This window comes from Dialister invisus DSM 15470 (genome assembly GCF_000160055.1).
Classification (GTDB): Bacteria; Bacillota; Negativicutes; order Veillonellales; family Dialisteraceae; genus Dialister; species Dialister invisus.
In genome coordinates, this window is sequence record NZ_GG698602.1 from 1,649,466 (window position 1) to 1,707,136 (window position 57,671).

27 protein-coding genes, 4 riboswitches and 1 other annotated feature (2 of these 32 cut by a window edge) are annotated in these 57,671 nt (G+C 47.9%); of the genes, 26 read left to right on the forward strand and 1 reads right to left on the reverse strand.

Going from position 1 to position 57,671, the window contains the following annotated elements; genetic code table 11:
- From GCWU000321_RS08085 to GCWU000321_RS08195, 24 genes are all read left to right on the forward strand, one after another.
- On the forward strand, window positions 1-1,352 hold the 3' portion of the coding sequence (locus GCWU000321_RS08085; protein WP_007070726.1) for a TRAP transporter permease. 628 nt of this gene lie to the left of the window's left edge; 1,352 of the gene's 1,980 nt are visible here — the last part of the coding sequence; its start codon lies beyond the left edge, outside the window; its stop codon occupies window positions 1,350-1,352.
- Window positions 1,353-1,418: 66 nt separating this feature from the next.
- A complete protein-coding gene (locus GCWU000321_RS08090; protein WP_007070727.1) occupies window positions 1,419-2,429 on the forward strand; it encodes a TAXI family TRAP transporter solute-binding subunit in 1,011 nt (336 codons plus the stop codon).
- Window positions 2,430-3,084: 655 nt separating this feature from the next.
- On the forward strand, window positions 3,085-3,216 hold the full coding sequence (locus GCWU000321_RS09875; RefSeq protein ID WP_007070728.1) for a hypothetical protein: 132 nt from the start codon (window positions 3,085-3,087) through the stop codon (window positions 3,214-3,216).
- Between the two features lie 82 nt (window positions 3,217-3,298).
- Window positions 3,299-3,504: a binding site (T-box leader), on the forward strand.
- A gap of 125 nt (window positions 3,505-3,629) precedes the next feature.
- Window positions 3,630-4,616 (forward strand): ABC transporter substrate-binding protein, encoded by a 987-nt coding sequence (locus GCWU000321_RS08095; protein WP_007070729.1) that lies wholly within the window; start codon window positions 3,630-3,632, stop codon window positions 4,614-4,616.
- A 461-nt stretch (window positions 4,617-5,077) separates the two neighbouring features.
- A riboswitch (cobalamin riboswitch) is annotated at window positions 5,078-5,229 on the forward strand.
- A gap of 217 nt (window positions 5,230-5,446) precedes the next feature.
- Window positions 5,447-7,378 carry a TonB-dependent receptor plug domain-containing protein gene (locus tag GCWU000321_RS08100; RefSeq protein ID WP_007070732.1) on the forward strand — a complete coding sequence of 644 codons (1,932 nt, stop codon included), beginning with the start codon at window positions 5,447-5,449 and terminating at the stop codon, window positions 7,376-7,378.
- Between the two features lie 35 nt (window positions 7,379-7,413).
- On the forward strand, window positions 7,414-10,092 hold the full coding sequence (locus GCWU000321_RS08105; RefSeq protein WP_007070733.1) for an autotransporter family protein: 2,679 nt from the start codon (window positions 7,414-7,416) through the stop codon (window positions 10,090-10,092).
- A gap of 21 nt (window positions 10,093-10,113) precedes the next feature.
- Window positions 10,114-23,247 (forward strand): autotransporter domain-containing protein, encoded by a 13,134-nt coding sequence (locus tag GCWU000321_RS08110; RefSeq protein ID WP_040381573.1) that lies wholly within the window; start codon window positions 10,114-10,116, stop codon window positions 23,245-23,247.
- A gap of 331 nt (window positions 23,248-23,578) precedes the next feature.
- Window positions 23,579-23,743, forward strand: a riboswitch (cobalamin riboswitch).
- 332 nt (window positions 23,744-24,075) lie between these two features.
- Window positions 24,076-29,529, forward strand: a complete 5,454-nt coding sequence (locus GCWU000321_RS08115; protein ID WP_007070736.1) for an autotransporter outer membrane beta-barrel domain-containing protein — start codon at window positions 24,076-24,078, stop codon at window positions 29,527-29,529.
- A gap of 255 nt (window positions 29,530-29,784) precedes the next feature.
- Entirely contained in the window at window positions 29,785-38,175 is an 8,391-nt protein-coding gene (locus GCWU000321_RS08120) for an autotransporter outer membrane beta-barrel domain-containing protein (protein WP_040381576.1), read from the forward strand.
- Between the two features lie 255 nt (window positions 38,176-38,430).
- Entirely contained in the window at window positions 38,431-38,592 is a 162-nt protein-coding gene (locus GCWU000321_RS09640) for a hypothetical protein (protein WP_007070739.1), read from the forward strand.
- Between the two features lie 581 nt (window positions 38,593-39,173).
- Window positions 39,174-39,893, forward strand: coding sequence for a YbjN domain-containing protein (locus GCWU000321_RS08130; RefSeq protein ID WP_007070742.1), 720 nt, complete (start codon window positions 39,174-39,176; stop codon window positions 39,891-39,893).
- Window positions 39,894-39,938: 45 nt separating this feature from the next.
- Entirely contained in the window at window positions 39,939-40,343 is a 405-nt protein-coding gene (locus GCWU000321_RS09260) for an OmpH/Skp family outer membrane protein (RefSeq protein WP_007070743.1), read from the forward strand.
- 135 nt (window positions 40,344-40,478) lie between these two features.
- A riboswitch (cobalamin riboswitch) is annotated at window positions 40,479-40,667 on the forward strand.
- A 205-nt stretch (window positions 40,668-40,872) separates the two neighbouring features.
- Complete coding sequence (locus tag GCWU000321_RS09670; RefSeq protein ID WP_007070744.1) at window positions 40,873-43,851, forward strand: TonB-dependent receptor plug domain-containing protein; 2,979 nt, start codon at window positions 40,873-40,875, stop codon at window positions 43,849-43,851.
- A gap of 61 nt (window positions 43,852-43,912) precedes the next feature.
- Window positions 43,913-47,749 (forward strand): autotransporter outer membrane beta-barrel domain-containing protein, encoded by a 3,837-nt coding sequence (locus tag GCWU000321_RS08145; protein WP_007070745.1) that lies wholly within the window; start codon window positions 43,913-43,915, stop codon window positions 47,747-47,749.
- 28 nt (window positions 47,750-47,777) lie between these two features.
- The gene (locus GCWU000321_RS08150; RefSeq protein WP_040381578.1) at window positions 47,778-48,290 is read left to right on the forward strand and encodes a hypothetical protein; all 513 of its coding nucleotides are present in this window, start codon (window positions 47,778-47,780) and stop codon (window positions 48,288-48,290) included.
- Between the two features lie 171 nt (window positions 48,291-48,461).
- Window positions 48,462-48,631, forward strand: a riboswitch (cobalamin riboswitch).
- 127 nt (window positions 48,632-48,758) lie between these two features.
- A complete protein-coding gene (locus tag GCWU000321_RS08155) occupies window positions 48,759-49,373 on the forward strand; it encodes a MotA/TolQ/ExbB proton channel family protein (RefSeq protein WP_040382084.1) in 615 nt (204 codons plus the stop codon).
- 9 nt (window positions 49,374-49,382) lie between these two features.
- Entirely contained in the window at window positions 49,383-49,796 is a 414-nt protein-coding gene (locus GCWU000321_RS08160; protein ID WP_007070749.1) for an ExbD/TolR family protein, read from the forward strand.
- Entirely contained in the window at window positions 49,793-50,572 is a 780-nt protein-coding gene (locus tag GCWU000321_RS09265; protein ID WP_007070750.1) for a TonB family protein, read from the forward strand. The genes GCWU000321_RS08160 and GCWU000321_RS09265 overlap by 4 nt, the downstream gene beginning before the upstream one ends.
- 243 nt (window positions 50,573-50,815) lie before the next feature.
- Window positions 50,816-51,526, forward strand: coding sequence for a YggS family pyridoxal phosphate-dependent enzyme (locus GCWU000321_RS08170; RefSeq protein ID WP_007070752.1), 711 nt, complete (start codon window positions 50,816-50,818; stop codon window positions 51,524-51,526).
- Window positions 51,523-51,978 carry a cell division protein SepF gene (locus tag GCWU000321_RS08175; protein ID WP_007070753.1) on the forward strand — a complete coding sequence of 152 codons (456 nt, stop codon included), beginning with the start codon at window positions 51,523-51,525 and terminating at the stop codon, window positions 51,976-51,978. Before GCWU000321_RS08170 ends, GCWU000321_RS08175 begins: the two co-directional genes overlap by 4 nt.
- Window positions 51,978-52,412, forward strand: coding sequence for a cell division protein SepF (locus GCWU000321_RS08180; RefSeq protein WP_007070754.1), 435 nt, complete (start codon window positions 51,978-51,980; stop codon window positions 52,410-52,412). Before GCWU000321_RS08175 ends, GCWU000321_RS08180 begins: the two co-directional genes overlap by 1 nt.
- Window positions 52,409-53,203 (forward strand): pyrroline-5-carboxylate reductase, encoded by a 795-nt coding sequence (gene proC, locus GCWU000321_RS08185; RefSeq protein ID WP_007070755.1) that lies wholly within the window; start codon window positions 52,409-52,411, stop codon window positions 53,201-53,203. Before GCWU000321_RS08180 ends, proC begins: the two co-directional genes overlap by 4 nt.
- The gene (locus GCWU000321_RS08190; RefSeq protein ID WP_007070756.1) at window positions 53,203-53,994 is read left to right on the forward strand and encodes a YlmH family RNA-binding protein; all 792 of its coding nucleotides are present in this window, start codon (window positions 53,203-53,205) and stop codon (window positions 53,992-53,994) included. The genes proC and GCWU000321_RS08190 overlap by 1 nt, the downstream gene beginning before the upstream one ends.
- Before the next feature lie 37 nt (window positions 53,995-54,031).
- Window positions 54,032-54,652: a DivIVA domain-containing protein gene (locus GCWU000321_RS08195; RefSeq protein ID WP_007070757.1), complete on the forward strand. Its 621-nt coding sequence runs from the start codon at window positions 54,032-54,034 to the stop codon at window positions 54,650-54,652.
- 153 nt (window positions 54,653-54,805) lie between these two features.
- On the opposite strand, the gene GCWU000321_RS08200 is transcribed toward GCWU000321_RS08195, so the two are convergent.
- Window positions 54,806-55,561 (reverse strand): class I SAM-dependent methyltransferase, encoded by a 756-nt coding sequence (locus GCWU000321_RS08200; protein ID WP_007070758.1) that lies wholly within the window; start codon window positions 55,559-55,561, stop codon window positions 54,806-54,808.
- Window positions 55,562-55,857: 296 nt separating this feature from the next.
- On the opposite strand from GCWU000321_RS08200, the gene GCWU000321_RS08205 reads away from it, so the two are divergent.
- Together GCWU000321_RS08205 and argH are read left to right on the forward strand one after the other, a co-directional pair.
- A complete protein-coding gene (locus GCWU000321_RS08205) occupies window positions 55,858-57,102 on the forward strand; it encodes an argininosuccinate synthase (protein WP_007070760.1) in 1,245 nt (414 codons plus the stop codon).
- Window positions 57,099-57,671, forward strand: partial view of an argininosuccinate lyase gene (gene argH / locus GCWU000321_RS08210; RefSeq protein WP_007070761.1) — the 5' portion only. Its footprint extends 855 nt past the window's final position; only the first 573 of its 1,428 coding nucleotides appear in the window; its start codon is at window positions 57,099-57,101; the stop codon falls past the right edge of the window. The genes GCWU000321_RS08205 and argH overlap by 4 nt, the downstream gene beginning before the upstream one ends.

Below are 57,671 nucleotides of genomic sequence, written 5' to 3' on the forward strand. Positions count from 1 at the left end.
CGGCGACTTATATATTTCTTTTTGTTGTTTTTGGCGCGTTTCTGAAATATTCGGGCTTTTCCAAATTCATTAATGATTTTTCGCTTACCCTTGTAGGAACGACTTCCGGCGGCCCCGCGAAGGTGGCGGTCATCGCGTCGGGCCTTATGGGGATGATTAACGGTTCCGCCATTGCCAATGTGGCGACGACAGGAACGATTACGATTCCGCTCATGAAACGGACAGGGTATAAAAGCGAATTTGCAGGCGCCGTAGAAGCGGTGGCCTCTACCGGCGGACAGTTTACGCCGCCGATTATGGGGGCGGTCGGTTTTGTCATGGCGGAGTTTTTAAACCTGTCCTATACCTATGTGGCACTGGCAGCTGTCACACCGGCGCTGCTCTACTATATCGGCCTGCTTCTGGCGGTTCATTTTGAAGCGAAGCGGCTCGGGCTTTCGGGGATCGCCAGGGAAAATATTCCCGATGCATTGTCGGTGATAAAAGAACAGGGACATCTTGTCCTTCCCCTGGTGAGCCTTATCGGGCTGATGTTTACAGGATTCACCCCGCTTTATGCGGCGGTTATTTCCATTTTCATCACTGTGGCGGCAAGCTGGCTCCGCAAAGAAACAAGAATGACAGGAGATAAGATTATTGCCGCTGTTATTGAGGGCGCGCGGAGCGCCGTTTCCGTAGGGGTATGCTGCGTCATCATCGGCGTCATTATCGGTACGGTCACACTGACATCCATGGGACTGAACATGGGCTATCTCATTCTGTCTCTTCTGCAGGATAATCATGTGTACCTTGCCGGTTTCCTTGTCATGATCATGTCCGCTATTTTGGGGATGGGCGTTCCCGGCGTCGCGGCGTATGTCATTGTCCAGGCGGTTGCTGTTCCTGTCCTTATCAAGGCGGGGGTGCTGCCTCTTATTGCCCACATGTTCTGCCTGATTTATGCCTGCCTTTCCAATATCACGCCGCCTGTAGCCATGTCAGCCTATGTGGCGTCTGGGATTGCCGGTTCTGATCAGACGAAGACGGGACTTATGGCGGTGCGTCTCGGGCTTATCGGTTTTATTATTCCTTTCTTTTTTCTGGATAATCCCGTTCTTCTCATCGGTGTCGATCCGGCGGCGACCGCCGTGGAAACCCTTTGGGCTGTTTTCAGCGCGGCGGTGGGGACGTTTGCCCTCGTCGGCGCATTGGAAGGCTGGATTCTATGCAAGTGCGGATGGGCGGAACGGATTGTACTTTTCATTGCTTCGCCGCTTCTCCTTTTTCCCGGAACGATGACAGACTTTGTCGGATTTGCAGGGATTGCCGCGGTTATAGGATTCCAGTTCCTGCAGCGGAGAAAAGAAACTTGATTTCCCCTGACACAGGGGTATACTTATGATAATCATTTATTTTCTGCAGCATGGGAGGATGGAAAAATGAACATGAAGCATTTGAAAAAAGCGGCGGCGGTTTCACTGGCGGCTTTAGCCGCAGCAGGGATGATAGCAGGCTGTGGCGGAGAAAAGAAAGCATCGGCGCCGTCATCACAGCCGGCAGCGCAGACGGTGAAAATTAATTTTCCGACGGCTGGCGCGTCAGGCGCCCTGTATGCGGTGGGGGCGGCAATCACCAATATGTGGAACAATAACGTTCCCGGTGTGCAGGCAGCGAGCCAGGCTTCCGCAGGCGGAATTGCCAACCTGAATATGGTTTCCGACGGCGAAGCGCAGGTGTCCATCGCTATTTCCAGCAATGTGTACCAATGTCTCAACGGGACGGACAGTTTCAAAGATCATCCTTATAAAGATTTGAAAGTGATTGCCGGTCTTTACATGAATCCGAACCAGGTGGTGGTCACTGCCAAGTCGGGCATTCAGACTTTGGCTGATGTAAAAGGAAAGCGTTTTGCCGTAGCGTCGGCAGGATCTTCTGTATATAACGAAAGCAATGCCCACTTCACCGCGGCGGGACTGAAATTTCCTGATGACATCCAGGCGGAGTACATTACCTTTACCGATGCTGCCGATATGCTTCAAAACGGCTCTATTGACGGCGCGTGGATCATGAGCGGCGTTCCCGCTTCCGCCGTCACCCAGGCTTTGACCGGCGGCGCACACCTGGTAGATATCGATGATCAGCTCGTGAAAGAACTGAAAGCGAAGTATCCCTGGTATGCAAGTTATACTATCAAGGCGGGGACCTATCCGAACCAGGACAGAGACGTCCATACCACGGCGGTTAAAATGGTTATGTTCACCCGCGGGGATATGCCGGAAGATGTGGTGTATAATCTGACGAAAGCTTTCTGGGAACATATCGACGAACTGGGGCAGGCACAGAAGAACCTGAAAGGCCTCAAGCCGGAAGACGCGGTGAAAGATATCGCAGGTGTGCCGCTCCATCCCGGCGCTGAAAGATACTATAGGGAAATCGGTGTATTGAAATAAGGAATAGAAAGAAAACATCGTCTTTACAGGGGCGGTGTTTTTCTTTTGAAACTGCCCGGTGAGCATGTACCGGCAGCGAACATTCTCATTATGACACTTTCCGTTCCCCATTGTTGGTGACACTCTTTTCTCTAATCGTCATTCTGAACGGAAGTAAGAATTCTTTGTGAGAAAGATGGGGAAATAGAACAGCGACACAGAGTGAAGAATCTATTACCCGGATGGCATCTTCCCGCTTTCCCCACCACGGTAATAGATCCTTCGCTCGTGCTCAGGATGACGATTAGCGTTTCCTGTCATTATGACGCTTAACGTTTTTCATCATAGTGATGCTTAATGTTTACCGTCATTATGACGACTTCCGTATCCCGTCATTCAGAGCGGAGGCAAGAATGCTTTATGGGAATAAGGGAAAAGAGTTATGTGACGAGGAGCGATGAATCTATTACGCTGGTGACATCTTCCCGCTTTCCCCACCACGGTAATAGATCCTTCGCTCGTGCTCAGGATGACGATTAGCGTTTCCTATCATTATGACGCTTAACGTTTTCCATCATAGTGATGCTTAATGTTTACCGCCATTATGACGACTTCCGTACCCCGTCATTCAGAGCTTTGGCAAAAATACCGTATGAGAAAGCAGGGAGGCAGCAATATGACACAAAGCGAAGAATCTGTTACCTTGATGACGTTTTACCGTTTTCCTCACCGCGGCAGCCGATTCTTCGCTAATATGCATAATGACGCCTTCTGTCCCGTCAGTTCTGTGACTGCTGCCCTTTGCTAAAGAAAGAGGGTCGCTCAAATTTAAAATATTTTTTTAAAACTATTGACAAGGAAATCCTCATTCGCTAAAATAATCACAATATTTAAAAGTGCTGACGGAAAAAAGTAAATTTCCTTTCCCGGCGCAGAGAACCGATGGATGGTGAAAATCGGTGCGGGCAGGAAGTCGAAGTTCTTTCCTGAACTGCTTTGCTGAAATAACAGTAGGCATTGCCGGAGTGGCTCACGTTAAGCAGCTGAGAGTTGATCTGATGAAGTAGGGTGGTACCACGGAATATCCGTCCCTTGGGTGCCGCCTTTTTTATTTTTCATCAGATAAACAGGGTGGTACCGCGATGAGTCCCGTCGTCCCTTGCAATTGGCAGGGGACATTTTTTATAGGATAGAAGTGCAGTAGAAAGAGAGGGCTCTCAAATGAAAAAATGGATGAAACTTACGGCAGCGGCAGTGGCGGCAACAGCTTTGATCTATGGATGCGGAGGAAACAGTGGCGGAGAGAAGAAGGCAGATGACGGGGAAAAACAGATTGCTGTGGTGCAGGTGATGCAGCATGGTTCTCTTGATGCGGCCAATCAAGGATTTCTTGACGGCTTGAAAGAAAGGGGCTACGGCGCGGACAAAATTTCAGTAGACCAGCAGAATGCCCAGGGAGACCAGTCAAATTTAAAGACCATTGCGTCCCGTTTCAAGGCCAATCGTCCTGATCTTATCTGCGCGATTTCCACACCTGCCGCACAGGCGGTAGCCAATGAAATTCATGACCTGCCCATTATCGGGTGCGCCATTACTGATTTTGAAACGGCGAAACTGGTAAAATCGAACAGCCGGCCGGAAACGAACGTGACCGGCGTTAATGACCGCGGCCCTGTGGAGAAGCAGGTAGATATGGGACTTAAGTTCCTTCCCGCGGCTAAACGTCTTGGACTGATTTATTCCTCCAGCGAAGTGAACAGCCAGATCCAGGCAGACCAGGCGAAAGCCCATGCGGCGTCCCTCGGCCTTACTGTGGTGGAACGGACCGTTTCCTCCGTCAATGATATCCAGCAGGCAGCGGAATCCATGGTGGGACAGGTAGATTTCATCTATGTTCCCACGGATAACGTGATCGCTTCTTCCATTCCCACTTTGGTCAAGGTGACGGATCCCGCGAAGATTCCTGTATTCGTAGGTGCGGACAGCATGGCGAAAGACGGCGCGCTCGGCTCGCTCTCCGTGGATTTCTACAAGTCCGGTATACAGGCAGGACATATGGCAGCGGATGTGCTTGACGGGAAAATCAAAACACAGGATACCGCCGTAGAGGATCCTGAAGTTCTGGAAGTTATCATTAATAAAAAATCGGTCGAAACTTTGGGGCTTACGATCCCTGACGAATATAAAAACGCGAAAATGGTGGGATAAAGCAGATACGATATGCGGAATGATCAATCCGGCATAAAGCATTTTCTGTCCCGTGTCACAAAGATTTGGTATTTCAAAAAATTTTACAGACCGGTGATTAAAAGAGAGTTGTGAATGATTTCTCATTCCTACAGCTCTTTTTTGATGAATGTATGACAGTGGGAATAAGGAATTGAAACCGAAGAATACAGCTTGGTTTTCAAAATCGGGAATTTTATGTTCTGTTATAAACAGCACATTCAAATACAATGGCGGTGTTGTACAAAACTTGATTTTGATTACAGATCCTTACTATTAAGGAATAAATAAATTATTTATTGTGATCAAGTGATAGATAGAAGTATTAGTCATATATTGTAAAAAATATGGCATAGTGATATCATAAAAGTGGGTATTCTTAAAGCAAATGGGTTTAAGCATTAAGAATTTAACCCTTATATCCTGCATGCAGGAATCACACAAAATTATATAAGGAAAGCAGTCGTGGGGAATCCGGTTAGAATCCGGAACTGTCCCGCAACTGTAGAGGGAGTTTTGCGGCTGCAAGCCTTTCACAGAGGAGCCGCAGGATAAGGAACTGAGTCAGAGTGCCACCTGCTTTCTATGAGATTGGCGTAACTTGCGAGGTATAAGTTAATGCATAGGAAGCTGGTGCTGTATTTTTAATATGGCAGAAGTCTTCTATGTATCTTTCTTATGCCTCGTTTTATAAATTTGTGGTATGAGCGTACCATAAGTTAAAAATTAAAAATAAATTTTTTGTGTGCGGGGAAATGCCGCGGAAGCGGTGCATATCTTTTTTATATTTTTTAGTTATGAGGAGAATCAGGATGAAGAAGACATTGGTAATGGCGGCTGCAGCAGTTTTAACCGGAAGCATGGCATACCCTTCGCTGGCAGAGGAGTATGTTTTTGAGATGGCGCCCGTTGTTGTCACAGCGAATCGCATGAATGAAAATTTGGTGGATGCCAGAGCCGATATCAGTGTAGTTACGAGCCGGCAGATTGAGAAACTCCATCTGAATACCGTGGAAGATGCGCTGCGTACAGTGCCGGGGACACAGTATCTGAATTATGGCGGAAATGGATTGAATGCCAATTTAAGTGGGATCCGGATTAATGGGAGTAAGGATATTATACTGCTTGTGGACGGTGTACGTGTAACAGATTTCAACGGCGCGAATAATTCAGGGTATATGTATTCTTCTCTGCTGAATAATATGGATAATGTCGAACGTATCGAAGTGCTACGCGGCAGTGCCGGCGCGTTGTATGGAAGTGGCGCCAAAGGCGGTGTGATCAATATCATCACCAAGAATCCCGGGGAAAAGAAAACGACCGTGGATATAGCCAGAGGAACCGGCGGACGGGAAATGTATAAGCTGACTACGATGGGAAGAGTAGGGAAGTTTTCCTACATGGCCTATTATGACAAATTGCTGATAGGTGATACCAAATCCGGTGACGGAAGGCTATGGCCCGGGCACACCCATACCTTATCGGACGGAGTGAAATTTGCTTATGATTTTACTGATAAACATTCTCTTTCCTTAAGTTATGACAAAATGAAGTCAAGATATAGAGGATATGATTTTGTGTATTCAAACCGGTATCATGGCGATTATAAGTCCGATATGCTGACTCTGCAGGATAAGATATCCATCGGGAAGCATTGGGATAACCAGTTTACTTACCGCCGGAATAAAGTAAAGACAAATTATTTTCAGGATTATGACATGAATGCGCAGTCCAATTGGGGGATAAGCAGCGACTATACTTATGACATCATCGGCGAGCAGGTGAGCTTCCATGATGAATGGAACCGGCTGACTTTTGGTGTGGATTATTCAAAGGGAAGGGACAATGTTCTTCGGGCGGCAGGATTTGACGTAAATGGGAATCCGGTCAAAACAAACCACTGGTATGAAAATTATTCTTTTTATATACAGGAAGATTGGAATTTCCTGCCACGGTGGTCTCTTTCCGGAGGCCTGCGGCATGACCGCCCTGAGACTGATCAGTATACTGCCGATTTTTCCAGCCATACATCCAAAAGCTACCGCCTGAGCTATGAAGTTACACCGAGGGATACCGTGTATGCGGGACGCAATGATTTCTACATTCTGCCGGGGCTTGATGTTCTTTATATTCCCCAGTATGGAAATGCCAAAGTCAGACCTGCTTACGGGCATACGGATACCGTCGGATACAGCCATGTATTCAGTGATACGACTATGTTTACCTTTAACTGGTTCAGAACAAAAGATGAACAATCTATCGGATATGATACTTCATCAAAAAAATATAAAAACTTTAATCAGGGTGTTTCAAGAGGATGGAACGCCCAGCTGATTTCGCAGATCGGGAGCAAATGGAGCGCCAATGTAGGATGGGCGCATTTGTACTCCAATGTTCCTGGGGATAATTTTTCTCTCGGATATTCGCCGAAAGATAAACTTACTTTTGACATGATCTATCACAATAAGAAGTTCACCGGAGGTCTGGACGGATTCTATTTTATTCGGAGAAAGAACCCGGTAAACGGTGATTTGAAAGGGTGGCCGGACGATAAATACGGAATTTATAACCTGAGTTTCAATTATGAACCGAGAAAAGATTTTAATTTTTATCTGAAAATCAATAATATTTTCGATAAACTTTGGGCGGAGCATACAGATGTCATATGGAGCGACCATACGCCGGGAACATGGTATTCCATGCCGGGGCGTACATGGCTGTTCGGCGTGAAGATGGAAGTGTAAGGCATAGATCGTTGTAGTGGAGAAAAGGCGGGATAATGATGAAATATGTGTATGGCAGAAAAAAGTGGCTGGCAGCCGGTATAGCAGCATTGCTTATCAGCGGCGCCGGAGTGGTTCCGGATGTGCTGGCGGCGCCGGTTTATACTTCCGGTATTACGACCAAGGCAAAAAAAGATAAGGCGACTTTCGGAAGTGCCTATAAAGTGGAAAACGGTGTTAATAAATATAATCTGGAAGACGGATCAAAAATCAGTATCCACGGCACTTATTACGCTGAAGGCATTACGCCGGGGAAAGGAACGACATCCGTTGTCACCGTGGGCGATGGGACAGGAACGCTGTCCATTGATACTTCCAGCAGTGACGCGGGAAATTCGCAGGGGGCGGGGATTCTCGCATCTGACGGGAGCCGGCTGACCATAAACGGGAACCTGCAGATTAAGACTTACGGAGGCAGCTGTTTTGCCGACGGTATTTACATGATGCGCGCCGGCACCGGTACGGGAGCCAAAGCGAACATTACTGTCAACGGCAACGTATATATAGGGGATCCGACGGCTGTTGGAGAACCTCCGGATTCCTCTTCCCGGGACGCGAAATGGGGAGTCAATGCGGCGGAAATGCATGGCGGTTACGGGCCGGACGGCCATGTTCCGGGATGGGCGGATGAATATACCGGCGCCCGCTGGCAGCCTACCGGGGTCGATGTGGATATGTCGGACGGCAGCTCCATTGATCTCAACGGCGATGTGTACCTGGCTGTCCGCGGCTCCGCAATGAAGACGGATCCTTATTACAAGTCTGCCGGCATGGATGACTATGATATCGCTGTTATTAATGCCAATAAAGGGAATGTGACCATAGTGACGCCGACAAGCGATAAAGAGAGTTTTTATGCCCTTGCCAGTTACGGCGGCACTGTCAATGTGAATATGGCAGGAGCGGACGCGGCTTCCCATAAAGTGAATATCAAGGGGAATATCATCGCCATGCGGGATGATAAAAGCCACAACGGACAGCCTTACTTTTTCCAGAACGGCCGCATCAATCTGGCCTTGGCAAACAGTGATTCCCAATGGACCGGTGTGGTGGACAACAGCGGATCTGATCAGGCGGGAGAGGTGAATCTCTGGCTGCAGAACGGTGCCGTATGGAAACACAGCTCTCCATCGCGGACCAATGGGCTTCAGGTAGAAAAAATGCCCCAGCCGAGCGTATTCCACTATGGGAAATATGACGGAGTATCCCATGTGAACCAGTTGGTGGGCGGAAACTCCGCCGACAGGGCAGGCATCATTTATCCCGAGGAAGCATCGAAAATCCATGTGATGAACTATAGCGGACATGTCAAAGTTATTTATACTCACGAGGGAGATGGCAGTACGACCGCATCTTACCGCGGAGGCGATTTCCGGATAAAGAAAGCAGCTGCCGGTTCGGGAATTGTTGTATCCACTAATAACGCAGGTATTGATATGAATAATGATGATGCTGTATGGAAAGCATTGAACGCGGTGGCGGGGAAGATATATTATGAGGGATCCGTGGACGGCGAGAGTAATCTGGCGGGTAAGGCAGAAATCGCGGAAGGGCTGACCGCGTCATCAGCATCTGCCAAATTAGCGGATATGAAGTATAAGAAAGACAACCACGGGCAGGGATATGTAGAAAAAGGATCAGCACCGAACCCGAACCCGAACCCGAATCCGAATCCGAATCCGAACCCGAATCCGAACCCGAATCCGAATCCGAATCCGAACCCGAATCCACCGACACCACCGGTTCCACCGATTGTCCATGGGGATAATGAGACGGCGCTGATGAAAGGTGGACGCAGCGTGCTGACTGATTCCGCTTTGGAGTGGAGAGATGACGCCATGCAGGGGATGCTTCGTTTGGACATGCTCCGCTATCGAAGCGGCATGGAGGGTGCATGGGGAAGAGTTTATGGCGGCAGATGGAAATATGACGGAAACGGTATCGGAATAAAAGAAAACTATTGGGCAGGCGAAGCCGGGTACGACCGCCGTTACCCCAATAACTGGCGTGCAGGTATATCTCTGGATTACAGAGATGGAAAGGGCAAGTATGATTTTGGCGGAAGAGGCGACAGCAAACTGTATGCCCTGTCGCTCTACGGCTCGAAAGATCTTGCCCGGGGCGCCTTTGTGGATATGATCGTCAAAGGGGGTTATATAAAGAATAAGTTTACCCTGTATGATAGAGGAAGAAATCAGTTTACGGGATCATCTACCGCCAGAGGTTACAGTGTGGCAGGGAGATACGGAAAGCGCTTCGGAACGGGAGATTTCTACTGGCAGCCGCAGATCCAGTTCACCTGGGCGCATTTGGAACCTGATGAATACGATGTTTCCAATAAAAGCGCCGTGATGACTGTGAAGGGGCAGTCTTTTGACAGTTATGTGGCGAGGGCAGGTATTGAAGCAGGACGTATCGGTTCTTTCGGTGATCTGTATGTAAGAGCGGGCATTGCCCATGAATTCGGCGGCAGAATTAAAGCGTCCTATTCCGCTGCTGACGGCGGTACTAAGGAAACCAGCTATGATTTAAAGGATACCTGGGGGGAATTAACGGTAGGCGGCACGTATAATCTGTCACCTGTAAGCCGTATTTATATAGATGTGACAAGAGGATTTGGCGGGGACTGGAAACGGGAGTGGCAGCTGAATGCCGGTTTCCGGTGCGAGTTCTGAGAAAGGCGGTGCGGAAATAGTGTGGCAGACAGCAGGTATCGTGACGGTTCCGGCTGCGGTATAATACCCTGCTGCAGGGAAGCGGGGTATATATTTCATATTTCTGAAAAGAGAAAGATGGAGGAACAGATTATGAAAGAATATTCGAAATGGAAATCGGGGAAACGGTTTCTGACAGCGGCAATTACATTGTCATTACTCGGCAGTCTTGGTTTGTATAGTCCGGCGGCATATGCCGAAGAAGATTTTGAGGAGTACACTGGCAGCATAACAGGAAAGGAAGATAACGCGTCTGAATATGTTATGGCCCACATAACAAAGGATGGCGGGAAAAATTATAAATTTACCGATGATTCTCTTATAAAAACGAATCAAGGCGTCAAAGTGGGAGATTTGGATTATCCTGTAAATATTGACGCATCAGGGCATGTTTTAAAGTTTTATGGACATGTAAATGACAAACATACCCTTGTTCATGCGGTGGAAGCAAACTCTAAAAAAGGGGTTACTATTACTGCTAAAAAGTTGATTATTGACGCAGGGAATACAAAGAGTCGCGCTGAAGGAATCAGTGTAGGCGGGCAGGGCGGAACGAATAAGGATGCGCCGTACAGGCTGACGATTAATGGAGATACGGATATCAGGGCTCATGGTGACACTTATGGGCTGGGCATGTATCTGTGCGGCAATGCGGAAGTTACCGTCAATGGGAACGTGACGATGAATACCCATGATGAAAAGAATCCCTGGGCGGTTTATGTGGAAAAGGATGGCGGCCTCAGCTACTATGGCGGTTCTGCCATCTATGCCGGAAATAATTATAAACTTCAGTTGGGGCCGAAGCTGACCATTAACGGACTGGTGGATCTGAAAGTGAATGCCAATGGTGCATTTGCCAATGGCGGGCATTCGGACATTTATCTCCGCGGCGGAAATATAGAAATCAATAAAGATAATACCAAAGGATATTATGCGCTTCTGGCAGAGTGCGCCACTACCACGATGAATATGGAACGGGATGAAAATAAGGTGCCTGTCAGAGCCGGGAGCGCCAAAGTTACGATAAAAGGGAATATAGGCGCATCTGCCGGCGCGATCAATGTGAATGAGCCGGAGACTTATAGCCGCACGAATCTGGGGTTGGCTACGCCCGATTCCAGCTGGACGGGGATTGCATATAATGCGTTCAAGGATGAAGGAAATGAAGTCAGCGGCACACTTTATGGCAGCGATGAAATCATAAAGAAAACATTTTTTGGGGAAATTAATCTGTGGCTGCAGAATGGTGCCTCCTGGACGAATGAAGCCTGGGGCGAACCGCCTGATGCTTATTACGGAGAGGATTTTTCGGAAAGCCATCTGAAACGGCTGGTCGGCGGGGAAAGCGCCGATAAGGCGGGTCATATTTTCCAGAAACCCGGAGAGGATGAAGACAGCGAAGGCATTAATATCCGCGTAGACGATTATAAGGGATTTACAAACGTATACTATGGGCATAAGGATGAGAAACCCACGGATATCCTCGGCGGGACTTTTACCGTGACTAAAGCGCAGCCCGGATCGGGAATTACTCTGATTACCGACAGCAAGGGTCTTAATGTGGATTCGTCCAAAGCAGCAAATAAGAATCTGGTCAGTGAAACTTTGAATGCGCTGGCGAATAAGCTGTTTTATACTGCGTATAAAAATGGGGAAACCAATCTTGCCGGTAAAGTGGAAATTGCCGAGGGCCTGACGTCTTCCAGCCTGTCCAAACGTATGGAAGATGTGACTTTCAAGGAATCCAATGGTCAGGGGCAGTACCTCTATACACCGGCTTCGGATATTCCTGAAGAACAGACAGAAACAGCATTTACCGATACTATCACCGGCGTAAAGGCCAAAGACATGAAATATGTCAATACCGGTGTACGTAAAGAAGACGGTACATATAAATTCACAAAGGATTCTGAAATTACTGTTGCTGCAGGCGGACCTGCAGTAAAAGTAGAAGAAGATGTCATTATCCGGGCTGATGGAAAAACGCTGAAAATGAAGACGGTGGAAGGCAGCGGTACAGTCTACGGAATCAACCAGTCTACTGCGAAGAAAGCAGAAATCACCGCGAAGAACCTGGATGTAGAAGTGACAAGCACATCCCGTGCTGAAGGCATCCATATGGCAAACAGCAATGCAGCTATCCGGCCCGAAATGACGATTAATGGAAATGTCAATCTGAAAGTAAGCGGAACAGCTAATACGCTGGGTGCCTATATCCAGGGAAACAGCAGATTGACAGTTAATGGAAATGTGACAGCCGATGTAGACGGACACAATGGCGGCTTTAGTTATTATGGGGCAACCGGACTATACTCCACCAGTAATATGGGGCCCAATTCTATGGGAGCTGATATCACAGTCAATGGAAATGTAGACCTGAAAGGCAAAGCCCATGGTATTTTTGCCAATGCCGGCGGCAGCAAAGTGACAGTCAACGGCGGCGGCAGCATTGAAGTGGACAAGGCATCGACAAATCCCTATGCGGCTATCCGTGCAGAAGACGGTATTGTCAACATGAATGTCAAGCTTGACAGCAACGGAAATGCCGTAGGAAGCCTTGACAAGAAAGTCAATATTAAGGGAAATCTGGCGGTAACAACCGGTGCTGTCAATGAGGTGGATAAGAAAGGAACTTTGTCACAGATTAATCTGGGACTGACCACGTCGGATTCTACACTCCAAGGGGTTGTGTATAATGCATTCCCCGATGAAGGGAAGAAAGCAGGAGAGTTGACCTTCAAAGGGGAGGCCAATCTGTTCCTTGCCAACGGTGCCGCATGGACGAATGAAAAGTATATCGATACCGGAACATCCTGGGGCGGCAAAAACTTCGAAGGCAGCCATCTGACAAGACTTGCCGGCGGAGCAAGTGCGGATAAGGCAGGACAGATCTTCCAGAAAGACACAGGAAATATCACCGTAGATAACTATAGCGGTTACACGGATGTATATTATGCACACGAAGAAACAGCGCCCAAAACCATGATCGGCGGAGATTTCATCATACGGAAAGCGGCGTCCGGCTCCGGTATATCCCTCATCACGGATAATAAGGGATTGAATACGTCCTCAGATAAAGCGGCGGATAAGAACCTGGTCAGCGAAACACTGAACGCTCTTGCGAATAAACTTTTCTATAAAGCGTATGCGGACGGAGAAAAGAATCTGACCGGTTTTGTAAAAATTGCAGAAGGTCTGACCAGTTCTGAAGCGGTTCTCAAAACAGGAAATATCACCTTTAAGAAAGATAACGGCCAGGGCCGGTATCTCTATACACCGGCGACAGATGAAATTGTTGGGCCGATTACCGGTCCGGAAAAAGAAACGGCTGACCGCAATGCAAAAGGCGTTTCACCGAATGCGAAACAGGGAAAAGTGGTCAGCGGCATGTACAATAAGTCCACTCCTACAACAAAAAATAATCCGATGATTGTGGATATGAATGGATTCAATTTGAGTATAGCGGCAGAAAGCGGCAATGAGATTGCCGATGCCGTTTATGTGGGAAATAATGATTATATCACTGTAAAAAATGATGCGGGAAAGAAAATCAGCATTACTTCCACCAATACAGATACCCGTGCCGCCAACGGCATTTTCCTTGAAGGAAATTCCCATCTGAATATAACGGGGCCGGTAGAGATTACCAAGGTGCATACCAAAGGCGGTTCCGCCACAGGTATTGCTTTCCAGGGCAGCGGAAGTGAAGCGGTGATTGACGGTTCTCTTACTATTTCAAATGTGGACGGTGATAAAGCAGAGAAACAGGGACGGTATATCGGCGTATCCGGAATCCGGATGACAGGTGATAATACTTCCATGACCGTTACGGGGCCGGTGAATATTTCTGATTTCAAGGGATCGGCATTGCATACTGCGGGCGCGGACAGTGTGATTTCTGTCGGCGGCGGTACTATTTCTACGGCAGCGGATGCGGATAAATCCCATAATTTCTATGCGGCCCGTGTGGAAAAGGGAACTGTCAATATCAACATGAGAAATGGTGCGCCAGGAAGCGCAAGAACTAATATCATCGGGGATATGTATGTTACAGGGCAGTATGGAAAGAAAGTTATTGAGTACAGTGGAGGCCAGCTGGCAGATTGGCAGCACAGAGGAAATCTTCATGTGGCGCTGACAGATAAGGATTCGTCCTGGACTGGTGTGGCGGCGTATGAACAGTACAATGATAATTACGGCAGCGGCGGGAATACGATGCATGATATCGGGAATTTTGATCTGTATCTGCAAAACGGGGCCACCTGGACGAATGAGCAGCAGTCGCATGTGACTACTACGACGCTTGTTGGTAAGAATCCTGTCTATAACGGCAGCTATTTAATGAAGCTTCATGGCGGCAGTGACGCAGTGCATAAAGGGTATATTTATCAGAAAGACAGCAAGCCTATTACTGTAGATAATTACAGCGGACACACTCTTGTTTTCTATGACCATACCGGAGACGGTTCCGCTGCTGAAAATTACAGCGCCGGTGATTTCAGAATCAAGACAGCGGAAGAAGGGTCTTCTATCACGATGCGCACAGGTGCAGGCGGAATCAATACGGCCGATAAAACGGCGGCAGGGAAAGCACTGAACAGTCTGGCCAATAAGCTCTACTATATGTCTTATGCCCAAGGCGACACAAAACTGAAAGGCACTGTGGAAATTGCGGAAGGATTGACTTCCTCTTCTGTTTCAGCAAGTGGGGATATTACTTTCAAGACAGATACGGCTGCTGATAAGAATGGACAGGGTACCTACATATACTCCCCGCCGGAACCTTTAGACGGGCCGATTGTCAAAGACAGACTGCTGAAAGGCGAAACTACGGTCACTGCTGATGACACCCATGCTGAAGACGGATATGTCAGTGCAGCTTACAACGGCGATGATTCAATCACCGTGGACATGGCAAATCATGGACTCCGTCTGGAAGCGGCTTCTTCCGCGTCTACAAAGGCGGCGGCTGTCCGGGTCGGGAAAGGGACGGACGACAATAAGAAGAGCATCAGTTTTATCAACATGGAGAAAAACAAGCCGCTGGTTATTTCTTCGGATCAGACAAACGGGGGAGAAGCCACAGGTATTTATGTTTCCGAGAACGGCAAGCTTTCTGTTGCCGGGGATGTAGTGATTGATAAGGTGTCTACTTCAGGCAGAAAGGCATACGGCGTGGCGAACCGCGGACCCAATGCGGAACTTGTTATTAAAGGCGGGCTGAAAATAGCGGGCGCAGGTGCCGATGAATGGAGAGCGGTAAAAGCTGCCAAAGATACAACGGGTATATCGGTAACTGCCATTGCCAATATCGGGAATAATGCCAAATTAACTATTGAAGGGCCGCTGGACGTAAAAATTCAGGGGACTGCCATCAATTCTACCGCTAAAGGCGGCGTTATGCGCCTTGGCAGCGGCAGGATTCTGACGCCTATGGATGAACATGCTCAGGGGAATTCAAAGCTTGTTAAGGGCGTGAACGGTACTGTTTTCATTAATATGAATGAGGACGGAACGGCTGCCAAAGCTGAAGACACTGTGCTTCAGGGAAATATTTACACCGAAAGAAGATCAGGGTCTAAGGCCGTTGTAAATGTAGGGCTGGCAAGCAAGAATTCTTCATGGACAGGTGTAACCGATTATAACAGGAGTTTTTCCAGCGATGCCGGCGAGGTCAATCTGTATCTGAGCCATGATGCGGTTTGGAATAATAAGAAGACTGCTTCCGTGACGGGCTCTTACATGGGCAGCCATATAGATTATTTCAAAGGCGGCAGTGATGCGGCCCACGCGGGTATTATCAGACAGAACGACGACAGGGACATCAATATAGATCATTACAGCGGTCATGCAATTCTTGTCTATGACCATAAAGCGGAAAAGCCAAAAGAGATGATTGGCGGCAGGACGCTGATAAAAAAAGCGGAACCGGGATCTGTTGTCAGAATGGTAACCGGGAACGGCGGTCTGAATACCAATTCCAACAAGGCGGCCGATAAGAATCTGGTCAGTGAAACTCTGAACGCTTTGGCGAATAAGCTTTACTATACCGGTTATAACAATGCGGCAATCAAAGATAATCTGAAAGGTACCGTAGAAATTGCGGAAGGCCTGACGGCAAGTTCCGCATCGGTTGCCATCGTATCGGGAAATATGAGCTTCCAGGATGTCACGGGCAGAGGTGAATATAAATTTACCCCCGCAGAAGATGACCCTCATGGACAGACTACGTCTGATTTCGGTACCCCTATCACCGGAGAAGCCGATAAGGATCAGGAGTATGTCAAAGCCAATGTGCTGAAAGATGACGTGTATACTTTTACCAATGCGGTGAATACGGTCACTGTCGATGACGGAGATACCACGACAGAAGATCTTGGCTACCATAAGGCTGTGGCCGCCGTGGTGGGGATCAATAAGGATATTACGATTCATGCGGCAGATAAGAGTCTGAAACTGAATGCGGAGAATAAGACAGAACGCAACAGTGCTGTAGGCATGTACACGAAGAAAAAGATTGACGCTGTGGCAAAAGATATTTCCATCGATACCAAATCTTCTGTGGGTGATGTATACGGTATATATATCCATGAAGGCGGAAAGGCAGACATTGCCGGCAATGTGTCTATCCTGGCCAAACAGGGCGGAGACGGTTTTGCGAATGGAATCAAACTGTATAACGGCGGTTCCGCGCTGACCATTAACGGTAACCTGGCTATGAAAGGCACGGGAAGCGGAAATGATGCCTATGGTGTTTCTGCGGCTCAAAAGGGCGGGTATGGCAGCATAAAGACATATCTGGCAACAGGTATCAATATCTATGATAAAGACGGTGCTTCGTTCACCTTAAACGGCAACGTGGATATGGCGGTCAAAGGTGTCGGCGTAGATATGCGCGGCAGTGAGAAAAATACGGTAACCATTGCCGGAGGCACAATCCTTACGCCGGATGACAGGGAGGAAGCCAGCTATATAGCTGTGGCTGCTACTTCAGGTACCTTTACCATGGGGATGAATGATGCGAAAACAGGATCCAATGGAAAGGATGTCATTGTGCAGGGCACAATTTCTTTAGGAGCTGGGGGAACTGTTAATCTGGGTCTGGGCAGCAGTAAATCCCGGTGGACAGGTGTTTCTGATAATGAAGACGAGCGTCCTGTGAATCTGTATCTGTCGGACGGAGGAATATGGGAAAACCGACAGACGGCGAAAGACCAGTATGGTTTGTTTGCAGGCAGCCGCGTGACAAAAGTGGCAGGAGGCACCACGCCGGCTAAGGCAGGTGTAATTGCCCAGAAAGACAGTAATCCCATTACTATTGATCATTACAGCGGACACACTATTCTTGTTTATGATCACGAGGCATCGTCTCCTGCAACAATGATCGGCGGAGATACGATAATTGCTAATGCGGAAGCCGGTTCCGGTATTACGATGCGTACCAACAGCAGGGGATTGGATACAAATTCTGGCAAGGCAAAAGATAAGAATTTGGTAAATGCCACCCTTAATGCACTGGCGAATAAACTGTTTTATACTGCGTATAAAAATGGAGAAACCAATCTTACGGGTAAAGTAGAAATTGCTGAAGGATTGACAACATCCGCCGTGGCAAAGAAGACAGGCAATATATCTTTCAAGAACGGGACCGGTCAGGGTGAGTACATCTATACGCCCGAAGAAGATCCGAGCGGTGACATTATTGATGCAAATGGTCCGATTACTTTCGATTATAAGAAGGATTCCAAGGTATTCGGCAGATCTGTCAGTCAGATAGGCGGAAACAGCAAGGACTTGATTTATAATTTTGCAGACAAGACGGTCAATATTACTGCTGGTAGCAATGATTGGGCGCCGATGGGAATGACGCCGAATGTAAAAGCGGTCATTAACGCAAAACAGCTGAATCTGAAAACACCGAATGTCGGTATGATGGGGACTTACGGAATTTACCTGGAGGATGGAGATGATATTACTGTCAATTCCGATGTGAATATGACCGTCAACGGCGGTGCATATATGGTAGATGGTATTTTTATGGGGCATATGGGGGCGGCAGAAGCGGCAAAGACCAAACTGACCATCAATGGTAATGTCACCATGCGCGGTACCGGAAATGACCAGTCTTCCGATGATTTCTGGGGTATTAAGGGTACCGGAGAAGACGGCGGCTATCCTACCTATATGGGAAGCCGCTGGGCGCCGGAAGGAATTTATCTTGGCAAAGAAGGTGGCAGTTCCATCACGATCAACGGCAATGTAGATATGGCAGTCAAAGGGAACGGCGCGGTAACGGATGCTTATTATAAAGTCGCAGGGCAGAATTCATTGGATAATGTTCTTACCTTGAATGGCGATGTCAATATTATCACGCCGAAGAGTAGAGAACGGGGATTCCTGGCATTGGGTGCTTTTGGCGGTACTGTTAATGTGAATGTAAAGACTGAAACGGATGCCGGCGGCAAAGTCAAAGTGACCGGAGCCTCCGACCATAAAGTGAATCTGGTGGGGAATCTCTATGCATCGAAAGATGATGGAAATGGAGATAATACATACTATTTCCGTGACGGTGCCATTAATCTGGGGTTGACGACGTCTGATTCCACCTGGAGCGGTGTTGTATCGAATACGAATAAAAATACGCCTACCGGAAAATCACAGCAGGGAGATATCAACCTGTGGCTCCAGAATGGTGCGACCTGGAATCATGAAGCGGTTTCCCGCGCCGATGCCGTTTATGCGGCAGGAAATAACGGGAAAACGACGCTTCCGAGTCCGTCAAACGGATTGTACGGGGCTTATGACGGTATTTCTCATCTGACAACCCTGACCGGCGGAAAAGACGCGGATCATGCGGGGCTCATCGCTATGAAGGACAAGGCAGATGTGGAAGTCGGCACATACAGCGGTTTCAGCCGCATTTACTATAACCATGAAAATAGCACGCCAAAACAAATGATCGGCGGCGATTTCAAGGTATCCAAGGCATTGGATGGTTCCCGTATTACATTGATGACGGGGAGCAACGGATTGGATACGTCTTCAACTAAAGCGGCGGATAAGAATCTGGTCAGTGAAACTTTGAATGCTCTGGCAGGAAAGCTCTATTACTTGGCAAAGGATGGAAAACTTTCTGCCAAGGCAGCTTTGGCGGAAGGGCTGACTGCATCGGAAGCTTCTCTTGATTTGAAGAATGTGACGTTCAAGGAATCCAATGGTCAGGGGCAGTACCTCTATACACCGGCTTCGGATATTCCTGAAGAACAGACAGAAACAGCATTTACCGATACTATCACCGGCGTAAAGGCGAAGGACATGAAATATGTCAATACCGGTGTACGTAAAGAAGACGGTACATATAAATTCACAAAGGATTCTGAAATTACTGTTGCCGCAGGCGGACCTGCAGTAAAAGTAGAAGAAGATGTCATTATCCGGGCTGATGGAAAAACGCTGAAAATGAAGACGGTGGAAGGCAGCGGTACAGTCTACGGAATCAACCAGTCTACTGCGAAGAAAGCAGAAATCACCGCGAAGAACCTGGATGTAGAAGTGACAAGCACATCCCGTGCTGAAGGCATCCATATGGCAAACAGCAATGCAGCTATCCGGCCCGAAATGACGATTAATGGAAATGTCAATCTGAAAGTAAGCGGAACAGCCAATACGCTGGGTGCTTATATCCAGGGAAACAGCAAATTGACAGTTAATGGAAATGTGACAGCCGATGTAGACGGACACAATGGCGGCTTTAGTTATTATGGGGCAACCGGACTATACTCCACCAGTAATATGGGGCCCAATTCTATGGGAGCTGATATCACAGTCAATGGAAATGTAGACCTGAAAGGCAAAGCCCATGGTATTTTTGCCAATGCCGGCGGCAGCAAAGTGACAGTCAACGGCGGCGGCAGCATTGAAGTGGACAAGGCATCGACAAATCCCTATGCGGCTATCCGTGCAGAAGACGGTATTGTCAACATGAATGTCAAGCTTGACAGCAACGGAAATGCCGTAGGAAGCCTTGACAAGAAAGTCAATATTAAGGGAAATCTGGCGGTAACGACCGGTGCTGTCAATGAGGTGGATAAGAAAGGAACTTTGTCACAGATTAATCTGGGACTGACCACGTCGGATTCTACACTCCAAGGGGTTGTGTATAATGCATTCCCCGATGAAGGGAAGAAAGCAGGAGAGTTGACCTTCAAAGGGGAGGCCAATCTGTTCCTTGCCAACGGTGCCGCATGGATGAATGAAAAGTATGGAGATACCGGAACATCCTGGGGCGGCAAAAACTTCGAAGGCAGCCATCTGACAAGACTTGCCGGCGGAGTAAGTGCGGATAAGGCAGGACAGATCTTCCAGAAAGACACAGGAAATATCACCGTAGATAACTATAGCGGTTACACGGATGTATATTATGCACACGAAGAAACAGCGCCGAAAACCATGATCGGCGGAGATTTCATCATACGGAAAGCGGCATCCGGCTCCGGCATATCCCTCATCACGGATAATAAGGGGCTGAATACATCTTCCAATGCATCTGCGGATAAGAATCTGGTCAGTGAAACACTGAACGCTCTTGCGAATAAACTCTTCTATAAAGCGTATGCAGACGGAGAGAATAATCTGACCGGTTTTGTAAAAATTGCAGAAGGTCTGACCAGTTCTGAAGCGGTTCTCAAAACAGGAAATATCACCTTTAAGAAAGATAACGGTCAGGGGCAGTACCTTTATGAAACCGCTTATCCGAATGAACAGGTCACGGATCCGATTAATAAGACTATAGACGGCAGTACTGCTTCTGAACAGGTATACAAGGAAGCCGGCGTTTATAAATCGGATACGGATACCTATAAGTTCACAAAGAATCCGGCTACTGTCAACGGAGATTCCGGTGCGGCTGTCGATGCAGGTGCGAAGGATATCCATGTGGACAGCGGAGAAAATACGCTGAATCTGAATGGAGGAAATACTGGCGTCGGTGTCAAAGCAGAAGGAGGAAAGACCGCTGATATTAAGGGCAATGCCAATATTACAGGCAAGACCGGTGTAGTTGCCGACGGTGCGGGAAGTAAAGTGCTTCTTTCCGGAAACTCTAATATCACTGCCGAAGGAGATGGTATCGTGGCCTCTGGCAGCGGTATTGTGGAAGCAGCAGGTATAACCAATGTAACGGCAGGTGCCGGCAGAAAAGCCGTTCGTGCGGGTGCCGGATCTTCAGTAAGCCTTCAGAGTGGTAAACTGAAAGGAGATGTGGAAGCCGATGGCGGTACTGTTTTCCTCCGCGAGGCGAAAACGGAAGGCAATGCCGCTGCAGCGGCGGGCGGCAGTATCAATCTGACCGATGGCAGTGTAAGCGGTGCGGCGACGGCAGATAACGGAACGATTGAAACAGAAAATACAAATGTTGTAAATGGTGCATCCGCGCTTAACGGCGGAAAGCTTAAACTGAGAAACGGTAAGATTTCCGGCGGTGTCAAAACGGATGCCGGATCTGCAGCTGATGTTGTTATGGATCGGGCCGGAAATGCTTTGAAAGGGGATGTATCCGGTGAAGGTCAAACGGATATAACTCTTTCCAATGGTGGAAATTGGGACGGAAACAGTGCCGGCAGCGGAAAAACGCAAGTTAAAGTGGGGAATGGCAGTACCTGGACAGGTACCAGTATGAACAGTAATACGGATGTCGATCTGGAAGGCAAATGGAAACAGACCGGCAATAGTAAGGTTCGCAAGCTTATTTCCAACAACGGCGTTCTTGATAAGACAGCTTCGGAAAGCGGAAATACAGATATAGGGAAACTCAGCGGCAGGTTATCTCTTATTTATGCCCATGACAAGACGAATCCGACAAAGGTACTTGGCGGCAGCACTTTCGTTGCAACAGCCGATGCCGGTTCCACAGTGGACATGATTACCGATAATGCCGGACTGGATACAAATTCGGACAAAGCGGCTGATAAGAATAAGGTTAGCGAAGTGCTGAATGCGATGGCAGGTAAGCTGCAGTATACCGGATATCAAAATGGAGAAAGGAATCTGAAAGGTAAGCTGAGAATTGCAGAAGGGCTGACATCCAGCAGTGCCGGTCTGAAAACTGAAGCATTGAGCTTTAAGAGAGATGGACGGGGATACTTTGATTACACACCTGCCAAGCCGAATAAGCCGGAAATTGAAACCGGAGATTATGAAACTTCTATCATGAGCAGTACCAGAAGCGCTCTGACTTCCTCTATCCTTGTATGGCGGAATGATATGAATGATATGTATAAGCGCATGGGAGATCTCAGAATTGGTGCGGAAAGTGGTTTGTGGGCAAGAGCCTACGGCGGCCGGATTAGTTATGACGCCAACAATGCGTATATGAAGAACAGCTACTGGGCGGCCCAGGTGGGCATAGATAAACGTCTGGCATCAGGCTGGCATGTAGGCGGTGCTTTCGGATACAATGACGGCAGCGCAACATACAGATATGGAGGAAAAGGCGATCCGAAATTGTACACATTGGCGGCCTATGCGACCAGAGTGTCGGAAGATGGACAATATGTGGATGTCATTGCGAAAGCAGGAAAACTTTCTAATAAGTTCACAGCCTACAACAAGTACAGTGCACCGGCACTCAGGAATTATGTAGAAGGTAAGTATGATACATACGGATATGGCATCAGTGCCGAATACGGTAAAAAGATTCGTATGGGCAAAGGCTTTGTAACGCCGCAGGCAGAACTGACATGGAGCCGGCTGTCATCGGACAGCTTTGATGCAGCGGCGCCTAGTGGTGAAAGCATGCGTGTCAATCAATCATCAGTCAACAGTTTGATTGGGCGCCTGGGTGTAGTAGCCGGAGTAGAGAGTGACAAAGGCAATTTCTATGCCAAAGCAAGTCTGTTCCATGAATTTGACGGAGATGGACACATCCTGTTCAGTGAACCCGGAAAAACAGGCAAGCGTTCCTCGTTCAGCCTTAAGGATACCTGGGCAGAAATTGCACTGGGCGGCAACTACTACCTGAGTCCGAGAAGCATGATTTATGCAGATTTCACAAAGAGCTTTGGCGGAGATTACAAGGTAGACTGGAGAATCAATGCAGGAATTCGCTTCAGCTTCTGAGCATGATGTCAACTTCCAAAAGGGGAATGAAACAAGATTTTGTCATGAGAACTGAATAATAAGAAGAAAAAATAAAGGACTGCTTTCCTGGGGACAGGACGGCAGTCTTTTATACTTGGGAGATAATTAGATAAGTATGCGAAACAGAGTAAGTTAACATTGTATTTGAAAAGGATTTATAAAAAATAATTAAAATTACCAATTGGAATATCATTTATTGTTGATATGTGAGAAGTAATATAGTATAATTTACAAGATGAAATTAGATAATCATTTGAAATTATGAGATACAAATAGCTGTTTCTTAATAAATAATGGTTATCCAATAATTTAATACTATATGAGGACAAAAGCTGAAGAGCTCATGTGGGGAATCCGGTGAGACTCCGGAACTGGCCCGCAACTGTATGGGGAATTGTGTCATAGTAAGTCTTTCACGGAGATATGACAGAATGAGGAACTAAGTCAGGGTGCCACTTTGTTTTCTGATTTTCTAATGACTTGCGAGGCATAAGGTTAGATGCATAAGGAAGCCGGATATGGGAAATCCGGTTCAGATTTAGAATTATGAAATCTGTGCATCTTTTTATTGTCTCGTTTTTTGTTGCGTTTAATGGAGTGGATGAAAGGGAGTGCCGGGCATGGATAATTTGAAATACTTTTTGGAGTAAATCCGGTTCATGTGACACGGGTTTCATGACCGCGGTAAGCGGTTCAGATCCGGATGGGTATGTTTTAGAAGAGGATGAATTGCCTGCTATCGGGCAAGGCCGGGATGCTAATCGAGTATCCGGCGGAGAGTTTATGTTTGAAAAATAGGGAGGAATTATGAAACGGAATAAGGTAAGTAAATTACAGATGAGGCGGCTGGCTGCCGGTGTTACAATTGCGCTGCTGGCGGGTACATGCCAGGTGATGGCAGATCAGTCTACAAATCCGATCAGTGAAAGTGAAGTATTTACTGCAGACCGTCTGGCACAGGTTGTTAATAAAAATAACATGCCTAAAGAAAGATTCAAGTCCGTCGCAGCAGGTATTTTAGGATATACGCATGATAAGGCCTCAATTAAGACAATTAATATTGATATGGCGGGTCATGACCTGACGCTCGACTTGACGAAAGTTGCTGATTTGGGGACCGATTATTCTGCATACGGGATCAAGGCGAATAATAAGACAACTATCGTGGTTGACAGCAATAAAACCAATCCGGGGAAAAACGGTACGATTACCATCAAGGCGAAAACGCTGTGGTCGCCCTCAGGAGACAGCGGCAGCAAGTATACTGCTGCACATGGTATCGCAGTGGGTAATTTTAGCCAGAGATTTAATAAAAAAGTAAGTGAAGACCTGGTGAAGACGACGATCAATGCTGATGTAGTGATTGAAGAATTGCGCGGCGGTTCTATCAAAACGACAGGCATTTCGTCTATGGACTGTTCTGATTTAGCGATTAATGGAAGATTCACAATCAAGCCGGGCGCAATTAGCCTTATGCAATGGAATCGGGGCGATCAGTCAAAAACTTATGGCATATATATGATTGGAAGCAATAATACTATTTCTATTACTTCAGCGGATATTGATGATTCAAAGAATGGGTCACTTTCTGACCTGATTAAAACGGACGAATCGCTTTGGGGCGGCAAAACAGAGAAGAATGTTCTTCGTATTGGCGGCGGTACGCTCAAAGTCAAAGAGAATCAGAAAGAACGGTATCTTATCAGCGCCGCGAAAGGATTCCGGACATTTATCAATGTGAATCAGGATGGAAGCGCAATCGGAATATCAAAAGCGGATTTGCAGGGGACGATTCGCATGGATGCTGGGTCAGAAGCTTATGTTGGTCTTACTGCCGGATCGAAATGGGTCGGCGGAACACAGGCAGATATAAAAGGAAAGGTGAATCTTTTTCTTTCAGAAGGTGGTGAATGGAACACGCTGAATGCGGGACAGGGCAGCCGTGTAACCAGGTTTGCCGGTGATGCAAAAGGCGGTGCAATTTATCAAAAAGATGCGGGACAGCTTGTAATTGAAAATTACAGCGGCGCGGGAAAAATCTATTACGCCCACGAGAATGCAGGCATAGCGGCGGAAGACTACAAGGCGGGAGACACCCATATCGGATCCGCGGCAGAAGGATCACGCATTACAGTAGTTACAGATAATAAAGGAATTGTTGATACAGATAAAGACCAGGTGTATAAGGCTTTAAATGCTTTGGCGGGAAAACTGTATTACGATGCTTATAAAAACGGAGAAAAGAAGCTGGCGGGACAGGCAGAGATAGCCGAAGGACTGACGGCGTCATCTAAAACATTACAAATGAGAGACCTGCTGTTCAAAAAAGAAAACGGACAGGGGTATGTAGAAGATAAACCCGTGCCGCCGGCAAATCTGGATGTAAGTGAACAGATTGTTGAAGATGGTCTGGGATCGGGGAATATGTATTGGATGAATAACGGGTATAAAGATGGTGAGGATGATGATCATCGTTATGTCCTGAAGTCCGATACCACGATCAAGGTTGATTTATCAAATCCCAAGACTCTGACATACGGGGGAAATCAAGGTGCCAATGTAGCAAATATCATATGGGGAGATCCGGATTATACAGCGGATGGCTTTATTGATATGAACGGACATAAGCTGACCTTGGTTTCTGAGGCAAATCATTTAAGGCATTATGCGTCGGGAATTTTGTCACATGGCGGTGATCTGGAAATAAAGAACGCGGCAGGTATAGATATTGACATACATGGCGATAAAAATGCAAAGAGCGGTATTTATGTCTGGGGACAGGGCAGAAATGGAGCGAGCCTCACTATATCTAATGATAATCAAGCGGAACATGCTGTGAAGATACGTAATACGGCAGCGGAAAAAGACGCAGCTATACTTGTGGACGGCAGGAGTGCAAAGAATGGCGGAAGCGCAAAGCTTGTTATAAAAGGTTTGGTAGATGTTGAGAATGATGATGTCAGCGTAATTCAGGCAAATAAGGGCGATGTGTCAATCGGCGGCGGGAAAATAATAGCCAAAGGGGATAAGGCGTCCAGTTTGAAGATAAATAATGACGGTAAAATCCAGATCAACGGCAATTTGTCGGACAGAAATGTTCTTACGGCAGGAGCAGTCAAACATGATGTACAGATAGAAGGGAATGTACTTGCTCAGAAAGGAAGATTGGGACTGGTTCTGAATACGGACGGGTCCTACATAAAAGGGTTGATAGGAACAGATGCCGGAACAGCTGGTCAAACGTACATGATGCTTTCTGACGGAGCCTCCTGGTACCATGAAGGAAAAGGAGCCCGAACAGACAGCATTAAAGAAAGTAAAATCAAAAACCTTGAGGCTGATGGCGGCAACATTTACCAGAAAAATGAGAAACCGATAACCATTGAGAACTACAAGGGAAATATGAAACTGTTCTATAAGCATGAGAACGCGGGCACGAAGGCGGAAGATTACAAGTCGGGAGATGTACACATCGGATCTGCGGCAGAAGGGTCACACATTACAGTAGTCACGGACAGGAGCAATATCAATACGGACAATGAAGCCCAGGTATATGAAGTATTGAACACATTGGCGGGAAAACTGTATTATGAAGGCTATATCAGAGACGAAGAGAATCTGAAAGGGGAAGCGACAATAGCGGAAGGCCTGACAGCGTCATCCCAGACAGTGAAAATGAAAGACATGCTCTTCAAGAAAGAAAACGGACAGGGATATGTGCAGGGAAAACCCACGCCGCCGCCACTGGTTAATCCGGTACGCCATCAAATCGTGGAAGCGAACTATTTTGCTGAAGAAGCGCGGGATTTCTGGTCTAAAGCGGGAGTTTATGACGGAAAAGGCCACTATAAATTTGATCATGACTTGTCACTGGTAACCCATGCGGAAGATGATCCTGTAACAACGGTAAACGATAATAAGTTCGGAAATATCTACTGGAATGGTGATGTGGTCGGGGATATCGACATGACCGGACACCGGCTGGAACTGAAATCCATTACGGAGCGCCTGCCGAAGAAAAACCCCAATGCAATTACCGTCTACAGCGGTACATTAACAATCAAGAATGTCAACGGAATGTACATCGAATCCGATCCGAAGGGAAGCCTTTATGGACGAGGAATCCTGGTAGCAGGGGTACGTGGTGACGAAAGATGGAAAAGCGGAAGCGGCCATGCAAAGTTAATCATAGAAAATGATGATGATCCGGCACATGCAGTAAAAATCCGTGTAAAAGACACGGGAGAAGATTTCGGTGCTATTGAAGCGCAGAAACATAATGGAAGTGCGCTCGTAGACATTAAAGGACTTGTGGATATTGACTCCAAGATGTGGAGAGCTGTTGAGTCTCACGGAGCAAAAGTATTTATTGGAGGAGGAACAATCAGAGGAACAGATGTCGCATCCTTGGCTGCTTATACAGGCGGCTCGATACTCGTCAATGCAAAGCTGAATGATGAGAATAAGGTAGAAGCTACTTCTGCGACCCGTCCGGTAAAGATTACCGGGGATGTCAGTGCTGAAAGCGGCGGTCATGTCATGCTGGGACTGAACAATAAAGACTCCTTCTTGAAGGGTCTGGTAACCACGGATATATCGGGAATTAATCCGGATACGCAAAAATGGGGAAAGATACCCGGAAAAGTATCTATGGTGCTGGCAAATGGAGCAGTCTGGGAACACAAGCAGGTAGGAGTAGGATACTATCACAAGAAAGGCGCAGATTTCAACTACAAGAATCGCGGTAAGGGAGAATCTATTGACAGCCATGTAACAAGCCTGCGCGCGGACAAAGGCATACTGCTGCAGAATGATCCGCATAAACTGACCATCGATAAATACGAAGGGAACATGAAGCTGGTCTATGAACATGAGAACGCGGGTACGAAGGCGGAAGATTATAAGACAGGAGATGTGCACATAAAAGAAGCTGCAAAAAATTCATCAGTTACCATGATGACGGATAACAGCGGAATTACGATGACTGACGATAAGCAGGTGTACAATGCATTGAATACCCTGGCAGGCAAGCTATACTATGATGCATACATAAAGGGGGAAAAGAACCTGAAAGGGCAGGCGACGATTGCGGAAGGGTTGACAGCATCCTCTGCGATGTTGAAGATGGCGGACATGGATTTCCGTGAAGCAAGTGGACAAGGGTATGTAAAAGAAACGAATCCTAAACCGAACCCGAACCCGAACCCGAATCCGAACCCGAACCCGAACCCGAATCCGAATCCGAACCCCAAGCCAAATCCTAAACCGAATCCGAACCCCAAACCGAATCCCAATCCCAACCCCAACCCAAACCCCAAGCCGAAGCCTCCCATTATTTATGGAAGCAAAGAAACCCAGATGATGAAAGGCGCCAAAACAGCCATGACCTCTGCCGTCCTTCTGTGGAGAGGAAACAACAACGACCTGCAGAGAAGAATGGGAGACATAAGACTGGCCAAAGAAGAAAACGGCATCTGGGCCAGATACCTGGGCGGAAAGAACAAGATAGACAAACAGAATACCTACCTCAAACAAACCTATGACATAGCCCAGGTAGGTTACGACAAGAAAAAAGGAAACTGGACCATCGGGGCGGCCCTGGACTACGGAACAGGGAAGGACACCTATGCAAACGGGACAGGAAAAGGGAAGCTGGCAAGCCTTGCCCTGTACGGAACCATGCAGAAAGAAGACGGGCAGTACCTTGACATCATCCTTAGAGGAAGCCGGGTGAAGAACGACTACACCGTATACAACGAAATGAACCACCGCCTGGAAGGGAAGTACAGGACAAACGGCCTGTCGCTGAGCATGGAATACGGGAAGCGGATGAAGAAAGAAAATGGCTTCTACATAGACCCGAGCATTGAACTCACCGCAGGGCACTTAGGAGGAAAAGACTATGACGCCGTAAGCGACTATGCAGGGGGGAAGAAAATGCACATCCACCAGGACGGAATAAACAGCGTGATAGGGAGAATCGGACTGGGGATAGGAAAAGAGACAGAAAGAAGCAACCTGTTTGCGAAGATAGCGCTGGCCCATGAATTCGGAGGAAAAGTGAAGAGCATCTTCAGTGCGGAAAACGAACCGACGAGTGGGACAGAAGTAGACCTGAAAGACAGCTGGGTAGACGTAGAAGTAGGAGGAAGCTGGCTGGTGAACAGGAACACCTATCTGTACGGAACCTACACGAGAAACTTCGGGGCTGACGTTTCCAGCAAGTGGAGAATAGACGCAGGCATTCGCTTCAGCTTCTGATATGGACAGAATAATCTTTTGTAAATAGACAGGAAAGCAAAATAATATCAATATTAGGAAAACAGAAGGCCTGCCGGTTTGTTATCGGCAGACCTCCTCTGTGTTTATAAAAGATGATATGGAATGTGTTTTGTCGGAATTGTGTTGCCAATCATGAAAGCGGTTTTGTGTTTTCGATTATATGAATGATCTGCTGTAAGTATGTTATGCATGTTTATGTTTTATTTTCAGTATGTACAGAAAAGAGGAGAAATAATGAGATCCAGAATAAGTAAAACTTGGCCGTGTCATTTAAAGAGAGCAGTGCTCCTGAGTCTTTTGTCGGGATTGTTTATCTTGCCTTCCCAGATAAATGCGGAAACATCGGGCGAAGAATATAAGGATCATCAGATTGCTGAAGCTGATTGGGATGGTGCGAAAGCAGAGCAGGATTTTTGGTCAGGAAAAGGCATCCGAAACGGTTCTGATTATACGTTTAACAAAAATACCATTATATCAACCGAATTGAGCAAGGGAAGTCTTGTTTTTCATAAGACAGATCCGGGTATTATGGATCAACTTTATGCTTTTGGCGCTTTGGTCTGGGGAAGCAGCAAAACCGGAACTGTCAACATGAATGGGCATGATTTGTCCCTGCGTGCAGGGAAAGGTGATTTACATAGAATCGGAGGATCTTTCCAATGGGGTGGCAGAGGATCCGCCGGGTTATTTGTGCGTAGCGGCAATCTGACGATGAAAAATCTGGGAAGTTTGTCTGTCAGCGGTGTTGATTATGGCATATACTTGTTTGCGGAACGGTCTGATGATGAAGCAGCTAATTCCAATTTATGGATTAGAAATGGAGGAAGTGCTGACCATGCGGTTAAGATACGGTCTGAGGGAAAAGGAATCTATCTTCAAAGCACTCCCGGAGCGGCTCGTCTCACCGTAGACGGAGACGTCGATATAGAAGCGCCTTCTGGTATAGTTGTTGATAGGGGTGAGGCGGCTGTCGGCGGAGGGAAAATTGACTCCAAAGGCGAAGCAGCGGTTTCTGTCAATGCTAAGAGTAAATTTTACATGAACGCAGGTGTGGACACTGAAGGGAATGTTACGGTAGCCCATTCCGAAAGAAATGTACAAGTTCTGGGGGACATACGATCAAAACAGAATTCGAGTGTTTTTATCGGGCTTGGAAATTCTCAATCTGTATTGAAAGGGTTATTTACAACAGATTTGCACACATGGCCGTATAACGAGTGGGTGCTGACAGGAAGCAAAGGATTTCTTGCATTAAAAAACGGCGCGACATGGGAACATGAAAAATATGGAACCGGCAGAGATAAAAACGGGAGAATAGATGTCGGAGACAGTCATTTGACGCGTTTAAATGCCGATGGCGGGGTTATTATTCAGAAAGATAAGCGTAAGATACAAATAGATGATTTCCGCGGAAATGCGAAACTGATATATGATCACCAGAATGATGGAACGAAAATTGAAGATTATACAGCCGGGGATTTTATCATTGATAAGGCAGGGCAGAATTCTTTTCTGACCGTTGTTACGAGCAATAGCGGTTTGGATATGGGGAATAAGGAAAAAGTCTCTCAGGCTTTGAATGCTCTTGCGGGGAAGGTGTATTATTCCAGTTATGTCACAGATGAGCGTAATTTGAAAGGGAAGGCGGTCGTAGCGGAAGGATTGACAGCTTCATCAGCGGAACTTGGATTTGGCAATATTACTTTTACTCAAGATAAGGGGCAGGGTACCGTAAAGAGTGAAGATGTAAAAGTTACCGCTCAGCCGGCAGCCGAACTGAGTCCGATTACAGGGGATGCAGGCAAAGATAAGTACTATGCGGAAAAGAAAATACGCCAGGCAGACGGAACCTATCTCTTCAAAGAAAATACCGACCTGCAGATGACCGACGGACAACCGATGGTCAGCAGTGAAAAGCCGGTAGTCATTAAAGCGGAAGGGAAGAGACTGGCATTTACTTCTGCCGGAGATCAGAACGGTACCGTTTCCACCGTGCAGCAGAGTTCTAAAGACAGTCTCAGCATAACGGCCAAAGAATTGGCGGTGAAAGCGGGAAATAAGAGCGGCCGTTCCGAAGGTATCCACCTTCAAAACGGAAACAAACAGAATGCTTATAAAACAGACATCACCGGAGACGTAACCATACAGTCAAAAGGCAAAGGCTATGCATTAGGTGCCTATGTGGCAGGAAATTCCAGCCTGGATATCCATGGGAATATGACCATTAAAGGAGAAGGCGGAACATGGGGCGTAGAGAATACAGCCAATCCAGGAGGCGCCTATGCCCATTACAGCACAGCCGGACTCTATGCGGGATCCAATTATGCCATCCAAAAAGGAGGTCATATCACTGTTGACGGCGATGTGGATCTGAAAGTAAAAGGAACAGGCATCCTGGCCAATGGAGGCGGCTCAACCGTTGTGGTCAAAGGAGGCGGCACCGTTTCCATCGAGAACAATGATGATGCAGCGCACTATGCACTGGCGGCGGAAAGCGGAAAAATAGACTTTAATGTAGATGAAGATGAGATAGAAGCAGGGACAAAGAAAGTAACCATTGAAGGGAATGTGGGAGTCCTTAACGGAGCCGTAAATCCGTCCGAACCGCAGAAATACAGCCAGATATACCTCGGGCTGGGGACAGGAGATTCCCTGTGGAGAGGTCTGGCCGTTGACACCCACACCAAACAGAACAATGCGGACGGATTCGAAGGACAACTGAGCCTGTTTATGAAAAACGGTGCGACCTGGATTAATGAAGCCTATGGAATGACACCGGAAGGATTCAAAGGAAGCAAAGTATACTACCTCCAGGGAGGGAAGAGCAAAGAAGAAGCGGGAGTCATATTCCAGAAAGACGAAAACACGATCCGTATCGAGACCTATGCGGGGCACATGAAACTGATCTATGCGCATGAGAATGCAGGAACAAAGGCAGAAGACTACAAGGCAGGAGACACCCATATCGCCAATGCGACTGAAAACTCATGGATCACCATGGTCACAGACAGAAACAACATCAATACGGACAATGAAGCCCAGGTATATGAAGTACTGAATACCCTGGCGGGGAAACTCTATTATGAAGCATATACAAGAGACGAGAAAGATCTGAGAGGGGAAGCGGCGATTGCCGAAGGTCTGACGGCATCATCCCAGACAATAAAAATGAAAGACCTCCTGTTCAAGAAAGAAAACGGACAGGGATATGTGAAATCCCCCGATACAGGTACCATCAATGAACTGAATCATCAAATTGTTGAGGGGGTTCTGAAAGGCGGACGGTTTGTTGAGTATTGGAAGAGTAAAGGGGTTACTTCAGGCGACAGGAATTATTTATTCAATAAAGATGTGGTTCTTACTGTAGAGGGAACTGATTCTTCTACAGAAGTGCACATGAACAAAGGATTTGCGCCTATTATGTGGACCGGGGACGGACAAGGCGTGATTGATATGAATCATCATGCGTTGAAGCTGATCGCCCTTAAAGGAACCCAGGTAAAATTCCCGCATGGTATTTTGATGCACAGTGGAACGCTTACTATTAAAAATACAAAGGGGATAGATATATCTGCAGAAGACGGTTTGGAACAAAGAGGAATCGTCGTGCATGGGCAGACCAGTATGGGAGCCGGATATTTCGGAAGCGGAAAGGCCAAACTGGTCATTGAAAATAAAAATACAGCGGAAGACACTTTAAAGATACGGACAACAGGAAAGTTTGAGCATTATCCGTTAATTGAAGCTAAAGCGGAAGTTAATGGGACTGCCAAGATTGATATCAAAGGCCGTGTCGATCTGGAAAATAAAGGCAATGATACATCTCGTGTTATCCGTACTACGGAAGGACAAATATCTATCGGAAGCGGCAGAATTGTGACTGATGCGTCTGATTCCATCATGGCGGAATCATGGTCTGACGATAAGAAACGGGAAGCAGCGGAAGTATTGGTCAATAGCACCTTAGAATCATCCGGTGCTGAAGGAAATATGGCCAAACCATTGGATGAAAATAATATTGTGGAAATCAAGGGCAATATTATTTCTACGCAGCATGCCAGAACCGGGGTTTCACTTACGAATAAAGAGTCTAAACTTACAGGTCTTGTAAGCGGTACTACATGGAGAGGAATTGGTGAAAATTATGTGACCTTGAAAAACGGTGCGGTTTGGGAAAACAGGAATAATTCCTCTTCTGCAGGCGGCGGAGCATCCGCCAATACATTGGGTAGCCACGTAGAATTCTTGCAGGGGGGGGATGCCGTATCCGGAGCAGGTACTATTTATCAGCAGGATGCGCATGATATCCACGTAAAGAATTACAGAGGGCATACGACCGTAATTTATGAACATGACGCTACGGTGCCGATAAATCCGAACGAAGGCTTCGCGATGAAGGGCGGCGATTTCAAGATTGCCAAAGCAGCAGCCAATTCCGGCATTACCTTAAGGACGGATAATACCGGTTTGAATACTTCATCCACCAAAGCGGAGGATAAGAATCTGGTAAGCGGTACCTTGAACAAATTGGCAAACAAGCTATACTACGAAGCCTATGCAAAAGGTGAGAATAATCTGACAGGGAAAGTAGAAATTGCCGAAGGTCTCACTGCGCAGTCTGCCAGCATGAGAGTAGAGGACATCACCTATAAAAAAGAGACAGGACAGGGGCAGTACCTCTATACCCCGGCAGTTGATCCAAAGCTTCCAAAGACTATTACTAAACATGGACAGGGAAAAACAATAGGATATTATGTGGGAGATGATAAGAAGGAGACATGGAATGAAGATGTGGTTGTTGATGTCTCCGGCTCCGGTGTTGCAAATGGAAAAGAAAATAATAATGTGACAGGGATATACTTGTTGGATGGAGGACAGGTGACAGTTAACGGAAATCTGAAACTGACGCTAAGAAATGCTGTGCCTGCCACCAGAGGGGCGTCTTTAGGGGCAGATGTCGCCCATTATTATATGAGCGGGATTTATGCCGGTTATGGCGGAAAAACGGGTGATGGAAGCCATGGAGACTCGAAATTTACAGTTAACGGCAATGTAGATATGGACGTTACCGGAGTTGCTCTTCAGGCAAACAAGGATGGATTTATTACGGTTCGCGGCGGAAAGATCAAAACCCATGAAATTAAGACATCCGAAACATATGCAATGCTTGCTGAAGAAGGTTCGGTATTTATGAATACCGGTACTAATGGAAATGAGCCGGGTACGGAAGATGTAGAAGTTTATGGTAATCTTGGTGTTATCAACAAAAACTACGGCTGGGACCCCAATCCGGGGAACCATGCTTCTCTTGTTTCTATTGCACTCACTACAAGTAAATCTAAACTGACTGGCGGCGTGCTGAATGAATTTGCTGAAAATGGAAATAATCCGCATCAGTCAGGTATAGATATTTATTTGAAGAACGGTGGCCTATGGGAAAACCGATGGATTGGCACGGAGCGTGCTGCAGCAGTGCAGAAAAGAGAGAATAAAGATTCATATCTTTATACGGGGAGCAAGGTAAGAAAATTGATTGGCGGAGCTTCGGAAGCAGAGCGGGGAATCATCCATCAAAAAGAAAACAAGCCTATTACGGTTGAAAATTATAACGGATATGAAATGGTATATTATGACCACAGCTCTGATGGAAATATTATCGGGGGAGATTTTGTGGTAAAACATGCCGGTGAAGGCTCGCATATTACTCTCCGTACAGATAACAAAGGTCTCAATACTTCATCCACAAAAGCAGCGGATAAAAACCTTGTGAGCGCTACACTGAACAAACTGGCAAGCAAACTGTACTATAGTGCCTATAAAGATGGAGAAAGAAATCTTACCGGAAAAGTAGAGATTGCCGAAGGGCTGACAGCACGGTCCGCGAGCAGAGAAGGGAAAATAACCTACAAAGATGCGGACGGGCAGGGCCAGTACATTTATACTCCGGCAGTTGATCCGACTCCTCCTCCGGAAGGACAGACCGGAACGGTATTTAATAAAGGTGTTATTAATGGTCAATTTGCTTTTGCGTCATCAAGTGATTTTGTTAAATATAAAGTCTGGCACAGTGATACAAAGACGTATGATTTTACGAAAGACAGTATATTGAATGTGAAATCTATTACTGGTGAAAAAGATAAAATCACTGTCAATGCGCCGGGGATGACGCTTACCCTGAATTCCAAGGATCAGTATGGGATACAGAGTTATTGCGGACGTGGATATAAAGCTGATAATAATTATAAAAAGGTTCATGATGTTAATATTACCGCAAAAAAATTAATACTCAATGTTGACCAGCTGAAGTCCAAAGCCAGCGGCAAAGATACGTTTGGTATTATTTCCGGTTCTTCTCCGGGAAAAACTGTCACTGTTAATGGTGATGTCGATATTCATGTCACAAATAAATATTACAAGGAACCTGATGCAACCGGAGAGGCGGAACCGACTTTTACCAATGGGATTGCCACTGTCCATCATGGACGTGTAGTGATCAATGGTAATGTCAATATGGAAGTAAAAGTACCGGGGCAGGAGGCGTTAAAAGATGCTTCTTTCCTGAACCATTATTTTGTCAATGGTATTTTCTCAGGTTTAAATTATGACAAGGATCAGCCGGGCAGCAGTATCACCATCAGTGGAGATGCCAATATTTCCACTGACGGAACAGGCATACATGCCGGCGCACGTTCGACAATTACCATCGGCGGCGGTGGGACGATCCGGACAGAAAAGCATAAAAATATATCCCATTTTGCTCTTAATGCGGAAGAAGGGATTATTAACATGAATGCCAAACTCAATCAAGCGGGAGAAATGATTGGAGCAGGAAACCGTACAACAAAAGTGTATGGGAACATCGGCATTATAGACCGAGAAGAAAGTGCCAATATCAGCGGTTCCAGACCGACAGTTATCAATTTGGGTTTGACAACATCTGACTCTGTCCTGCATGGTGTCGTTTTGGATGATTTTAAAGAACACAATAAAAACGAACCGGATAAGAAAGACATTCGTGAACGTACAGGATTATCCATGTATCTGCAAAATGGCGCTTCCTGGCATAATGAGGTCTGGGGAACCATGGTACCGTCAGAGCAGTGGCGTGGTGTTTTTCATTCCTTTACGGGCAGCAAACTGCGTTCTATTGTAGGAGGTAAGAGTGCAGATCAGGCCGGTGTGATTTTCCAGGAAAATGAAAAGCCCATTACGGTAGAAAATTATTCCGGATATGTGAAAGTGCTCTATCAACATGATAAATTACATCCTTCCAAGATAAAGGGCGGCGATTTTATTGTTCGGAAAGCGGCAGCGGGAAGTGGTATTACTCTTCGTATAGACAATACTGGCCTGAATACCTCTTCAGGCAAAGCAGCCGACAAGAATCTGGTGAGCGAGACACTGAACGCACTGGCAGGAAAACTGTACTACGAAGCCTACAAAAACGGAGAAAAGAACCTGGCAGGGACAGTAGAAATTGCAGAAGGCCTCACAGCCCAATCAGCAACAAAGAGACTGGAAACCATGACCTATAAAGCGGGAACAGGACAAGGCCAGTATCTCTATACCCCGGCAACAGAAGATAATCCTAAACCGAACCCGAATCCGAATCCGAACCCCAAGCCAAATCCTAAACCGAATCCGAACCCCAAACCGAATCCCAATCCCAACCCGAACCCCAAGCCGAAGCCTCCCATTATTTATGGAAGCAAAGAAACCCAGATGATGAAAGGCGCCAAAACAGCCATGACCTCTGCCGTCCTTCTGTGGAGAGGAAACAACAACGATCTGCAGAGAAGAATGGGAGACATAAGACTGGCCAAAGAAGAAAACGGCATCTGGGCCAGATACCTGGGCGGAAAGAACAAGATGGACAAACAGAATACCTACCTCAAACAAACCTATGACATAGCCCAGGTAGGTTACGACAAGAAAAAAGGAAACTGGACCATCGGGGCGGCCCTGGACTACGGAACAGGGAAGGACACCTATGCCAATGGAACAGGGAAAGAAAAACTGGCAAGTTTGGCATTGTACGGAGCCATGCAGAAAGAAGACGGACAGTACCTTGACATCATCCTTAGAGGAAGCCGTATAAAGAACGACTACACCGTATACAACGAAATGAACCACCGCCTGGAAGGGAAGTACAGGACAAACGGCCTGTCGCTGAGCATGGAATACGGGAAGCGGATGAAGAAAGAAAACGGCTTCTACATAGACCCGAGCATTGAACTCACCGCAGGACATTTAAGCGGAAAAGACTATGACGCGGTAAGCGACATGGGCGGGAACAAGAAAATGCACATCCACCAGGACGGAGTGACCAGCGTAATAGGAAGAATCGGACTGGGAATAGGAAAAGAGACAGAAAGAAGCAACCTGTTTGCGAAGATAGGGCTGGCCCATGAATTCGGAGGAACGGTGAAGAGCATCTTCAGTGCAGAAGGCGAACCGACGAGCGGGACAGAAGTAGACCTGAAAGACAGCTGGATAGACCTTGAAGTAGGAGGAAGCTGGCTGGTGAACAGGAACACGTACCTGTACGGAACCTACACGAGAAACTTCGGGGCGGACCTGTCGAACAAATGGAGGATAGATGCGGGCATCCGCTTCAGCTTCTAAGGATGATGAACGCTTTCGAAAGGGGAATAGAAGAAAGCTTTGCTATGAGAACTGAATAAGAAGAAACGAAAGGACCGCCTTTCCGGGTATGGGAAGGCAGTCCTTTTCCGTTTATCTTTTTCTTCATCACGGTAATAGATCCTTCGCTTGCGTTCAGGATGACGTCTTTCGTCTCTCGTCATTATGACGCTTAACGTTTTCTGTCATTATGACGACTTCCGTACCCCGTCATTAGAACGGAGGCAAGAATGCTGTGTGAGAAAGCAGGTAAACGGCAACATGACATTAAGTGAAGAATCTATTATTCTGATGACGCCTTACCGGCTTCCTCATCACGGCAATAGATCCTTTACCGACGCTGCGGATGACGTCTTACCGTCCGCCGTCATTCTGAGCAGGGGTAAGAATATCTTGTGAGAAAGATGGGAAGCAGCAATATGACACTGAGCGAAGAATCTATTTACTTTTATGACGTCTTACCGGCTTCAGTGTGATGGTAATGGATTCTTGGCTGGCCTTCCGGATGACGTTTTGACATGAGTGACACTTTACCGGTAGGCAAAAAGCGGTCGGAATCCCGGCAGGGATTTATCGTCCCTTGGCATCCAAGATGAAAGAAAGTTTAAAAATAATGAAAATAAAATTACCATAAGAAGAAAAGAAAAAGTAAAAATTATTTGCAAATAGTATATGCCTTATGATAATATAATAATATCTGAACAACCTTTGTTCAGAACAATTTCAGAGAGAAGACAAAGTCGAAAGGCTTTTGTGGAGAATCCGGTGAAAATCCGGAACTGTTTTACAGCCGTGAAGGGTGAGAAACCCCAGTCGGATGCCGCTTGTTTTCAATTTTCTAATGACCTGCAGGATAGGGGGCAGTAGATACTTGTACATTCGGTAACTGTCTGGCTTGTCCCGCAGATTTTTATTTATCCCAAATGCCGGCAGGATAGTAAATAATCAGCAAATGTATTTAAAAATCGGAGAGATCATTCATGATCAAACTAAAGGATGAGATTAAACGGGTGGAAGCGGTAAAAGGCAATGTTGTTCCTGTCAGCAAACAGTTATATCTGAATTTACTGAAAGAAATCAAATTATTGCGTTTTAAAGCCCATATGGCAAATGACTGGAATCTTCCTTTGAAAGAAAAAGAAAAAGTGTACAGGGATATCACAGAATTATTGTTTGAGTTCTGGCGTGACCAGAGAAATGGAGCGTACAAAATGGCGGAGAATAAGAATACGGTAAAAGCGGAAACAGCAGTGCCGGAAGTAAAGGTGGGGATTGAAAAGGTAGCTTTGTTTAAGAAGCATCTGGAAGATGCGAAAATCAGCGGGTTCGGTATTCAGGATTTTAAGGATGACGTGCATTCCCAGGCTTTCCGCAGTAACCTTCCTGTAGCCGGACAGAACCTTCCTTTCATGATTTTGTTTGACGACAGTGTTTACACGATCATCCAGGTACAGGTGGCGGCAGCGATTGTAACAAAAGAGAAAAAGGCGACCGTTTGTGAAGAGCTGAATGCGTTGAATGACCAGTACCGTATGCTGAAATACAGTGTGGATGAAGCCGGCAACGTGCTGCTGACCTGCTGTATCCCTGCGGGGCTTGATCATTTTGATGCGCCGCTCGTTGTGGCGATCCTGAACCAGATCCAGGGGCATTTAAATGCGGTGTATCCGACAATTATGGAAAAGCTCTGGAAGAAATAAAGAGTGAAAGAGACGTGTATTTTATTTTGGAAAAGAGGTTTACATATGAAAAAGATTCTTATTTCTATGATTATGGCAGCTGCTTCTCTTGGAATGATGGCGCAGGCTGACGCAGCGTCCGGTTATGTCAATGTGGAGGATGTCCTGTCTTCCACGCCGGCTTTTATGCAGGCAGGGAAGACTGTGGTTTCTGAACAGCAGAAATTACAGAATCAGTTCAATGAACAATCTAAAAATATGTCAGATAAGGATAAACAGGCACTCGGACAGAAACTGAACCAGCAGCTGGCACAAAAGGAAAATGAAGTCATGGCTCCCATCCAGGCAAAATTCCGGGCGGCTGTGGAGAAAGCGGCTAAAGATAAAGGCGTAGATATGGTCATCAATGCAAGAGACGTTATTTATGGCGGTATCGATCTGACAGATGCTGTAAAAGCAAATATGAAATAATGACAGAACGATAAAAGAGTATCCGGCGGGATTGCTTCCCCGGGATACTCTTTTTGCATTTTTTAAGAATCAATAACATTGGATGGGGGTTAAATAAATCCACAAAAAGTTACAAAATAAAATTGAATATGTAAAAATTCTATGATAGAATTCAATTAGCTGATAATTAAAAAAACAAGATAACGGAATCTAATAACGGGGAATCCGGTGAAAAGCCGGAGCTGTCTCGCAACTGTAAGGGAAGTCGGCCTGCTGTGGTCCTTTCACAGAGGGGCAGGCAGACAATGAACCGAGCCAGGGTGCCGTTTGATTTCATCATCAAAAGACTCGCGAGGCATGAGCCGGATGGGAGATGGGAAAAATTTTTCTCATTTCAGTTTGGTTGTGCCTTTTTGTTATGAGTAAATACGGTGGCAATGAATGGAGATGAATCACAATGGAAACAAGCTGATGAAGAACCCTGTAGGGACGGGAGTATGGCTGCCTTTAGGGATGAAAGGGCAGCTGATATTTAGTACGAGAGGAGCTTATGATGAAGAGAGAGAAGAATCTGCATTTTTTGAGGATGGCGGTTATGATTGCCATCGGGGTGCCGGCTGCCTGTATGACTGTCCGGGCGGCGGAGATACCGGCTGCGCCGGCAGAAGATGATATGGCTTTCCGGATGGCGGGGGTCACCGTCGAGGCGAAGCGCCCTGACTGGGAATCCAAACTGTCACCCGGTACCGTTACGGTCATCCGTCCGGAAGAATTTAAAGGGGAGCAAAAAGATCTCGCGGACTTTCTGAAAATGGTTCCCGGCGTCCATGTGCGCGAAGTGAACGGCAAGGGGCAGTATACGGTCGTCACCGTGCGCGGCTCCACGGCGGCCCAGGTCGGGGTATTCGTGGACGGTATCCTGACCAATCTGGGGGGAGATGCAGCCGTGGATATTTCCACCATTCCGGTGAAGAATGTGGAGCGTATCGAAGTATACCGCGGGTATATTCCTGCCCGTTTCGGGGGAACCTTCATCGGGGGCGTTGTGAATATCGTGACCAAGAGACCGGCAAAGGCGGATATCTCGGCGGAAATCGGGAAATCATCCTTCGGGGGCAAAAGTGCCTCGCTCGAAGTGATGTCGCCGCTGGGGAACGGAAGCCTCATGGTGGGGCTTAATCATGAAACGGCCAAAGGCGACTTCCCTTATAAAAATTACGTCATGAATTCCAAAGAATCCAAGAAAGAAGCAAAGTATGAGATGCTAAGTTATGAAACAGAATTAGGCTGGTATGAAAAAAGTGGGGACAAGAAGACATGGCTTATGCTTACATTAAGGAATTACTCTACTCATCTTTCCGATGAAACGAGAAATAAATATAAGGCGGGGAATGTTGAGGACTGGATGGCGTTTGCCAGCAGCGGCGCCTTGGCAGAGGAAATCTACCAACATGATATGGACCAGGCAAGGAAGAACATGGATCGGACCTGGAAAGACGAGTACGCGGAGCTGGTTTCGCAGGAAGAGGCAACAAATTATTTTCTGAAACATGACAAAACGTTTAAACGAAATTATAAATTTTGGTTGAAGCAGATCAAAAAAGCCGGCGGGGATGAGGAAAAAATAGCGCAGATCAAAGCTTGTATGAAACAAGATGTAATTAATGAACTCAAATATTCATGGAATAATAAGGATTCATATTTTTATGAGCCGGAAAATGCTGATGTGAAAGCGGCCGTGGACGGTGCGGTTCTTGAGAATAACAAGGAGTTTTTGGACAAGGCGGATCGGCTTGCCAAGTATAATGCGCAATGGTTGTCGCAGGGGAAGTATGTCGACCCGGAACAGTCTGAGGAGTATACAAAAATCGTGGAAAGGCACAAATATGTAAAAAAGAGGGTGGAAAAACTCAAATCTATGTCGGAAAACCGGCACCGGAGATGGAATGACCGGAAGAATACGAGCGCCATCGTGAAATGGCAGAATGACGAGTGGATGGTGAAGGGCAGCTGGAACCGCATCAAGCGCCATCTGCCGGACAGCCTGTGGGCAGGATACAGCAATACCACACTGAACGCGTGTCTCGGCTACACGGTGGATTGGATAGATGACGCCTTTTATGCGGAAGGGAAGCGGCAGCGCCTTTACACGAACGAACTGATGGTGGAGAACCGCCATCATAACGGCCGCCTGGAATGGGGCTGGACGGCGGATTTCCAGAAACAGAAGAAATACTATGACGTGGAACATATGTATCACTTAAATGAGAACCAGGTCTATTGGGAAGACGTCCCTTTCCGCAAATGGAGCCGGTTTATTTCCCGCAAGTATAATTTCCTCCTCGACGGCACCTACCAGCTGGGAAACAGACAGCTCCTCGAATTCCAGACCAATTACTCCCATGAGCGGATGCACGTGAACGGATCCCTGATGGATAAAGTGCTCGGCGATTCCGATTATTCCACGCTTCTGGGCGCCATACGGAACCGGTATGACCAGAATATATGGAATATCCAGATCCAGGACACCATCACGCTGGACAAAAAAGGCACCTGGTTCCTGACCCCCGCCTGGCGGTATAACCGGTCAGTCATCGTGGGCTACAGCGAGGGGAAACGCTTCGCCGATACGGCATGGCGGTGGTTCCACTGGATCACGCCGCGGGACAGACAGCAGGACGGGAAAGGCACCTGGCAGCTGGCGCTCAAAAAACAGGTGAATGACAATCTTACCTTGCGCATGACAGGGGGAACCTATTTCCGCCTCCTCAATATGTATGAAATTGCCGGGGACGGGGCAGGCATCCTGCCGGTTCCCGCCAACAAGAGGGGGACCGCTTCCAAGTTCCCCCAGCCGGAGTACGGGACCCAGTTCGATTTCAGTACGCTGTGGAACGGGAAATTCCTCCATTCCGACGCCTATGCTACGCTGACCTACTTCTGGCGCCATGCGAACCGGATGCTCTACCTGTACCGGGCAGGACCCGACTGGGCATCCTACTTCAATGACCAAAAAGGGCATATACACGGATTTGAACTGCAGACAGGGCTGAAGTGGGGCCATTTCAGCCTGGATCTGGAAGGCGCCTATACGAAAATCAAGGCGTTCCGGCGGCAGAATAAAGAGTGGGCGCTGGGGGATGCGGTGTACCGGGAAGTATATCCGACCTTCCAGCCGGAATGGGAAGGGAATCTGCGGTTCTCCTGGTTCCCGAATCCCCGGTTTACCCTGTTTGGCGAGTGGCACTATACCTCAAGTTACTATACGATCAATGAGTATAGATACAATAAACTGGGGGACGAAACGGATGACGGGGTCGCGTATCCCTCGCTGAGCGTCATCAATGCGGGCGTCAAGGTGAAGCCGGGCAAGGCATGGCAGATCGCCTTCGGCTGCAACGATATCTTCAACCGGGCGCCGAAGCAGAAAGGATGGGTCTGCCTCGGCACGAACTCTTACGGGTACCTGAATGTGGAGTATCCCATCCAGGGACGGACGTGGTACGGCACGGTCCGCTATGAGTTCTGATATCGGTCCGTTTTACAGATCCGGACATCCGGATTTGTGTATATTATAAAAGGAGGTATCTATGCGTACCAAAGGTAAATCCAAAACGGCTGCCATGATGGCGGCGGCAGTGCTTTGCGGAGGCGTGGCGGCAGAGGCGGCCAATCTGGTGGTGACAGCGCCGTCCAACTATGCCCAAAGCGTGATGGGGGTGGTCCGGGGCTCCCGTGTGAAAACTGACATCTGGGGCATCGGGAAAGATCTGCGGACGGATCTGAACGGGGATCCCGGCCTGTTCCATCTCCATGTGAACGGGGACAGCAAGATATTCCTGCGCCAGTATACGTACAGCCAGACGAATCTGAGATCCAATGAACTTCTGGATGCGGAAAACAACCAGTGGTCAGCCCCGGAAAGCACGGGAACAATTTCCACGACGGTGAATACCCACGCCGCGGCGTCCTGGGGGAATTACCTTATCGTCACCGGCTATGACCTGGGGAATGTGAGCGTCTGCGATATTTCAGGAAGCGCGATTGCACTGCTTCAAAGCGGGACACACAGTTTATTAAATGAAATAAACGGGATTCTGATTGAAGAGAATAACCCCGCGTACGGCGCATCCGCAAAGGCCCACGGGGAAGGCCTGCTGGTGAAAGGGGACAATCTGTATGCCCTTGCCAGCATCAATAAGGAAGGGGGATACCAGAATTATGATGAAGGCTGGCTCATCCGCTACCGGATCGGGCAGGACGGTTCGCTGGAGCGCAAGGACTACACGAGGGTAGGCAAGAATACCGATGAAGCGCGGCTCAATCTGTACAATGACCATATCCTGGTCTCCGCCATCGGCGGGTATCAGAATTACGGCTTCGGCAACGGGGACACCTGCATTACGGCAGCCACTCTGTCGGATGATGGCGGGCTGAGCACGGGGAATACGAGGAATATCACGCTGCCGAATACCTTTACAAATGAACAGGGCGCAAAAGATTTCCGTGATCTGAAAGTGCTGCCCGACGGTACGGCCTATGTGATGCGGTATAACCTGGGAGGCGCCGGCGGCGTCGAGATGGACGTTTATCAGACCACGGTGTCCAACCTCATGTCGGAGAATCCCGTCAGCTGGGGCAACCCCGTTTCCAGCGGGACTTATGACGGGTGGTTCGGCAAGCTGAATGCGGAATACCATACGCACCGCCTCTGGGTGGAAGCCGGGCAGAACCTGCTGGTCTATAAGGATGGGAATACCACGCCCCAGTCCTGGAGGGCGACGGACTTTTCCAACAACAGCGGCATGTTCCAGTTTAACTTCATGGCGATGCTCCAGCCGGATAAGGTGAAGGGGGCATTGGCAAGCCTGTCCGCCGCGCGGGCGGAGGGACTGACCGCCCGCTCCCTGACGGCGGTGCGGACCGCCAATCCGGATGCGGTCATGCGTACGCCTGATTATGAGTATAAAATTACAGGTACAGTGAAGGATTCGAATACGACTCCTCCTCATTTCGATAATACAGACGATAATTTAAATTATACCTTTGATGAAGACGCGGTCATCCAGCCGACAAAAAATAATTATAAGACAGGAGACCGGGTGACGAATGTCCTTGCCGCCGTAGATGCCCATGAGGAAAATGATGTGATTATCCATGCCGGCACCCATGCCCTGCAGCTCCAGTCCGCCCATACCATCGGAAGCCCTGCGGGAATCTATGCGGGAAGCGGAAAGAATGTCACCATTACCGCAGGAAAGGTCAATGTCATTACTGCCGGGCTTCCGGGCGGCAATTCCATAACCAATGCTATCTGGCTTGACGCACCGAAAACCGGCTCCGGACAGATTACCATCCACGCGCCGGTGAATATCGCCATGACAGGCGGCCTGGGCGGGAACGGCATTGCCATCCAAAAGACGAATCGCTGGGGTGAATCCAGCTATGAAGCGGCCGCTTCTTCCAAGATTATCATCAACGGCAATGTGAATATCAAGGGCGCCGATAATACGGTCTGGGGCATTCCCGTAAATTACGAAAATGTGTATTCCCGTTTCAATAACGCGGGCATTCTGGCATCTGTAAATGATAGTGAAGTACAGGTCAACGGAAATATAAACTTTGATGTCTACGGCAACGGGATCACTGTCAATGCGGCAGGAAGCAAAGTGTCTGTCGGCGGCGGGCAGATAACGGTGCCTTCCGGCATGAATTACGGCTACTATACGCTCGGCGCTTATCAGGGTACGATTAATATGAATACCGGCATTGGAGGGAATACGCCGGGGACGGCAGATGTCAATCTCAACGGCGATATTTTCGTCCTTCCCACAGGAACTGTCAATGCGGCCTTTACCACAGCCAATTCCCGGCTTCACGGCATTGTGGATAACGGCGGTACGGTGAACATGTGGCTCCGAAACGGCGCGACGTGGACGAATGAGGCGAGAAATACACGCTATGGAGAAGATAATGAAGATACGGGCAGCAACGGCGCAAGCCGTATTACCCATTTCTATGGCGGAGACACGGCAGCCGGCGCCGGCATCATTAACCAGAAGTCCGATAAAGCAATTACCATAGATCATTACAGCGGAAATACGACAGTCAATTTCGGTACGCTGACCCAAAATGGAGACGGCGTGACGATCAGCGCGGCGGCTGCCAATTCCGGGATCACGATGAGCGGCGACCGGAGCGGTTTGGGCGAAACGGAAGCGATGGAAAGGCTTGCCGGCAAACTGACTTATACGGCGTATACAAGCGGGGAACGGAATCTGGACGGCACGGTGAAATTGAATGAAGGACTGACTGCACGGTCTGTTGCCAGAACAGGCAGAATTGATTTTAACGGCGCTACCGGAAAAGGAAGGCTCGGCGAACTTTCCAAAAGCCCTCTTATGATGAAAATGATGGCGGTTCCCTCTGCGTTGAGGACATCAGCCGTAAGTCCCGCAGGCGGACTGATACCGACATCTCTTCCCGGCGGTGTGGCCTATATCCTCGGAGACAGGGAAACAATGATGATGCGCGGAGCCAAGTCGGCGATGACGACTTCCATGCTGTCCTGGCGTTCCGGTATGACGGATATGAATCAGCGCCTTGGTGATCTCCGCCTCGGCGCGTCAAGCGGCATGTGGGCGAGAACCTATGGCGGCAAAGTGAAGTATGATAAAGATAAAACCAATTTATCCGACAGTTTCTGGGGCGCGCAGGTCGGGGCGGATCATAAACTGGGATCCGGCTGGCACATCGGCGGAGCCTTTGATTATAATGACGGCAATGCGAAGTATGACTTTGGCGGAAAAGGAGATCCGAAGCTTTATGTAGGAAGTATCTATGGAACCAAGGTCTTTGATGACGGACAGTATGTGGATATTGTCGGCAAGATCGGCCGTGCTGAAAACGATTACACTGTTTACAATGCGGAGGGACGCAAACTCGATGGCGATTATCATGCCACCGGATACGGATTGTCTGTGGAATACGGGAAACGTTTCGGCACCGCCGCGGGTTATGTCGAACCACAGATCCAGCTGCTTTTCTCCAGGCTGGGCAGCGCGGATTATGATGCGGCCAGCGATTTTGACGGAGATAAGAAAATGCATGTCCATCAGGACAGCATGAGCAGCTTCATCGGCCGTTTGGGCATCGCAGCCGGAAGGGCAACAGAAAAAGGCAGCTTGTATGCCAAAGCAAGCATTCTTCATGAATTTAAAGGGGATACGGCTGCCACTTTCAGCGCAGAAGGAGAAGATACGTCCCGTGTGGAACAGGATTTCGGCGATACGTGGGCAGAATTGACTCTCGGAGGCGTTTACCGGCTGAACGGGAGCAACCTTTTCTATGCGAATGTGACAAGAGGTTTTGGCGGCGATTATAAAGTGGAATGGAAAGTCAATGCGGGTCTGCGTTTTGCTTTCTGATCGGCGAAAATGGTTTTGGGTGGTAGGTATGCTGTGCATGTCCCTTTCATGGAACGGCGTACAAGCGGAAGATTCTATGAAGGGGCAGCCGGCGCCCATTCTGGAAATGGGGGTAAAGCCGAAAGCCACGCCGCAGGAATTGGAGCAGATGCGCTGGATGGAGATATTTGCCAATGATATTGCGCTTTACCGTTTTGATGTACAATCCATCAGACAGAATGAAACGGATCCCGATGAAGTGCAGATGACGGTACAGGCGGTATATACGGATAAAAAAATTCCGGAGCAGATGAAAGCGGCTTATGCTTCCCGATTGAAAGGCGACCGAATGCCTATGTGCAGTGAGATGGAATTACGTTTCCATATGAAAGAAGAACGGTATGCGATTACTGCCGTCCGGATTTATGACCAGCATCATGAAGTGGTGGATGAAAGCAGCAGGGACGCGGAATACCGGAAGATTCCCGTTAATTCATTTGTGTCAACGATGTACCGGGTATCAAAAAAATATATCTGGTTCCAAAAGACAAAAGGGAAATAGCATAGAGTTTTGTTTGGTATCAGACTGCTTTCTCTTCCATTTCGGGGAGAAGCAGTCTTGTATCATATATGGGTGTGATGTACAGGTGAAAGACGGGACAGAATTGTATTAGATAGAGATAGTGGCATTTACATAAAAATTGAAGTTATTTATGTTGTGTGATACTATTTAATTATAAAAATGAAATGAAAAATGAATGAAGATCAAAGAAACGGGGAATCCGGTGAAAAACCGGAGCTGTCTCGCAACTGTAAGGGGAGTCCGCCTGCCGCAGTCCTTTCACAGAGGGGCAGGGGAACGAGGAACTGAGCCAGGGTGCCGTTTGTATTTCATCATCAAAAGACTCGCGAGGCATGGGCCGGATGAGAGATGGGAAAACGTTTTCTCATTCTGATTTGGCTGTGCCTTTTTTATAAATGTAACTTTTATGGCCGGCGGAATGCCGGGAAGAAAGGAAGAGGAAGCGCAATGGGGATTTTTGATTCGGCGGTAGGATATTTTATTCGCGGAGGCCTGTGCATGTGGCCCTTGCTTCTTTGTTCGCTGGCGGTCATCTTTCTGGCAGTGGAGCGGTATATGTATTACCGGCAGGCGATTTCCGATACGAAATTTGTGATGCTGTTCTGCAAGGAAATGACACGGGGCAATGTTTCTGAGGCGGCGGAACTGGCGGAAGAGGCGGCAGGCAGCGCGGCAAAACTGGCAAAGGATATTTTGTCTGAAAAGGACAGCCTTGGCCGGTCTCTTGAATCCGTCACTTATGAAAAGACAGACCGTTACCTGAATCAGCTGTCGGCGCACCTTGATTATCTGGGTGTTATCATCGGGCTTTCTCCCATGCTTGGGCTTTTAGGAACCATTACCGGTATGATGGGAACCTTTTCATCCATGACGGGACAGCTGCAGAATACGGCAGGTGTCACCGCCGGATTGGCGGAAGCGCTGATTACGACTATTTTCGGATTGGTGATCGCGATTACAGGTATGCTGGTACATGCTTATTTAAATACGAGGTATAAAAAGGCGACGCTTGATCTGGATGCTGTGGCGGATGCACTTATCTCCGGATTGTCTGGGAAATAAGGGGGTATCATGAGGAGAAGACCGAGGCAGGCGGATAAAATGCCTGAACTGATGATCAGCCCTATGCTTGACCTTATATTCCTGCTGCTTGCATTTTTTATCATCAGCACGATGTACATGACGGAAGTGAGGACAATCTCTATTGCCCTTCCTGAGGCGCAAAGCGCTGAAACGGTTTCTAAAAGCAGCAGCCTTGTGACTGTCAAAAAAGATGGGAGCTGCTGGCTGGATGATAAAAAAATGTCTTTGGACGCAATTGTGGCGGAAGTAAAGAAAAGAAGCGGATCAGACGCGAATTATTCCGTCGTTATCCGCGGAGAGAAGGATGCCGCTTACAATGATGTCATCCACGTTCTCGACCGGTTTAAAGCGGCCGGCATCACCAGGTTCGGGCTGGCAGCGGAGCAGGAGGCAGGAGGATGAATGACCGGCAGAGGTATGCGGTTGGTATTGCCGCTGCTGTCCTTATTCATTTATTTGCTGCTGTCATGCTGGGACTGTTTGGCGTGAAGTACATAGAAGTTCCGCTTCGTGGAGAAATATTGCAGGTATCGCTTGATGCGGGCGGCGGAAACCGGGGCGGGGGAGGCAGCAAAGGGAAAAAGGCGCCGGCGGTGAAATCATCTGAAGCAAAAATCAATGATATTGCCGAACCTGTGGAAATGCCTAGTGAAGAAATTAATGAAAAGGTACCGGAAGAAAAGCCGGAGGTGCATGACAGGCCGGATAAGAAGGAAACGGCAGACACCACAGGTACGTCTGTTTCTGATGCCGCGGCAGAAGATGAAGGGACGGATACACAAGGCGACGGAAGCGGCAGCAGCGGAGGAACAGGGGACGGGGACGGCACTGGTACGGGTGACGGCAGCGGAACCGGTACGGGTGAAGGTGACGGCAATGGAAGCGGGCCGGGGGCCGGTGTTCCTATTACGCCGCCGACAGTGATCAGCAAAGTACTTCCTGTTTATCCGCCGACTGCAAGGGTAAAAGAAACGACGGGGGTTACTTATGTAACGGTCTTAGTCAATACATCAGGGACGGTTGATTCTGCTTATGTGACGCAAGGGTCAGGAAGCAGTGTCTTAGATGCAGCGGCTGTTGATGCGGCTTATCAATGGACATTTTCTCCTGCACTTGATAAATATGGGGTGCCTGTCCCCTGCCGGATTACATTCCCGGTAGAATTCAGATTGAATTGAGGAAATGCTTTTATACCAATGATTAAGATACCGGCATGTTCCGCTTTACGTGCCTGCCTTGTATGGCAGGGCCGTGAACTGCATTTTATCATGCTTTGCGGTATGTGGATTACGCCTCGGTTTGTTTGGCGCCTGAAAATAAAAAACGATTATTTTTTTAAGGATATACCTATGCTATAATAGGACAAGGTATATCTTTTTATATTTTTCGACGTACCTTATTAAATAATAGAAGGAATTAGGATGTCAGCTATAGAAGAAAAGCTGGAAGTTGTGAAAAAGCGGATAGCGGCTGCGAAGGCCCGTTCTCCTTACAGGCAGGACGTGACTCTTGTGGCGGTGACGAAGTTTCATCCATTGGAAGATATGGAGGAGGTTCTCCGACTTGGCGTGAAAGAGGTGGGAGAAAACCGTGTGCAGGAATTGGAAGACAAACGGAGCCGTTTGAAAATGCCTGTTGTCTGGAACCTGCAGGGACATCTTCAAAAAAATAAAGTGAAAAAGGCAGTGGCGGCGGCTGATTTGATCCAGTCCGTAGATTCCGTGGAAATCATGGAAGAGATAGATAAACGGGCCGGGCAGGCCGGCAAAGTGCAGGATGTGCTTCTGGAATTTAATATTTCCGGAGAAACAAGCAAGTACGGTTTGCCGCCGGAAAGTCTGGACGAAGCTGCAGCGAAGGCGGGAATGCTCCCGCATATCCGTGTAAAGGGTCTGATGTGCATGGCGCCTATGGTGGAGGATGTGGAAATGACACGTCCTGTATTCCGCAGGGCTCATGAAATGTGGGAAGTACTGAAAACATATTTTCCCAAAGGACAGGTTTCTGTTTTATCCATGGGGATGACCCGGGATTTTGAAACGGCAATAGAAGAGGGCGCTACGATGGTACGCGTCGGCACCGCCATTTTTGGCGAGCGGAATTATGCAAATGGGAAAGGAGAAACAAAATGAGCTTACTGGATAAATTTAAGGAACAGTTTACAGATCGTGATGATGAATACGAGGATGAAGAATACGAAGAAGAGGGGACGTCGATAGATACGGCGCAGCCTATTCCTCCCCGTCCGGCAGCAGGCCGTGCGGCAGTAGCGACCCGCCAGGCGAAACCGTATACTATGGTGGTCGTGAATCCGAAAGACTATCAGGATGCCGAAAAAATCGGGAATCATCTGAAGGCTGCCCGTCCGGTCGTAATGAATATGGAAAAGACTGATGCCGATGAAGCACAGCGTATCGTGGATTTTATTCAGGGTGTGATGTATGCTTTGGACGGGCGCATTGACCAGGTTTCTGAAAATATTTACCTCTGCGCGCCAAATAATATGAGCGTGTCCCGTGAGAATTTTGCGGCATTTCCGGAAGCGGAAGCCCCCGCATGGGATTCGCAGGCCCCTAAGGCATAATGTCATTTTTTTCGAAGATCTCCGAGCTGTTTTATGATCTTTTTGTTACGGAGCCGGAGGAAGAAGAGTATATAGATTCTGCGGGAGAAGACGGTAAAGAGGCGGGTCCCCGTATGGCAGGCGCGCTGCCTGCGAGGGCTGTCCGTCCGTTGGATGCTGTCATCTTCGTTCCCCGTGCTTATAGTGATGCCCGCCGTGCGGTGGATGCCATGGAAAAAGGACTTGTAGTTCTTGTGGTTCTTGGCAGCAATGTGGATGATGAAACGGCGAGCCGTTTTGTGGATTTCATGAGCGGTGCCGTTTATCTCGGCAAGGGAGAAGTAGAACTTCTGAACGGGCAGGTGCTTTTGTGCGCGCCATCGGCGGTGCATATTGAGATGGACAGCATGCCCCGCCTTGCGGGGATTCCTTTGTGGAGAGGTCCGGGCGTATGAAAAAGATTATGATGATCGGCTGCGGCGCTATGGGCGGCGCTATACTTTCAGGGTGCCTTTCCAAAGGCCTCTGGACGAAAGAAGAAGTATACATTAAAGCAAGCACGGAAAAGTCAACGGTGGAAAAGGCAGAGCGATATGGCGTATCTGCAGCTTCTCTGAAAGATATCGGAGAAGCGGATTTTGTCCTTTTGGCAGTAAAGCCCGACATTATCCCTTTTGTTTTGGAAGAAATAAATCCGTACCGTCCGAGGCGGGTGATTTCTGTTGCGGCGGCAGTGACAGCAGCGACCTTGGAAGCCGGCCTTCCCGAAAAGACGCCGGTGATCCGTGTCATGCCGAATACTCCCGCTTCGGTCGGGGAGGGTATGACAGCTATTACAGCAGGGCGGTACGCTGACGAGGATTTTATCGAAACGGCAAAAGAAATATTTTCCGCCCTGGGGAAAGCGGCAGTGGTTTCCGAACGCCAGCTTGACGAGATGGGCGCTTTATCAGGAGCGGGGCCGGGATACGTTTTCGTGATTATTGATGCATTGGCGGATGCCGGAGTGCGCGCGGGACTTCCGCGGAAGCTGGCAGTTGAAGCGGCGGCGCAGACTTTGTATGGCGCAGCCAAAATGGTGCTGGAAACAGGAAAACATCCCGCCGAACTCCGTGACGGGGTGACAAGTCCCGGCGGTACGACGATTGCAGGCATCCATGCCATGGAAGCGCGCGGCATCCGTGCCGCTCTCATGGACGCCGTCATGGCGGCTCTTGCGAAATCTGATGAAATGGGCAGAAAATAATGAAAGACAGAGAAAAAATTCTCCGCTACTTTTCCGCAACCGGAGAAGAAGCGAAAGATATGGCAATCCGTCTGCTGGATATTGCTGATTCCGTGGACAGAGGCCGGCCATTTGCCGTCGGCCCCTTTATGTCTCCTTTTGCGGCGCAGGTCGGACAGACGATTGCGGCTCACATGAAAACGGTGGCGGTGAAAACTTCCGGCGGATATCATGAAGCGGAACGGATCCGTGTCGCATTTGCTCGTAATGACTATGACGGTCTCGTGGATTTCGGGCTGACCGCATTGAAAGTGACCTGGGATGACCGATACAGGCTCATCGGCCACCGTGATGTACTGGGGGCGCTTATGGGACTGGGCATCGACAGAGCGGTTCTGGGAGATATCCTCATGCAGGGGGCGGGGTGCCAGATTGTGGCAGACAGTTCCATGGCGGAATGGATTAAGCGGAATTTCCTGAAAGTCGCCATGGTGTCTGTGCAGATAAAAGAAATATCTCTGGAAGAATTAGAGCCGCCTAAAAAGACAGCCAGAGAGGTGCGGGCCACGGTCGCTTCGCTTCGGCTGGATGCGGTCGGCGCGGCAGGATTTGGCATTTCCCGCAGCAAAATGGTACAATGCGTAGAGAGCGGTCGGACGGAAATTAACTGGCAGCCTGTGAAAAGCGCGTCGCAAACCATAAAAGCAGGAGATGTTATTTCCATCCGCGGCAAAGGACGGATTGAAATCAGGGAAGTCACGGGGATGAGCCGGAAAGGCCGGACAGGGCTCCTGATTGACCGTTATAAATAAGAAATGAAACCGTTGATATGAAACAGGAGGATTATTTATGATTACACCGATGGATATCCATAATAAAACGTTTTCCCGCGGACTGCGGGGGTACAGCCAGGAAGAAGTGGACGCATTCCTGCAGGAGCTGGCAAGTGACTATGAACGTATTTACCGCGAACATCGTGAGATGGAAGAGGAGATGGATACAGTCAAGACGAAACTCCGCAATTATGAAAAAATGGAATCTACCATGTCCTCCACTTTGGTCATGGCGCAGGAAACTGCTGAAAATGTGAAGAGAAACGCACAGAAAGAGGCGGAACTGGCAGTTCGGGAAGCGCAGAATGAAGCCCATCATATCATTTCCGATGCGGAAGCGGCCCGCCGCAAACTGAACACCGATCTGCTCAAAACGGAAGGCGATGTCAAGATCTATATTGAAAAGATTCTGGCCAATTTCAAGTCGGCGATGGCTCTCATCGAATCTGCAAAGAATACGCCGGAGCCGCAGATTGTAAAAGCGCCGGAAGGACAGGATGAGGAAATGGAACTGCCCATCGAAGCGCTGGATGACCGTTCTGCCGATCTTTTTGAAGGAGAAGTAAAAGCTGATACAGCGGAAGCGGAAACTGATGAAGCGGAAGATGAAACACAGCAGGCTGTATCTGAAATATAATAAGGAATGAAAAGGAAGCGGTTCTTACAGGACTGTTTCTTTTTTTCAGGAAATATAAAGCGGCTCTGATAATATGGCTTTTGTTATTAATCGGACAGATTTCTTTTTATGTAAAAACGCTGTCTCTCCTGATGGGGAAACAGCGTTTTGCATTTACTGCTTTTTATTCTTTTTTAGAAGGCAGGCTGCCGTGCAAACAGCTGCCGCTGTTCCTGCCGCAAAGAGGGCGGCCCGTCCCCACTTGCGGACGTTGTCGAAACGGACCGCCGTTTTTACCTTATCCAGGGCAGTGACGGGACGCCTCGCGGAAACGGTCACGCATCCCAGCTTTGTATCAATTTCAATGTTTGTGAAACCTGCTTTGGTAAGAATAGCGGAAAGCTCTTCCGTTTTGTAGAGAGTCATGCCTTTGATGATTTTCGGGTACAGATTGTCGAGAAATCCATAGCCGTCCGCTTCATTTACGATGAGGAAGGTGCCGCCCGGCTTCAGCACCCTTTTGATTTCTTTCAGTGTGTTTGGCAGATTGGGCCAAAAGTATATCGTTTCAAAGGCGGTGATGACATCGAAATGATTTGCGCCGAAAGGAAGGAGTTCGGCGCTTCCTTCATAAACGGAACACCGTCCTTCCGCAATGGCATCGCGGTTGCGCATAAAAGAATAATTCACGCAGTCCGGTGAAAGATCGATGCCTGTCACGTGACCGCGGGGAACTTTCTTTAAAAAGCGGGACAGGTTGATGCCGCCTCCGCAGCCGATGTCGAGGATTTTTTCATTACCGGCAAGATCCAGATGGGAAATCCCCCAGAGGGACACGGGAGTATGGAAAATATTCATAGAGGCAATCAGCAGCTTTCCGGCGGCGCCCTGCGGGTTGGCAAAAGCGGGAAGTTTTTCGGAAAAGTTCATTGTGGCGCTCCTTTCTTAAAACAGGAAATGATATATCTTTATTATAAGTGATTTTTCCGCCGGATAACAGGGAAGGGACGTGATTCTGCATAAAGTGAATAATGGCGCCGGCGGAAAAACAAAAATGCAGTCAAAATCATCCTGAATTGATTTGGCAAAAAACAGTTTTCTAAAACAAAGAAACAAAAATATTCCGAAACAAGGTTGATTATTTATTCATATAACCGTATAATATATCATATCTCATAAAAAGAAATTGTATGAAGACTAGTCGATGAAGAAAGGCGGCATGTAAAATGAATGAAATTAAAAAAGTGGTTCTTGCTTATTCCGGCGGATTGGATACGTCCGTTATCATTCCGTGGCTGAAAGAAAATTATAACTGTGAAGTCATTGCCTGTACAATCAATCTGGGACAGCCGGAAGATTTTGATGCGATTCATGAAAAAGCGCTGAAGTCAGGGGCGTCTGTGGCGGAAACGCTGGATGTGCGCAGGGAATTTATTGAAGAATACGCTTATAAAGTATTGCAGGCCGGCGGGAGGTATGAAGGCAGGTATCTTTTAGGAACGTCTTTTGCCCGTCCGCTGATCGGCAAGTGTCTTGTGGATATGGCGAAAAAATATGGCGCGGATGCCATCTGCCACGGTGCCACCGGCAAGGGAAATGACCAGGTCCGTTTTGAATTGGCTGTGAAAGCACTGGCGCCTCATATGAAGATTATCGCTCCCTGGCGCCTGTGGGATATGAAGTCCCGTGAAGATGAGATGGCTTATGCGGAAGCGCACAATGTGCCTATTGATAAATTTGATGAAAAGCAGACGGAAGAAGAAAAAGCGGCGCAAAAATATCCTTACTCCATGGACTGGAACATGTGGCACCTTTCCCATGAGGGGGATGATTTGGAAAATCCCGCCAATCCGCCCCACAAAGATATGTACCTTGTTACCTGTGATCCCGAAGACGCTCCCGATCAGCCCGAATTTGTCACCATCGAATTTAAGGAAGGCAAGCCGATTGCTGTCAACGGGAAGGAAATGGACGGCGTGGAACTGGTCAATACGCTGAATGAAATCGGCGCAAGGAACGGCATCGGTATTGACGATCTTGTGGAGAACCGCCTGGTGGGCATGAAATCCCGCGGCGTATATGAAAATCCGGCAGGTTCTATTCTTTTCTATGCCCACAGCGAGCTGGAACGCCTTTGTCTGGATCGCGCCACCCTTCATTTCAAGGAAGTGGCGGCCGTCAAATACAGCGAACTCGTTTATGACGGCATGTGGTTCGCTCCTCTTCGTGAAGCACTGCAGGCATTTGCTGATGAAACTTCGAAGACAGTGACGGGAAAAGTGTCCCTCCGCCTGTATAAAGGAAATATCCTCTCCAATGGCGCGGAAAGTCCCTATTCCCTCTACAATGAAGAATTTGTCACATTTGGTGAAGATGAAGTATACAACCAGGCGGACGCAGAAGGTTTCATCAACCTTTTCGGGCTGCCTCTCACCATTCGTGCGCTGATGAAGGAAAAGAATGAAAAATGAGTGAAATGATGTGGGGCGGACGCTTTCAGAAGGCGGAGGAAAGAAGCGCGCTTGATTTCAACGCTTCTGTTTCCTACGACTGCCGTATGTATAAAGAAGATATCGCCGGCTCGCTGGCTCATGCATCCATGCTGGCGGACCGTGGCATTATTTCCAAAGAGGATTTGGAAAAGATTACCGGGGGTCTTTTGAAAATAAAAAAAGAAATAGAAGAAGGCCGGTTTGCATTTTCTGTGGAACTGGAAGATGTCCATATGAATGTGGAAAAGCGTCTGACCGATGATATCGGCGATGCGGGAGCAAGGCTCCACACGGCAAGAAGCAGGAATGACCAGTGCGCCGCAGATCTCCATATGTATATGCGCCGGCATATCGCGAAGTTGGCGGAAAAGCTGATTGCCGCCGAAGAAGCACTGATAGGTGTATCTGAAAAATACAAGGATGTCATCCTGCCCGGCTATACCCATATGCAGAGAGCGCAGCCCGTGCTTTTCGCCCATCATATGATGGCTTACTGCGCCATGCTGCAAAGAGACTTTGAACGGCTCGTCGGCTGCTATGAAATGGCG

Excerpts from the sequence above, each read along its gene's own strand:
- GCWU000321_RS08090 (WP_007070727.1), top strand. The coding sequence starts at position 1,419 with ATGAACATGAAGCATTTGAAAAAAGCGGCGGCGGTTTCACTGGCGGCT.
- GCWU000321_RS09875 (WP_007070728.1), top strand. The coding sequence starts at position 3,085 with ATGACACAAAGCGAAGAATCTGTTACCTTGATGACGTTTTACCGTTTT.
- GCWU000321_RS08095 (WP_007070729.1), top strand. The coding sequence starts at position 3,630 with ATGAAAAAATGGATGAAACTTACGGCAGCGGCAGTGGCGGCAACAGCT.
- GCWU000321_RS08100 (WP_007070732.1), top strand. The coding sequence starts at position 5,447 with ATGAAGAAGACATTGGTAATGGCGGCTGCAGCAGTTTTAACCGGAAGC.
- GCWU000321_RS08105 (WP_007070733.1), top strand. The coding sequence starts at position 7,414 with ATGATGAAATATGTGTATGGCAGAAAAAAGTGGCTGGCAGCCGGTATA.
- GCWU000321_RS08115 (WP_007070736.1), top strand. The coding sequence starts at position 24,076 with ATGAAACGGAATAAGGTAAGTAAATTACAGATGAGGCGGCTGGCTGCC.
- GCWU000321_RS08120 (WP_040381576.1), top strand. The coding sequence starts at position 29,785 with ATGAGATCCAGAATAAGTAAAACTTGGCCGTGTCATTTAAAGAGAGCA.
- GCWU000321_RS08130 (WP_007070742.1), top strand. The coding sequence starts at position 39,174 with ATGATCAAACTAAAGGATGAGATTAAACGGGTGGAAGCGGTAAAAGGC.
- GCWU000321_RS09260 (WP_007070743.1), top strand. The coding sequence starts at position 39,939 with ATGAAAAAGATTCTTATTTCTATGATTATGGCAGCTGCTTCTCTTGGA.
- GCWU000321_RS09670 (WP_007070744.1), top strand. The coding sequence starts at position 40,873 with ATGATGAAGAGAGAGAAGAATCTGCATTTTTTGAGGATGGCGGTTATG.
- GCWU000321_RS08145 (WP_007070745.1), top strand. The coding sequence starts at position 43,913 with ATGCGTACCAAAGGTAAATCCAAAACGGCTGCCATGATGGCGGCGGCA.
- GCWU000321_RS08150 (WP_040381578.1), top strand. The coding sequence starts at position 47,778 with ATGCTGTGCATGTCCCTTTCATGGAACGGCGTACAAGCGGAAGATTCT.
- GCWU000321_RS08155 (WP_040382084.1), top strand. The coding sequence starts at position 48,759 with ATGGGGATTTTTGATTCGGCGGTAGGATATTTTATTCGCGGAGGCCTG.
- GCWU000321_RS08160 (WP_007070749.1), top strand. The coding sequence starts at position 49,383 with ATGAGGAGAAGACCGAGGCAGGCGGATAAAATGCCTGAACTGATGATC.
- GCWU000321_RS09265 (WP_007070750.1), top strand. The coding sequence starts at position 49,793 with ATGAATGACCGGCAGAGGTATGCGGTTGGTATTGCCGCTGCTGTCCTT.
- GCWU000321_RS08170 (WP_007070752.1), top strand. The coding sequence starts at position 50,816 with ATGTCAGCTATAGAAGAAAAGCTGGAAGTTGTGAAAAAGCGGATAGCG.
- GCWU000321_RS08175 (WP_007070753.1), top strand. The coding sequence starts at position 51,523 with ATGAGCTTACTGGATAAATTTAAGGAACAGTTTACAGATCGTGATGAT.
- GCWU000321_RS08180 (WP_007070754.1), top strand. The coding sequence starts at position 51,978 with ATGTCATTTTTTTCGAAGATCTCCGAGCTGTTTTATGATCTTTTTGTT.
- proC (WP_007070755.1), top strand. The coding sequence starts at position 52,409 with ATGAAAAAGATTATGATGATCGGCTGCGGCGCTATGGGCGGCGCTATA.
- GCWU000321_RS08190 (WP_007070756.1), top strand. The coding sequence starts at position 53,203 with ATGAAAGACAGAGAAAAAATTCTCCGCTACTTTTCCGCAACCGGAGAA.
- GCWU000321_RS08195 (WP_007070757.1), top strand. The coding sequence starts at position 54,032 with ATGATTACACCGATGGATATCCATAATAAAACGTTTTCCCGCGGACTG.
- GCWU000321_RS08200 (WP_007070758.1), bottom strand. The coding sequence starts at position 55,561 with ATGAACTTTTCCGAAAAACTTCCCGCTTTTGCCAACCCGCAGGGCGCC.
- GCWU000321_RS08205 (WP_007070760.1), top strand. The coding sequence starts at position 55,858 with ATGAATGAAATTAAAAAAGTGGTTCTTGCTTATTCCGGCGGATTGGAT.